The organism is Christiangramia crocea (genome assembly GCF_022410465.1).
GTDB lineage: Bacteria > Bacteroidota > Bacteroidia > Flavobacteriales > Flavobacteriaceae > Christiangramia > Christiangramia crocea.
In genome coordinates, this window is the sequence record NZ_JAJSON010000027.1 from 1 (window position 1) to 57671 (window position 57671).

The following is a 57671-nucleotide window of genomic DNA, read 5'->3' on the forward strand; positions in this document are numbered from 1 at the left end:
CCTCACAGGTTCAGAAACCTGTGAGGTCTTTTTATTTTTTATATTAAGAGTTTTCCATTTAGTCGCGTAATTTTACGACTTTCGGCTTAATCCTGCAAAATTTTAAACCATTTCGGCGTTTAAGACACCCACTTGTACCATACATTCCTTCATCATTTTGTAGGTTCTTTCAATATCATTATCCAAACCTATAGAGAAACGTATGAGTCCATCACTTAGTCCCATTTCTTTCTGTTCTTCTTCAGGGATCTCAGAAGAGGTGGAAGTTCCCGGTGCGCTGAAAAGTGTTTTATAAAAACCAAGACTTACGGCAAGATATCCCAGGTTGCGTTTCTGCATTAGTTCCATAAGCTCATTGGCTTTATCAAGAGAACCTACATCGATAGTGAGCATGCCGCCAAAACCATAAGTTTCATTCATCATTTTCTTAAAAACTCCATGGCCGGGATGGGATTTCAATCCGGGATAAACAGTTTTGAATTCGTCTTCCTGGAATTTTTTAGCAAGGAACATCGCATTATGGCTGTGCTGTTTCATGCGAATATGAAGTGTCCTGAGATTTTTCAGGATTGATGCTGCCCTAAGGCTATCCATCGTAGGTCCTAACAACATAGCTGCTCCATCATTCACATTCCTTAGGTCATTGATAAAATCTTTGGTTCCACAAACCACTCCGCCAACGGTGTCGCTGCTGCCATTTATGAATTTTGTAAGGCTATGGATCACTACATCAGCACCCAGTTTTGCCGGACTTATAGAAAGTGGTGAAAATGTATTATCCACAACCAGTTTGAGATTGTGGGCTACTGATATTTTTGAAAGAATCTCCAGATCGGCGATCTCCAGTAATGGGTTGCTAACACTTTCGCAATACAGCACTTTGGTACTCTTCTGAATTGCTGCCTCAACGGCTTCAGTTTTTGTAATGTCCACAAAAGTGGTTTTGATCCCGAATTTTGGGGCAAAATTCTTTAGAAAGGCATAGGTTCCTCCGTAAACAGTTCTGCTGCACACAATATGATCTCCGGCATTGCAGAGTTGCATCAGTACCGAAGTGATCGCACCCATTCCGGAAGCAGCCACATTAGCTGTTTCTGTGCCTTCCATTGCTGCAAGAGCTTCTCCCAGATATAAGTTAGAAGGGGAGGAGTGACGTGAATATAAATAACAACCTTCCGCATTTCCTTCAAATGTATCAAACATGGTCTTTGCGGAAAGGAAAGTATAGGTAGAGGAATCAGAAATAGATGGATTTACTCCACCAAATTCCCCAAAATATTGTAGATCCTGAATACGTTCTGCCGGTTTATATTTCATAATTGTAGTTTTATACAACTAAAATTCCTTAGAATCACTGGTAAAAACAATGATTGTCATCATGTTTAGAAAATAAATCTACTAAAGGTTTATATTTCAGTTTTAAAATCTATTTTTAATTGAGATTTAACCGGCTTACCGAATATTTATAAGAATATGAAAATTGATGAGATAGATAAAAGGATCCTGAGACATCTTCAACAGGACAGCAAAAAGACTAATAAAGAGATCGCAAACGATCTTATGCTTTCGGTAACTGCTGTTTATGAAAGAATCAGAAAACTTGAAAGGGAAGGGGTTGTTTCAAAATATGTTGCCTTGTTGGATCCGGAGAAGGTAGAAAAAGGTTTCATGGTGCTTTGCCAGATCAAACTCATTCAACATAAAAAAGATTTCCTGACTAAATTCGAAAAGGAAATCACCAGTCTGCCTGAAGTGATCGAATGCCTTCACGTAAGCGGCGATTACGATTATATCCTTAAAGTGCTGGTAAAGGACATGGATGCCTACCGTGAATTTATGGTCACTAAACTTACCAATCTGGATCATATTGGAAGTACCAAGAGCATCTTTACCATAAATAAAGTAAAGCAAAGTACTGTGATTAATTTGTAAGATTAGATTTCCACTTTCCGGCTTTTGAGCCTTGAATTCAGAAATTAAATCCCAGATTCCCAAAGCAGGAAGATTCACTAATGAATTAGGCTTAAGGCCAAGCTTAAATATCAAAATTCAAACTAAGCTTTTTGTGGGCTTTAAGCGGTTTTAAAATTCGTTCTACTCTTATACAACACACCAGGATATTCATTTGCCTTGAATTTTACAGATATTCAGTGTGAGACAATCATTAAACCTAACGGCATCACACTACTTTTCCCAGATAGATGCTATTTATCTTTAAAATCGATCCAATCTTAATTAAAAGCAAAAAAAACCGGGAAAACGATAAAAAGCTGTATATTAAGAAAGTTATGAAAAATCACCGAAAGGGCGCATAATATGATGTTATGCGACTATCTATCTTTTAATTCCATAAAAAATATTTAAAATTTTAACAATTTGATTTTAATATGATCGAACAAAAAAGTCAGTCACAAGAACTTCTGGAGAGAAGAAAAAATATAGTGGCAAACGGGGTTGGCGTTTTTAATACAGCCACAGTGAAACAAGCAAAAGGAGCAATTATCACTGATGTAGATGGCCGTGAGCTTATAGATTTCGCAGGAGGTATAGGTGTAGTAAATGCAGGCCATTGTCCTGAGCCGGTGGTGGAAGCTATTCGTGAACAGGCTGGAAAATATCTGCACACCAGTTTTAATGTAGTGACTTATGAACCCTATATAAAACTCTGTGAGGAGCTGGCCGAGATACTTCCGCATGGTGAGAAAACCAAAGCCATGCTTATTAGTACCGGGGCAGAAGCCGTTGAGAATGCTATTAAGATAGCGCGCCAGGCTACAAAGAGACCCGCAATATTGTGTTATACAGAAGCCTATCATGGTCGTACCCTGATGGCGATGAGTCTTACCAGTAAAGTGAATTATAAATTTTCTTCAGGACCTTTTGCGCCTGAAGTTTACCGTATCCCTTTTCCTAATTTCTATAAATACAGCGGAACACAGGATATGGATGATTTTGTAGAAACTGAGCTAAATCGACTCCGGGAAAGTGCCCACAGCATGGTAGACATTAACAGTGTGGCTGCAATTATCATTGAACCTATCCAGGGAGAGGGTGGTTTTAACCCTGTGCCTCAGAAATACCTGGAAGGATTACGGTCATTTTGTGATGAACATGGCGTGTTGCTAATAATGGATGAGATCCAGAGTGGCTTTTGCCGAACCGGGCATTGGGCCAGCTGGCAACATTATAATGTACAGCCGGATATTAGTACCTATGCCAAGTCCCTTGGATCTGGTTTACCAATAGCAGCAGTTCTTGGTAGGGCAGAAATTATGGATGCGGCAGGTCCGGGCACTATAGGTGGAACCTATATTGGTAGCCCTGTTTGTTGTGCTGCAGCCCTTGCCACCATACAGTATATGAAGGATCTTAATTTAAATGAAAAGGCAATTCATATTGGTGAAATAGTCACTGATAGAATGAGGAAACTTCAGAAGGAGTTCTCTGATATAGGTGATGTTAGAGGCGTTGGTGCAATGATAGGAATTGAATTCGTGAAAGATAATGACCCCGGAAAACCAAACGGTGAACTTTGCGATAAAATTGTGAAAGGATGTGCTGAAGATGGTTTAGTTCTATTAAGCGCGGGAACCTTTAAAAATGTGATAAGGATACTTTCTCCCCTTGTAATTTCAGACGAGCATCTAAATAAAGGTCTCGATATTCTGGAAGATCAGATCAGAAAAAATATAGGATAGATAAACTGAATTGAGTCAGTTCTGGAAAGAGTGACGAAAAAACCATGGGCAGTAAGCTAATTCAGTTTAAACCTATTAACCATTAAATATAATAATTAAAAGTAATGAATCCATTCGCAATTGCAGGAATACAAATGAAAGTCTCAGCGGTCGCTCCCAATGTGGAGATGATGAAGCTGAAACTTGATATTACCATGAGCCTTTATCCATGGGTAGATATGGTGGTATTTAGTGAGTTATGCGGATATGGCCCATTAACCCATACCGCGCAGGAAATACCTGGAGAATTTGAACAGGAGATGTGCAAAATGGCCAGAAAGCATAATGTCTGGTTGCTACCGGGTTCTATTTTTGAAAAATCTGAAGGTAATATCTATAATACGGCCACGGTAATTAACCCGGAAGGGGAAGTGGTAACGCGCTACAGAAAAATGTTTCCTTTTTATCCCTATGAAGTAGGGGTAACTCCGGGATCAGAATTTTGTGTATTTGACGTGCCCGGGGTTGCAAAATTTGGTTTGTCTATCTGCTACGATATGTGGTTTCCTGAAACCGTGCGTACCCTAACAGTTATGGGAGCAGAGGTAATTCTGCATCCAACCATGACGGGAACCATAGACAGAGAAATTGAATTATCTATAGTCAGGGCCATGGCAGCGGTTAATCAATGTTACTTTTTTGACGTAAACGGATTGGAATCAGGTGGAAGCGGTAGATCTATAGTATGCGGCCCAGATGGACGTGTTATCTATCAGGCAGAAGGGAATGAAGAAATCTTTCCGCTGGAATTAAATATAGACAGAGTAAGAAGAAGCAGGGAGCTTGGAATACTTAGACTGGGCCAGCCCTTAAAGAGTTTCAGGGATCATATAGGCCAGTTTGGAATCTATCAGCATGGTGCACAATTACCTTACCTCAATTCACTTGGGCCACTTATAAAACCAACCAAACTCGATACCCTGTCGAAATTAAAAATGCAGGAAAATGAATATGAGCCTCCTGCGAACCCTACAGGTTATAAGGGCTTTAACGAACTATAATATAGAAAACCATGGGCGGAACAACATCAAAGAGAAAAAAGAAAGAAACCAATAAAGGCATTATAAGCTGGTTTGAGATCCCGGCGATCAATTTTCAGCAATCGGTTGATTTCTACAATGAGATCTTCGGAATTGAGATGGAAAAGAACTTTGATGATAATTATGCCATGGCTTTTTTTCCAATTAATAATGGAATAGGAGGGGCCATAGTAAAAGGCCCTGGCTCTACACCAAGTGACACAGGGCCTCTGTTATATCTTAATGCAGGCAAAGATTTAAATACTATTCTGGAAAAGGTAGAACCTGCAGGGGGAAGGATCGTAATGACCAAAACCCTTATCAATAAAGAATCAGGCTATTTTGCAATTTTCATTGATTCTGAAGGAAACAAACTTGCCCTACATTCTAACAAATAAAATTTATGCAAGAAAATAAATCGAATAGTTCATATCATTATAATGTTGCTCAACTCCGGCTGGAGTCCTGGAACAATTTAAAGAGTGAGTCTACAAAACTGGAAAAATGTAACCGGGGGTCTTCAGAAGAAAAAAACCTTCAGAAAAGCCTTCGTGGGTTATTAAAAGACATTGAGGTTATAGAGAGCTATTTCGCGTTTCCGGGGATCTTACGTTTAAGAACTCTCAACGAAATGCTGGACAGGCAGGAGCATACTGCCCTCACGAATAAAATAGCTGAGATCACCAAACATCTGGTAAGTGACAGGTATAGAAGTAATCCTGATTTAATGGAGGATGATGATCAGGGTGTAGAAACTTCAGAAAGAGGTGAGCATCCTGAAGGTATTAAGAAGAACTATTTTGAAGTTTTATTTGTAGAGGATATTTCGTTTCACGAGGAATGCAAACTTCGTAACGATCTTAAAGATCTTAGGGGTTCTAACGAACAATTCAATTACGGGATTGTGGTGCAACGCTCTTTTGAAGATGCATTGATCGCTTTACACTTTAATTATAATATTCAGGCCGTGGTAGTGCGCTATGCGCCGCCTTATCATTCCAAGAAGTTAACTCCAACCTTAAAGCCTTTTATTCAAAAAGTTTTAAACCTGGATCTTGCCTCAAAGCCTTCATCTGAACTGGGACCCGTTCTGGGAGATCTTGTGAAGAAATTCAGACCAGAACTTGATACTTATTATGTAACAGATACTGCGCTTGGAAAACTTAAGGATACGACCTTAAAAACTTTCAGGAGGATCTTTTACAGGACTGAAGATCTTCAGGAATTGCACCTGACTATCTTAAGAGGAATTTGCGAGCGCTATGAAACTCCGTTCTTTTCAGCTTTAAAAGAATATAGTAAAAAACCTACCGGTATATTTCATGCGATGCCTATCTCAAGAGGTAATTCGGTTTTTAAGTCAAGATGGATCAATGATTTCGGTAATTTCTACGGAAGAAATATGTTCCTTGCTGAGACTTCTTCCACCACGGGCGGTTTGGATTCCTTACTGCAGCCAACCGGATCTCTAAAGAAGGCACAAAAGATGGCCAGCGATGCTTATGGTTCGTTGAATACCTTTTTTGTGACCAATGGAACTTCAACTGCAAACAAGATCGTAGTTCAGGCCCTGGTAAAACCTGGTGATGTTATCCTGATCGACAGGGACTGCCATAAATCACATCACTACGGATTGGTCCTTTCCGGAGCATATCCTGTTTATCTCGATTCGTATCCTATAGAAGAATATTCAATGTATGGAGCGGTACCACTGGAGCAGATAAAGGAAAAGCTTCTTCGCTTGAAAAAGGAAGGAAGACTGGACCTGGTAAAAATGTTATTGCTAACCAACTGTACCTTTGATGGCCTTGTTTACAATGTAGAAAAAGTGATGCAGGAAATTCTGGCGATTAAGCCAGATATGGTCTTTTTATGGGATGAGGCATGGTTCGCTTTTGCAGGGTTTACCTACAATTATAAGCAAAGAACAGGAATGTTCGTTGCCAAAAAGCTACATGAAAAATACAATAGCAGTGCTTATAGAGAAGAGTATGAAGAACATGTAACGAACCTGAAGAAAGATGAGATCCCAAGGCTGCCAGATCCTGATAAAGTAAGGATTAGGGTTTATTCCACTCAGAGTACACACAAAACTTTGAGTAGCTTCCGTCAGGGTTCCATGATACATATCTGGGACGAAGATTTCAGAAGAAAGAGTGAAAATACCTTTATGGAAGCTTATATGACGCATACTTCCACCTCCCCTAATTATCAAATGCTGGCTTCATTAGATGTTGGCAGAAGACAGGTTCAGTTTGAAGGCTATGAGCTTGTGGAAAAAAGTATTGAAATGGCCATGGTGCTTCGTGCAAAAATAAATGACCACCCAAGGCTTAATAAATATTTTGATGTGTTGACCGTGAGTGATTTTATTCCTGCGGAACTCCGTAAATCAGGACTATCTGAATACTATACCTCGAAGGAGGGCTGGAACAGAATGGAAACTGCCTGGGAGAAGGATGAATTTGTACTGGATCCTACGAAGATCACGCTTCATATTGGACGTACCGGAGTTGACGGTGATACCTTCAAGAACAAATATTTGATGGATAAGTTCAATATCCAGATCAATAAAACCTCAAGGAATACGGTGCTGTTTATGACCAATATCGGTACCACCCGTGGAAGTGTTACTTACCTTACTAATGCGCTGCTAAAGATCGCAGATGAACTGGATAAGGAGTTGCTTTCCCTGAGTTCGAAAGAAAGTAAAATTCGTGAGGAAAGGATCTATTCTTTAACCAAAGATTTCCCCCCATTACCTGATTTTAGTTATTTCCATAATTCCTTTCAGGCAGTGCCGGGAGTACCTGGAGGAAATATCAGGGAGGCTTTTTTCCTGGCCTACAATGAGGAAAATTATGAGTATATGCCATTAGAAGAATGTTTGCCTGCTATGGAAAACGACAGGACTTTAGTAGCCTCGTCCTTTATTATTCCTTATCCACCCGGATTTCCTGTGCTTGTTCCTGGCCAGGTAGTGAGTAAAGAGATCATTAGATTCCTAACGGCATTAGATGTTTCAGAAATTCACGGTTATCGTGCTGATCTGGGATTGAGAATTTTTAAGGAAAATGTGCTGAACAGGCAAAAAACCGTAACCTCAATGGGGGCGATGGGAAATGTTAAAAAGAAGAAATTAATTAAATAATAAAGCATTATGGATAATAAGAAACCAAAAACAACTAAAGATAAAAAGACCAAATCTGCAATTAAAACAGGTTCAGACAGGACCAAAATTCCTATCCGGGGAAAGTCTGATAATTCTAAAAAGCAAACGCCGAAAGCTAAACCACAACCTGCTGCAAAAAAATCGAGAGCGAAGGCTAAACCTGCAGCTTCCAAGGCAAAAGGCACTAAACCAGCTGTGAAAAAAGCTGTTTCGAAAAAGTCTGAATTAAATGGAGTTTCAGATATCAGAAGGTCTTTTCATAAAAATGAGGAACCTCTTTATTTTATTAGTGCTACCAATTTCAATCTATTAGGAGCTGATGAATGGATCAAAGGTTTCAAATTCATTACTTATATCGAATGTTTTGACGGATTGCATCCAAATGTATTTTCTCCAAAACAGGAAATTCCGCATGATGATTTTGAAGGAATAGAAGATATCAACAACTATTTGCTTCAGCATCCTGAAGTGCAGGATTATCTCAAGACAAGATCTGTAGATGGCAGGCCAGGAAAAGCAATGTTTCTTATGTTCAATGAAGAAACAGAACGACTTGCAGATAAACTTGGGCTTGAGATAATGTTCCCTAGTGCCGAGATGAGAACCTTCCTTGATAATAAGGTGAATACCAATAGAATTGCTGAGAGAGCAGGAGTTTCTTGCGTTCCTTATGTGCTTTCAAAAGTGAATGATTATGAACACCTAAAAGAAGTTTCTAAAGAACTTGGTGAACAACTGGTAATACAAACTCCGTTTGGGGATTCAGGGCATACTACTTTCTTTATATCCAATGAGGAAGAATATCAAAAATACGCCGAAGAGATCGAGGCTGAAGATGAAGTAAAGATCATGAAGCGTATTCGTTGCAGAGGTTCTGCGATTGAAGCTTGTGTAACGCGTCATGGGACTATTGTAGCCCCTTTGATGACAGAGTTGGTTGGCTTTAAAGAACTAACGCCTTATGAAGGTGGTTGGTGTGGTAACGAGATCTATCCCAATGCATTTACGCCTGAACTAAGACAGAAAGCAATCGAGAATACACAGTTGTTTGGAGATCAGTTACGTGAAGAAGGCTACAAAGGTTATTTTGAGCTTGATTTTCTAATAGATCAGGATAACGGTGAGATATATCTGGGGGAACTTAATCCTCGAGTAACCGGAGCGAGTTCCATTACAAACCATGCGGTTTTTGCACTTGCTGATGCTCCGCTATTCGTTTTTCATATCCTGGAATGGATGGATATTGAATATGAGCTGGACATCGATGCAATCAACAAGCGTTGGTCTAATCAGGAAAACCTTGATGGCTGGAGCCAGTTAATTGTAAAACATACTGAAGATACTGTAGAGTATGTAACTGGAGCACCAAGATCAGGAATATGGAGAATGTATGATACCGGTCATATCCAGTATGATAGAATGGATACACACCGTAGAGCTGTGGAAAATGAAAATGAAGCATTCTTTTTAAGGATTTCCAAAAAAGGAGATTACCTGTATGAGGGAGCCGATATGGGAATTCTGGTAACCAGAGGACGTATGATGACAGATGATTTTAAACTTAACAACAGGGCGAAGCACTGGATCAAAGCGATTCGTTCACAGTATACATCTGAAATGGTAGAGGATAAGAAGAAGCCAAACCTGTCTGGAACATTAACGAAATAAAATTTTTATTTTAACAGGCTGTCCTGAAAAATCGAGCTACTTTGTCCAAATGTTTTTCTAATTAGCTGGTGGAAAAATCAGCTAGTAAAAGATCAGCAAAAGAAATTTATGCAATTACATTTTAATGCAATTTCTGAACCCGGTTTGCCGGGAAAGAAATGGCGAAAATTATATAATATCCACTGGGCAGCCTACAGGCTCTGGCTCGATTCTAAAAAAAAGGATTATGAGCCAGACTTAAAAACATCTCAGGCGGCGCTCAAAAAATATATGCCGGAAATGTGGCCCACCTATAAACGCCTATGTAAAATTGCAAAGGCAGATGAGGTGGGAGCCAGGTTTTTGACCGGTTTCCAGCCACCGGCCTATTTAAGCGCCTGTTCTAATGCTGTAATCTCAGGAGATGAAATCCAGTTGGTGAGGAATTATGATTATCATCCTGATCTTATGGAAGGCACACAGTTACTAAGTGCCTGGAATGGAAAAAAAGTCATCGGGACCAGTGATTGCCTTATTGGATTATTAGATGGAATGAATGAAGACGGACTGGCCGTATCCCTCACTTTTGGGGGACGAAAAGAAGTTGGTGAAGGTTTTGGGATTCCATTTATTTTAAGGTATGTGCTTGAATTTTGCAGTAATGTTGAAGAAGCTGTAGCAGCCTTAATTCGTATTCCTTCCCATATGTCATATAATGTAACTGCTGTGGATAAAACGGGAGCCTTTAAGACCGTTCGTCTTGCACCAGATAGAGAACCTGTTGTTACTAACGCCGCGTTTACCACTAATCATCAGGGTTTTGTTGACTGGCCGGAGAATGCTGCTTTTAATAAAACACTTGAGCGTTCTTCTTTTTTGGAGAAGATGTTAGCTACAAAAGGGATGGATGCAGCTAAAATCGTAGACGCATTTCAAAAAAAACCTTTGTATAATAAGCGTTTTAAAGAAGGATTTGGCACACTGTTCACAGCCGTATATCGCCCTGGAGAAGGTATCGTGGAGATGCGCTGGCCTGGTATAAAGGTCAGTCAGACTTTTTATAGTTTCCAGGAGCAATTCAAATTGATCGAGTTTGAACAGACTTCTGAAAGGCCTGTAAAAATATTCGAGGATGAGCTTTCAAATCCATATGAATGGAAGAAAACAGTTTCGGGCTACCTCTCAAATTCACTGGCAGAGGGATACCCTTCCGTAGATAAAAAACAAGTTGAACAATGGCGTGGAGAATTAATTAACAAAGGAGAGATATCCTGGGAGGTCCTTGCCGATTTCTGGTCAAAAAAAGTAACAAAATACTGGGTGGCCAGGGATAATTAGATTTTAATTGATTTGCTTTTTAAGCATTATTATTAATAACAGTCTAATAAGGTTTCAGGTTTTTTAATGATCTAATATCGTATTACTAGTAAGATAGGTTACTGAAATAAATTCAGCAATACTAATCCTAAAAGATGGCTAAAAGCAAATACCCTAAAACCTTTGCATAGCGAAGCTTTATATATCAAATAAACAAATGGAATTTAATAGCGTTAACCCATATAATGGAGAGCAGGTAGGTAAATATATTGGTCATACCAGTGATGAACTGGATGAAGCATTGAACAGATCATCTGGAGCTTTTAAAACCTGGCATAATAAACCAATATCTTATCGTACAGGTTTGATCAAAAAAGCCGGACAGGTACTTCGGGATAATCTTGAAGAATATGCTCAGATGATCACATCTGAAATGGGAAAACCAATTTCAGAATCTCGAGCCGAAGTGAATAAATGTGCCTGGGTTTGTGATTACTATGCAGAAAATGCCGAAACCTTTCTTTCTCCCGAAGTAATAAAAACTGATGCTAGCCAGAGTTTTGTAAGACATGATCCCATAGGGGCTGTCTTTGCTATTATGCCATGGAATTTTCCTTTCTGGCAGGTCTTTAGGTTTGCAGCGCCAACTTTAACCGCCGGGAATACTGGTTTATTGAAACATGCACCGAACGTTTTTGGTTGTGCGGTGAAAATTGAAGAAGTTTTTACCAGGGCCGGATTTCCGGAAGGCGTATTTCAGAATCTGATAGTTCACCACGATCAAACGGAAAAGATCATAGCACATGATGCTGTAAAAGCAATCACCCTAACGGGAAGTGAGATGGCAGGATCTGCTGTTGCTCAAATTGCCGGGAAATATATTAAAAAAAGTTTGCTGGAACTAGGAGGCAACAACTCCTTTATTGTGTTGGAAGATGCTGATATAGATCTTGCGGTAAAGACCGCGGTTTCTGCCAGAATGCTTAATTGTGGACAGAGTTGTATCGCGGCAAAACGCTTTATTTTAGTAGAATCTATACACGATGAGTTCGTATCTAAATTTACCGATGCCGTAAAAAACCTGAAAACAGGAGATACAAAAGATGGGGCTACCCAGGTAGGACCTCTTGCAAGAAAAGATCTGGCAGATCAACTTAACCGTCAGGTAAACGAGTCTGTTTCGCAAGGAGCAAAGTTACTTGTGGGAGGAAAACAGGATAATTGTTTTCATGAACCTACTATCCTGGGAAATGTGAAACCAGGAATGATCGCTTTTGATGAAGAAACCTTCGGACCTTTAGCTGCGATAATTAAAGTTAAAGATGTAGACGAAGCTTTCGCATTATCTGAACAGTCAAAATTTGGACTTGGGGTTAGTGTTTTTACAAAAGACACCGCAAAAGCTGTGGAATATGCTTCCCGGGTTTCTGACGGAGCCTTTTTTATAAATGAATTGGTGAAGTCGGATCCCAGATTGCCCTTTGGAGGTACGAAACGATCTGGTTACGGACGTGAATTAGCAAAAGATGGAATGATGGAATTTGTGAATAAAAAGGTGGTTTATGTCAAAGCTTAAAACCAGGAAGGTTAGTGTTAACTAAATTATTATATTAAAAATAATACCTCTTAGGGAACTCAGAACTTAATATTGGTCATTGTAGAGAATAGTCGTATTTTTACCGTCAATTTGTAAAAAAAATCAGTAAAACAGACAATTATGAGTACATATGATGTTGCAGTTATAGGATCAGGACCCGGTGGATATGTAGCCGCCATTCGTTGCGCCCAACTGGGTATGAAAACTGCAATCATAGAAAAATATTCCACGCTTGGTGGAACCTGTCTTAATGTGGGATGTATCCCAAGTAAGGCACTTTTAGATTCTTCTCACCACTATCATGATGCTATCGCGCATTTTGAGGAGCACGGAATTGAAATTCCTGGTGAAGTGAAACTAAACCTTGAAAAAATGATGGAACGTAAATCTTCTGTGGTAAGTCAGACATGTGACGGGGTGAAGTTCCTAATGGATAAGAACAAGATTGATGTTATTCAAGGCGTTGGTTCCTTCAAGGATAAGACTCACATTAACATTGAAAAAGATGGTGAGACAAAAACGATTGAAGCGAAAAAGATAATTATCGCAACCGGTTCCAAGCCTGCAAATCTTCCGTTCATTGATCTTGATAAGGAGCGAGTAATTACTTCTACTGAGGCTTTAACGCTGAAGGAAGTTCCAAAACACATGATCGTAATTGGTGGAGGAGTTATTGGTCTTGAGCTTGGTCAGGTATATCGTCGTCTTGGTGCTGAGGTTACGGTAGTGGAATTCCTTGACAGGATCATCCCAACTATGGATAGCGCTCTTTCTAGAGAACTTCAGAAAGTATTGAAGAAGCAGGGAATCAAATTCCATGTAAGTACCAAGGTGAAGTCTGTTGAAAGAAACGGAGATGAGATCATTATTAAAGCTGATGATAAGAAGGATAAAGAGATCGAACTTAAAGGTGATTATTGCCTTGTTTCAGTAGGTCGTCGTCCTTATACTGATGGATTAAATGCTGAAGCCGCCGGAGTAGAACTTGATGATAAAGGAAGAGTAAAAGTGAACGATCATCTTCAAACGAACGTAGATAACATCTATGCCATCGGGGATGTGGTACGCGGAGCTATGCTAGCTCATAAAGCTGAAGAAGAGGGAACCATGGTTGCTGAATTAATTGCTGGCCAGAAACCCCATATTGATTATAACCTTATTCCAGGTGTTGTTTATACCTGGCCTGAAGTTGCCGCGGTTGGAAAAACCGAAGAGCAATTGAAGGAAGAAGGAGTAAAATATAAGGAAGGTAAATTCCCAATGCGTGCGCTTGGACGTTCAAGAGCCAGTGGTGATATTGATGGATTGATCAAAATTCTTGCCGATGAAAAGACCGATGAGGTTCTTGGAGTTCATATGATAGGAGCCAGAACAGCAGATCTTATTGCTGAAGCGGTGAGTGCGATGGAATTCAGAGCGTCTGCCGAGGATATTTCAAGAATGAGTCATGCTCATCCAACATATGCAGAAGCGGTTAAAGAAGCTGCTCTTGCTGCAACAGAGAACAGACCTTTACATATCTAATTATATAATATAAGTTAGAAGATAAATTGAAGCCTCGCCAAAAGCGGGGCTTTTTTATTGAAATTTCACCAGGTGATTTATAACATTCTCTTTATAGGTACGGCTTATGGGAAGAGATTTATTTTGGATGATCACCTCTTCATTTGAATAAGATTCAATTTTATCAATGGCGATAATAAAAGAACGATGGATCCTCATGAATTTTGACCCGGGTAATTTTGATTCAATACTGGAAATTGTTTCCCTGGTTACTTTTGTGCCTTCAGTAGTTTCAATTTTAAGATAATCGCTTAGACTCTCGATCCACAGGATCTTATCAAAATCCAGTTTGTGCATTTTACGGTCGATCTTTATAAAAATGAAGCTAGCTGCCTTATTTTCATGGCTCTCTCCATTTTTAGAAGGTGAATGCACCTGTTGAAAATTATTCACTGCATCCAGAATTCTTTCAAAGGAAATAGGTTTTAAAAGGTAGTCTACTGCGTGAAGATCAAAACCTTCTATGGCGTATTCCCTGTATGCGGTAGTGAAAATAATTTTGATCTTCTTGTTTATAGATTTAGCGAATGAGATCCCCGAAATTCCGGGCATATTGATATCCAGAAAAATCAGATCAATGGTTTCAGAATTGATCATATTAAAAGCCTCTGTGGCATTTCTGCAACGGCCAATAACTTCAATATGATCGATCTTAGAAAGGTGATTTTCCAGGATATCCAAAGCCACCGGCTCGTCATCTACTATGATACATTTTATCTTATGTGACATTCACAGGCTCTTTTAAAATACTTAGCTTAAGGTAAACTTTAAAACTGTATTCAGAATTTCTGATCTTAAGTTCATGATTTTCGGGATATAAAATATCAAGTCGTCTTTTAATATTCTGCAGGCCAATACCATCGGATCCTTCTTCAATTTCGGAAAATTTTGAATTCGATATCTCAAATTCCAGGTTGCCATAATGAATTTTAAGTTTTATGTGAATTTGAAGTTCACCCCGGCTATCTCTGCCATGTTTAAAACTGTTTTCAACAAATGGAAGTAAAAGCATTGGTGCGATCTCCATGTCCGGAGGAATAGGGTCACATTCAAAATCTATTTTTAAAGTATCCCGAAAGCGTTTCTTCTCAAGATCAATATAATTCTTAATATGATTGATCTCATCCTCAAGCTTAACCAGTGGTTTTTTGGTCTGATATAGTATATAATCCAGTAGTTCTGAAAGCTGTAGTATCATTTCAGAAGTTTGAATATGATTGGAAAGGCTAAGTCCATAAATAGTGTTAAGCGTATTAAAGAGAAAGTGCGGATGTATCTGCATTTTCAAATACTGAAGTTCCTGATCTTTCAGTTTGAGCTGAGCTTCCAGGATCCGGTTTTTCAGTTCTTCATTTTTTGCTGAAGCGGAATAATTGTATTTCAAAAGGCTAAAAGCAGAAGCGATCGCGACTACCAGGTAGACACTGATCAAGATATAAATAAGACTTTTGGTTAGCGGAAAGTTTTCCTGATAACCATAACCTATGGTCAGAAATATTCCGTAGAACGCCGAAATGGTGATATAGGAGGCTGAAATTAAGAAAGCAGCCAGTGTGTATAGTGTAAATGGCAGGTATTTTTTCGGAATAAGATAATCGGGTATCAATTTATAAATAAACACATAGGTGGTCCCAATCGTTACCGGAAGAAAGAATGCAGAGAATGTAATAATGGTCTTAAAACTCGCTCCTTCAAAGCCGAAGAAAAAAGTAAAAAACAGAAGAACCACAAGCCAGAACAGGCTATGTAGTAGTATTCTCTTTCCTAGTTCTAAAAATGCTCCTGCGATTTTCATTAATAGATAAAAATGTGACTAAAATATTTAAGAAGAAAATATTTGCGACAAATTACCATTTTAAAAGGCTGGATAACGTTGAAAAGTAATTTGAATAGCTTTACACCAATTATTAGGTTATAAAGCAAATAAAACCAGCAGTTCATCTCATTAATTTATAATCAGAGGACTTCTTATATAATTTTGAAACTGCAAACCAATAAAACTAAGCAATGATCACATTCACATTAAGTATAATATTACTCCAGGAGAAAGGTTTTTTTGATCAGTTATTTGCGAGAATCCATGAAGGTGGACCTCTTGCGATGAGTTTGATTCTAATTTCATTTCTGCTAATCCTTTTTTTGGTCGTACGTTCAGCGATGAAACTTAAATCACCTGCCCATGTATTTCAAAAATCAATTAGCCTGATTAATCAGCTGTCATTACTTGCTTTAGTGATAGGTTTATTTGCACAGTTCATCGGACTAATTCAAATCTTTGATGCTTTTGAAGCTCTTGGGGATATAAGTCCTGCATTATTTGCCGGAGGCTTAAAAGTAACGCTACTGGCTCCTTTATTTGGAGGTTTTACCTTTTTAATTGGCAGAATGGCCACTTTTATTTTAAACTGGATAAGAAATTCAGAATTAGATAAAGTTTCATCAATCTAAAATTGATCAGTTGAGAAGAGGCTTTTCTAAAGCCTCCTTCTTTATTTAATTCTCGATGAATTTATCTCTATATCAGCGCCTTTCCAGCTTTTAGCTATTTGCTGGTCCATTCTGTTTACATTTTGCTGATCATTAAGATTTTCATAGGCTAATCTCAAACCATGCTGAGCCCAGCCATTCTTTGGGAGCCTTCTCAGGTCTTCTTCATAAGTAGCAATCGCATCCCGATATTTTCCGGCTTCAATTTGTACCGCACCTAAATGATGCCTGACAGAAAAGAACCAGTCTGGCGGCTCATCATAATTGAGAGAATCTTCAATTTCCACGGCTTCCTTCAGTAAAGCTATGCTCTCATCATATTTTTTCTCATTAGCCAGTATTTCAGCTTTAAGAACTCTCCTGGCTATATGCATTAATGTAGATACTGAATTAATTTCCCAGATGCTTACTTCCTCAAGGCTTTTATTTTCTGACAGTTTTTCGAGCTTTTCCAGCATTTCATTAGCGTTATCCAGGTCATTATTTGCCATATAAGCCATTCCCTGGGCATAACTCTTGACCGCTTCCAGGTAGGGCAGGTCATAGGTCTTAAATTCTGAATTGATCAATTCATTCCAGCGCCCCAGTTTAACCTGTACATATAATGGAATCGAATAATAATGCTGCAGGGTCCCCCAGCCAGGTTCTTTCATAAGACCCGGGTGTACATGTTCAGACAGCTTATTGGCGCCGATCATCGCCCATTCACTATTGCCTTCCAGGGTGGCTGTAGCCGCCAGAAAATGATAATTATGCGGGTAATATGCCAACGGATAGGCTCCCTGTGCATGGCAGGCGCTTACATAAATACTGTCTACCTCCACAGCCCGGATATTCGCAATGGTTCCCTTATGATATTCTCCGGTCCTGATATAAACATGAGAAGGCATATGAACCAAATGTCCGGAACCCGGTACGAGTCCGTCGTCAAATGCCTTAGCGGAAGCGTTTGCTCTTTCTGGTGTATTAGAGGCTTCCACGGCATGTATGTAAAAGTGATTGGCTCCGGGGTGACTTGGATTCTTCTTTAAAATGTCTTCTAATAACCCCACAATTTCAGGAGTCCACTCCTTGGGATGGCCCTGCTTGTCAAAAAGTTGCCATGGATGTAAATTCATTAAAGATTCAGCATAGATGGCAGCGATATTCTCATCACCCGGATATTGTTGATGGACTTTTTTCATAGCCTGGCTGTAAGCAATATCGAGATCACCGCGGTCTTCCACAGGATCCTTTACATAGCGTTGGGCCATGGCATTGATTAGAGCGGCTTCTCTTTCAGATTCTGAACCCAGTTCTTTTGCTTTTTGTATCGCCTCATAGGCACGTTGATAGTTATCATCTTCCATACCCGCATTGTAATTCGGACCTAAGACATAGGCATAACCCCAATAGCACATCGCACATTCAGGGTCGAGTTTCGTCGCGTAATAAAATGATCGCGCTGCTTCGGCATGATTGAATCCGTAGGCCAGCACCAGCCCCTGATTGAAATATTGCTGAGCTTCCGCACTCTTTGTCTGGATAGGGTATTTAACAGCATCCAGCCCATCAAATAATGGAGCTTTGTTATCAGAATTATACCAATCTGCATCGGAGACTTGTGGAGCGCAACCGTATTTACTTTCCGGAGGTTCCTTTATACTGATCTTTTCCTGTTTATTTTCAGAGTTTTTACAGGCAAAGACCAAAAAAAGAAGAACCATGAATACTTTGATCTTCATGATTGAATGTTTTGGTTAGAAAAAATCCGGGGAGAGTCTTATAAAATTACAAAAACAGTACGAAAATTTATGATTTTCGTATAAGAACATTCACTACATTTAGTAGGTTAATTCTAAATTTTAGAAATCATGGGAAAAGAAAAATCACCGTCAAAGAATTCGGCTAAAAAAGAGCCGGTATTAAGCCTGAAAGAGAAGAGAGCTGCAAAAGCTGCGAAGAGAAAAAATAGAAGTTAGGGATTGGATAATTTTATTCTTTCGTCAAGCTGAACTTTTTTCAGCCTCTCATGAGATCCTGAATAAATTCAGGAAGACGACCATCGAGTAATTCGGAAGATCAAAAACAAAAAGGAGCGCTTTGGCGCTCCTTTATTATTATTTTCTTTTACGGTTGGCGTTCTTATCTCCCCGGGTCTTGGGTTTCTTATATTTCTTAGCGATCTCCCTTCGGTAGGATCCACCAAGATTTACCTTTTTGTTCTTATCCGTTTTCTCATGAAAAGCAGGTCCCGCTTCCTCACCCCCTTTATTAGGATTGTTGATCTCGATCGCCCTTGGTTTTTCTTCAGGAATTAATTCTGTTGCAATCTTTACTTCTTCTGGAAGTTCTACTCTGGGAATTTCCATTTTCATTAATTCCTCGATTGCATCTAAATATTCCAGTTCATTTTCAGTAGTAAATAATAAAGAATGGCCTTTTTTCTCAGCACGTCCCGTTCTACCAATCCTGTGCAGGTAATTTTCAGGATATCGGGGAGTGTCAAAATTTATTACATGCGAAATATTTTTAATATCAAGACCACGAGCCATTACATCGGTAGCGATCAGGATTCGGGATAAACCTCCATCAAAATCACTAACACTTTTCAATCTGTAATTCTGACTTTTACCTGTATGTACCAGGCTGGTTTCGCCCGGAAATTCTTCTGCTAAATTTTCATATAACCGGTCTGCGATACGTTTGTCTCCAATAAAAATGAGCACCTTTTGATAGGTTTCTTCATCCGCCAGTAATTGCTTTAAAAGATTAGCTTTTGTATAGAAATTCGGGATCAGATATCCCTGCTGATCAATGTTTTCTAGTGGTGTGCCACTTACGGCAACAGAGATCTTTTCCGGTGCTTTGAAATCGGCGTTAATCATTTCCTCTACAGTTTCAGTCATCGTAGCCGAAAACATGATGCTCTGCCTGTTAGACGGAAGTAATTCAATGATATTATTAACCTGGAATTTAAATCCCAGATCCAGCATTACATCAACTTCATCAATCACGAACTTCTGGATTGATTTCAGCTGGACCGCCCTTCTCAGAACCAGGTCGTATAGCCTCCTTGGAGTCGCCACAATTATATCCAGACCCCGCATTAGGTCCTGATGCTGAGTGTTTATGTTTACACCTCCGTAAACTCCTGCAACTCTCAGGTTGATATACTTTGCCAGCTTTTCAATTTCTTCTACCACCTGAACAACCAGTTCCCGGGTAGGAACCATAATAAGAATGCGCGGATTCTTCTGCTCCGAATATTTCAGCATTCTTAAAAGAGGTAAAAGGTAAGCAAAGGTCTTGCCTGTTCCCGTTTGTGCGATCCCAACCACATCCCTTCCAGCCATGATAGAGGAGAAAGCCTGTTCCTGGATGGGAGTGGGAGTCTGAAAATTCAGATCTTCCAGGGCATTGCGTAACGGAGTATTTAAATTTAAATCCTGAAAACTCAAAGTGCGTGGTTTAATTTCGTGCAAAGGTACGTCATGATACCCAATATTTTACCTGCTTTTCTGAAGTAAAACTCAGGCGATGCTTATTGTGTAGTCTGCATTGAATTCATTTGCAGCAGCCAGTTTTATAATTCCTTCCTTATTTTTCAGATTTTGATCTGTTCCTTCAACATCTGCAATCCCCAGCCATGGCTCAATACAAACATAAGGGGCACCGGGTTTTGCCCAGATCCCCAGGTTCTTAAAATCCTTATATTCTATAGAAAGTATCTTTCCATTTTTCCGGCTTACCAGATTAGCTTTTTTTGAGGCGATATCCTTGAAAATTAATGCATCATTTTCAAATATTTTTTTAGTTAGCCTGATTTTTCTCTCGTTATCCAGCACTGGTTCGGTTTTGTGACTTACAAGTCCCTCCTCATTCAGGATGAATCTGCTCAAATCCATATTCTGATCAAATTCTATGGAATAATCACTGATCTCTTCCTCTTCAAAAAGACAAATATTGAAAGCCGGATGACCTCCAAGGGAAAAATACATCGGTTCAGAATCCAGATTTATAATTTGATGTTTTAGCGTCAAAGATCTTCCGGTCAATTGGAAAGTAATTCTGAAATCAAATTTAAAAGGATACATTTTTAAGCTTTCTTCAGAATAAATGAGTTCAAAAACGAGCTGGTCTTTTGCTTTCTCTTTTAGCCTTACATTTTTATTATAACGTATAAACCCGTGTTTGGGTATTCTATATTCTGTGCCTTCATGGTAGAACTTGCTCTCTTTCAGAACTCCAATTATTGGAAAAAGATTGGGAGCATGGCTGGGCCATATCTCAGGGTTTGCCTGCCAGATATGCTCTTTCCCGGTTTCTTTATTAATAAGACTGCATAATTCGGCTCCGGTTTCCTGTACGGAGACCTTGATGAATTCATTTTCTACGGAATGCTTTTTCAAAACAAATTAATTTTTCCGAAAGTTACGATTCTATTAGCGGGCTTAAAACGCAAATAAACCGAACTTCTATTTTTTAGGTATTTTAGTCAAAAATTCTGTGAAAATGAAAAATATCCTTGCTTTTGCCGGTTCCAATAGTAGCGTATCTATCAACCAGCAACTTCTTGAAAATATTACAGGCCGTATTCAGGGGCATAATATTGAAATGATTAAGCTTACCGATTACCCTCTTCCTATTTACAGTAGGGATATTGAAGTGAATGAAGGTATTCCCGAAAATGTAAAGAAGATAAAGGAACTGATCGATTCCCATGATGCACTGGTAATTGCCGTGAATGAGCATAATGGGGCTTCTTCAGCATTCTTTAAAAACAATATAGACTGGCTTTCAAGGCTGAAACGGAATTTTCTTGAAGGCAAACAGATCTTGCTTTTTAGTACTTCCCCGGGTAAAAGAGGGGCTAAATCTTCACTGGAGTATTCCCGAGGGATATTTGTTCGTTTTGGAGGTAGGGTTGTAGAGAGTTTCAGCTTTCCTTCATTCAGGGACAATTTTCAGGAGGGAAAGGTAATTAACGAGGTGCTGGATATGGGAATTGATGATGTGCTTACTACCTTTGCCCATCAAATTGAGATTTAAGTGCGCACATCCAGAACATTTGCACAAGATGCTTTAAAATTCAAAGAAAAGTTACTCGCCTGGGGTAGTCGGTTTAATGAAATAGCCTGGCTGGACAGCAATGAATACGAACTGGAAACAGGCGAATTTGAGGCTATTCTGGCGGTAGAGGCTTTTACCGCTATTAAAACCGATCATATTAACGCCTTTGATAAACTCAAAGAATATCAGGAAACTACGGCCGACTGGATATTTGGTTATTTAAGCTATGACCTTAAAAATGACGTGGAAGATCTTACTTCTTCAAATTTTGACGGGCTTCATTTCCCCGATCTTTATTTTTTCCAGCCTCAAAAGCTGATTTTTATTAAGAATGATAAGATTGAATTTCATTACCTGCGAATGGTAGATGATGAGATTGAACAGGATTTTAAGGAAATATGTGATATGGAAGATGAGCTTGCTACTGAAAGAAAGGTAGTAAGCGTAACTCCACGCATCTCAAAAGAAGAATATAAAAACAAGGTGGAGTCTATGCTAAGGCATATTCATCGTGGAGATATATACGAAGCTAATTTCTGCCAGGAGTTTTATGCTGAGGATGCAGAAATTGATGCCCTTGATATTTATAAGGCGCTTAATAAAATATCAGCGCCTCCTTTTGCTGTTTATCTGAAGCTTGAAAATTTCAATCTTATTTCGGCCTCACCTGAACGTTATTTGAAGAAAAAAGCTAAAAATCTATTATCGCAGCCTATTAAAGGAACTGCCAGGCGTGCACCAGATGTGGAAGAAGATCTGAGAATTGCGGCTGAACTGGCGAGCGATCCCAAAGAACAATCTGAGAACGTTATGATCGTGGACCTGGTAAGGAACGATCTTTCGAGAATTGCCGAAAAAGGCAGTGTACAGGTAGATGAATTATGTAAGGTCTATACCTTCAGGCAGGTACATCAACTAATTTCCAGCGTTACAGCCAGACTGGCCGAAGGAATCCCTCCCGTTGAAGCCCTACGGAATAGTTTTCCTATGGGAAGCATGACCGGGGCCCCAAAGATCTCGGCTATGAAGATCATTGAGAAGCTAGAAGAATCCAAACGTGGACTTTATAGCGGGGCAGTGGGCTATTTCACTCCCGGGGGTGATTTTGATTTTAATGTAGTTATTAGAAGTATCCTTTATAATTCTGACAACAGATATTTATCGTTTTCGGTAGGGGGGGCGATCACCGCTAAATCTGATCCTGAAAAGGAATATGAAGAATGCCTTCTTAAAGCAAAAGCGATGCGTGAAGTGCTGAGCAATCTTTAACTCGAAAAAGTTGCGACCGCTGTAAAGGAATACACAAGCGCTTTGTATATTTGGTAAGCGATGGAAAAAGCCTTTAAGCATCTTGTAAAGACCGAATTCCCCTTTCTCTGTGGAAGTAAACTATTACTGGCGGTTAGTGGAGGAGTGGATAGCGTGGTACTCGCCCATCTATGTCATGAGTCAAAACTTGATTTTTCCATTGCCCACTGTAACTTCAATTTACGGGGAGATGAGAGTGATGCTGATGAGAGTTTTGTAGTTGATCTTGCAGATTCTCTTGATGTTGAGGTGTATATCCAAAGTTTCGATACTCAGAAATATGCAGAATCCAATGGCGTATCCATCCAAATGGCGGCCCGTGATCTGCGTTATGAATGGTTCGAAGAACTTAGCGGTTCTGTTCATTTTGATTACACCCTTACGGCACATCACGCCAACGATAACCTGGAGACCTTTCTTATTAACCTAATCCGCGGAACAGGTCCCGAGGGTCTTATCGGGATCAAGAGGGAAAATAATGAGGTGATAAGGCCATTGCTGAATTTCAGCCGGGAAGAAATTGAGGCTTATGCAAGGAAAAAACATTTTAAATGGCGGGAAGACAGCAGCAATGCTTCAGATAAATATATGCGGAATAAGATAAGGCATCAAATAGTTCCCGTGATGCAGGAGATCAATCCGCAGTTGCTGGATGGGTTTGCCAAAACCCAGGATCATCTTCGGGAAAGCCTGGACCTTGTTGAAGACTATATAAGTCTGCTTTATCCAAAAATCGTAGAAAAGGATACCTACGGATATTCTCTTGATGTGGAATTCCTTAAAAAAGTTCCCAATCCAAAACAGATCCTGTACCAGCTATTAAAATCCTTTGGTTTTACAGAATGGAACGACGTCTATGCTTTATTAACTGCCCAAACCGGAAAAGTGGTCTATTCAGATTCTCACCGGCTGATAAAGGATCGCAGAAAACTTCTTTTAACCGAAAGAAAAGAAAAACCTCTAAATAAGGATTATAGCCTGGCGGAAGATGAGAACTTCGTAATGATCCCAAACCTGGGTACTTTTCATATTAGTGAAGTAGAGAAAATGGGACGGGTTTCAAAAAGTTGTATATATGTCCCAAAAAGGAAACTGGAGTATCCTCTGGTGATACGGAAATGGAAGAAAGGTGATTTCTTTTATCCTTTCGGAATGAATGGTAAGAAAAAATTAAGTGATTTCTTCAAGGATGAAAAGTTCTCTCTTCCTGAAAAGGAGAATACCTGGCTCCTGTTCTCAGGAAAAGATCTGGTCTGGATCATAAATCATCGGGCAGATAACCGCTTCGCGGTGGAAAAATCAGATTCAGAAATCCTCAAAATATGTATTACCTGATTGAGAATCTTTCTTCCTGAACGAGATAAGAAGCTTAAAACCCCATTTTTCTTTAGGTTTAAAAGGCTAATTTCTATCTTTAGGAACTTTTAATAAAATAGCCCTTAATGAAAGTATTCAAGATCCCCCTGATTACCATATTTGTCTTTTTAGTTTTTGCACCGGCAATTGCTCAGAAAAATACAGAATATGATGTAAGGGAACATTACAATAAAATGGGAGTGGATATCACTATGAAAGACAGTATACAGCTTCATACTACCATATACTCACCAAAAGATACTTTCAAAAAGGGACATAAACTGCAGATCCGGATCCAAAGCACATGGTTTCCTTTGATAGATCTAAATCCCCAGACCTTTGTAGATAATATTTTTGAGGCTGAAGAGGAAGATTTTCAGAAGCAGACCCATACGGTCTATGGGGATTCCACAATAAAATTTTCAATATTAGAAGGATAGAATTATGAGAATTAGCTATAAACTCTTAATTACATTTCTGGCACTAACCATATTTTCGTGTGGTCAGGAAAAAGGTAAAACCACCTATACTCAGGCTGAACGTGAAAAAGCTTCAGCCGATCTCAATGAATTCTTTGAAACCGAGTTTCAGAAAGAGATAGAAGAATCGCCAATGACACAGACCCGGAGGGGAATGAAAACCGATTATGGTAAATGGGATGATTTTTCCAACCTCAAATATGCCGAAGACCTTGACCAGGCTAAAAAGCGTATTGAATTTCTGGAAAAAGTGGATACTGCGGCTCTCAATGAGGAAACCAAATTGAGCTACAGGCTTTATCGCAGGCAGATTCAGAATGAGATTGACGATTATAAGTACCGCTTCTATAATTATCCCATAAACCAGATGCATGGCTATCATGCGGAGTTACCTGCCTTTTTGATCAACATGCATAGGATAGACTCCGTTCCGGATGCAGAAGCTTATATCTCCAGGCTGGTGGGAATGGAAATGGCCATGAATGATATTATTGAACAGCTTAAACTGCGAGAACAAAATGGCATAGTGCCTCCAAAGTTTGTATATGACCGTACCCTGGATGCTTCCAGGAACATTATAAAAGGTAAGCCATTTACAAAATCTACTGATCCCAGTACATTAATGGGAGATTTTAAATCCAAGATCGAAAAACTGGAGATCTCAGAAGAGGAGGAAACCCGACTGATAAGTGAGGCTGAAAATGCGCTGGTAGATCATGTGCAGCCTGCCTATGAAAGCCTTATTGAGTTCCTAGAAAATCAACAACAAAGGGCCACCGAAGAGGCGGGGGTATGGAAATTTCCTAAAGGCGGAGAATTTTATGACAATGCCTTAAAACGTGTTACAACTACCGGTCTAACAGCCGATGAAATTCATGAGATAGGATTAAGTGAAGTGGCCAGAATCCATGGTGAAATGGAAAAGATCATGGAAGAAGTTGGCTTTGAAGGATCATTGCAGGATTTCTTTGAATTCATGAAGACCGATGAACAGTTCTACTACGAAAATTCAGATGAAGGCAAAGAGGCCTATTTAAAGAAGGCGAAGGATATAATCAATACTATGAAGGGCAGACTTCCTGAATTATTCAATACAATGCCAGAAGCGGATATCATAGTAAAAGCTGTCGAACCTTTCAGGGAGAAGAGTGCCGGAAAGGCTTTTTATCAGCAGCCGGCCATAGACGGCTCGCGTCCCGGAACTTATTATGCCAATTTATACGATATGGAAGCCATGCCTAAATATGAAATGGAGGCACTGGCTTATCACGAAGGTATCCCAGGACATCATATGCAGATCGCTATTGCCCAGGAACTGGATAGTATTCCTGAATTCAGGAAATTCAGCTTTTTTACGGCGTATGTTGAAGGATGGGGGCTTTACAGTGAGTATATTCCGAAGGAGATAGGTTTTTATAAGGATCCTTATTCCGATTTTGGCAGACTTGCAATGGAATTATGGCGTTCCTGCAGACTAGTAGTAGATACCGGTATTCATGCTAAAAAATGGACCAGGCAGGAAGGCATAGATTATTATAAGGAAAACACTCCTGCAGCAGAGAGTGCCTGTGTAAAGATGGTTGAGCGACATATTGTGATGCCTGGCCAGGCAACAGCGTATAAAATAGGAATGAATAGAATTCTGGAATTAAGAGAACATGCCAGGGAACAGTTGGGTGATAAGTTTGATATAAAGGAATTTCACGATGTGGTACTCACTAATGGAGCTCTTCCTCTTAATATTTTAGAATCCCAGGTGGAATCCTGGATCACATCAAAATCTGAATAAAATTGAACGATATCCAAGCATCCGATCTTAAGCTCACAGAGCTTGTAAATGGACAAAAGAGCCGTTTGCAGATACTTAATTACGGCGCAAGCATCTTCAGTTTCAAAATGTTTAATAATAAGGAGGAGCTCATAGATATAGTGGTTGGCCCGCAGAATCCTGAAGCTTATATTAGCGGCGACTACCGGGATGAAAATAAATGTTTTGGAGCTACTATAGGCAGGTACGCTGGCCGTATCTCTAATGGGAAATTCCAGATAGGTGAGGAAAATTACCAGCTTTTTGAAAAAGACGGAGTACATCTTCATGGAGGAAAGTATGGTTTTCAGTATAAGGTGTGGGATATAGAGAAAGTTGAGCAAGGGGAAAACCCGTCAGTTACACTTTCTTATATAAGTGAACACCTGGAAGAGGGATATCCTGGACGCCTGAAAGTCACAGCCAAATTCACACTTAGTGAGGAAAATGAGATCAGGATCTCTTATTCTGCAAAAACTGATAAGGAAACCATTGTAAATATCACCAATCATTCATATTTCAATCTTAATGGGGGTGGGAGTGTGAGTGATCATTTTATGCAGATAAATGCATCCAAGATACTAGAGCTGGACGAAAAGAATCTGCCTACTGGCAACCTGATAAAGTTGAAGAAAAATCTTAAAGATTACCGGGAGAATAGATTAGTGGGAAACAGGGAACTGGACGATGTATATGTGCTGGATGTAATGGAAAATGAAGTTCAGGCACAGTTATTTGCCCCTTTGAGTGGTATTAAATTAAGAGTGAGTAGTAATCAGCCCGTGCTCGTTGTCTATTCACCTGAGAAGCTCCCGGATAAATGGACCTATCTGAGTGATATGGACAGAAAGTATCCGGCAGTAGCCCTGGAAGCTCAAAATTATCCGGATGCACCTAACTTTAGGAATTTCCCCTCTAGTTTACTGAAACCTGGAGAGTTATATGAGAATACTGTTGTGTTTGATTTCTCTGTTAATAAAAGTGAATAAATTCTAAAGGTAACTTTTACCTTTTAGGATTATAATTCTATATTTAACCCGAATTTTAAGAAAATCTTATGATTGGATATTGCCTCAGGTTTACTGAAACAAATTTACCAGATAAGGTAATTAATAAGAAGTTGAGAAAATAAATTAGAGTTTTACTAAATAAATATTTAACAATTTTAAACTAATCAATAATATGGAATTTGAATTACTGGATCTGATAGTTTTTATAGCCTACGCCCTGGTTATTATTAGTGTTGGGCTCTGGGTGTCCCGCGGAAAGGGAAATACTTCAGAAGATTATTTCCTTGCTAGTAAATCACTGCCCTGGTGGGCTATTGGAGCTTCGCTTATAGCTGCAAACATTTCAGCGGAACAGTTCATAGGAATGTCCGGTTCCGGATTTGCATTGGGTCTGGCGATTGCTTCTTACGAATGGATGGCTGCTTTAACGCTTATTATAGTCGGTAAATATTTCCTACCCATCTTTATCGAGAAGAAGCTCTATACGATTCCAGAATTTATTGAGGTGCGCTATAGTGAAAATCTGAAAACTATTCTTGCGGTTTTCTGGATCTGCCTTTTCATTTTCGTAAACCTTACTTCAGTACTTTATTTAGGAGCAACTGCCCTGGATACGATTATTGGTACTGGTGACGGATCCATATTTATGGAAAGTATAATAGGTCTTGCTCTTTTTGCCGCGGCTTACTCGCTGTATGGTGGTCTTTCTGCAGTTGCCTGGACAGATGTGGTACAGGTGGTGCTCCTCGTAGCCGGTGGTTTAATTACTACGGTGATTGCTCTGGGGCATGTTTCAGATGATGGGAATATCCTGCATGGAATGGTAAAGATCTATGAAGAAGTTCCTGAAAAATTCTCAATGATACTTGATAAAGGAGAGATCATTACTCCTAATGGGAAGGATGCCTGGTGGGATCTTCCCGGTCTAGCCGTATTAATAGGTGGTATGTGGGTTGCGAACCTGTATTACTGGGGTTTTAACCAGTATATTATCCAACGTACTCTTGCCGCTAAAAGTTTGAGAGAGTCCCAGAAAGGTATTGTGCTGGCAGGTTTTCTAAAACTTCTTATTCCATTGATCACCGTTGTTCCTGGTATTATCGCATTTGTGATGAATACGGATGCTGGTGGGAATATTGTTGCCGGAGTGACAGACGCATCTTTCTTTGGTGGTAACGGAACTATTATTAATGATAATGCTGCACCATGGCTTATTAAAGAATTTGTACCTGCCGGATTAAAAGGTCTGGTGCTTGCTGCGCTGGCTGCTGCTATTGTTTCTTCTCTGGCTTCTATGCTTAACTCCACGGCTACCATCTTTACCATGGATATTTATAAACCTTTCTTCTTTAAAAAAGGACAGTCGGAAAGAAGACTGGTAAATGTAGGTAGGATAACTGCCAGTATCGCATTGATAATTGGAATTATCCTTGCGCCGCAGTTGAAGAATCTGGGTCAGGTATTCCAGTATATCCAGGAATATACCGGGGTGGTTAGTCCGGGTATTTTAGCGGTATTCATGCTCGGATTGTTCTGGAGAAAAACAACAAATAAGGCTGCTATCTGGGGTGTACTTGTTTCTATCCCAATCGCGCTTTACTTTAAAATAGCGCCTAATGGCTGGAGCGATTCTGTTTTCTTCATCAACTGGCCGTTTATGCATCAGATGATGGCCACATGGATATTAACGATGTTGGTTATGGTAATTATCAGTTATCTTGAAACGGGAGGAAAGATCCAGGAAAAATCGATCAAGCTCACAAAAGGTCTGTTCAAAACAGGACCGGTATTCAATATTTGCAGTTTTGCAATCATATTGATTCTGGTTATGCTTTATGCTATGTTCTGGTAAAAATCAGTGATCATAAAAACTAAAAAAAGCCCGAAGTTATTCTTCGGGCTTTTTTTGTCTGTTTTTTTACTAAAAACTCAGAGTTCAATCTGTAAGCTGAGGTACTTTTCCTCTGGTCGATTTCCTGTGAATAATTGAAGTTTCCAGTTTGTATTCTACGTATTCTTCCGGGAGTTTTCCTTCTATCCGGTCTACCATGGTCTCCAGGGCCAATTTTCCCTGCTGTTCGGCATGCTGGTCTACAGTACTTAAGGAAGGCCTAAAGTGTTCGCTCATAATCCCGTTCGTAAAGCCTATTACCGATAGATCTTCCGGGATTTCAAATCCGGAATTTAAAGCGCTTTTCATCACCAGAATCGCACTTAGTTCATCGGAAGCCAGGATCCCGTCTATTTTCCTGGTTTCAATGAGCTTTTTAAGTTTTTCATCGGGAAAGTCCCGCGGGTCGAACTTAACGACCTTTCTGGATCCTCCCAGGTTTTTGACAGCCTCCAGATAACCTTTTTTTCTTTCATCATCTACACTGGTATCAGAAATCCCCGAAAAATAGGCTATTTTTTTACATCCGGAATTGAAGAGAGCCATGGTGGCCTGTTCAGCCTGCAAAGAATCATTGATATGAACTTTATCACATTCAATCTGGTTTAGAACGCGGTCAAAAAGCACCAACGGTACCTTATGACTGAAGATAGGCTGTAAATGGCCTATTTCTGTTTTAGCCTGCGTTTCCTGAGACAGTGACATGATGAGCCCGTCCACCTGGCCTTTGATAAGGGTTTGAACACTTTCTGCTTCTTTTTGGATGGACTCGTTGGAAATGCAGATAATAATACGGTATCCAAGTTCGCTGGCCTTGGTTTCAATTCCATGCAGGGCTTCAGCAAAAAAGTGCGGAAGGATCGCAGGAATAATAACGCCAATTGTCCTGGTGTGCTTTGTTTTCAGGTTCTGTGCCAGCATATTCGGGACGTAGTGGTTTAGGGCAGCCAGCTCTTTCACCCTTTTCCGGGTTTGCGGACTGATCTCCGGACTGTCATTCAATGCTTTTGAAACAGTGCTGATAGAAACATTCAGCAGTCTGGCCAGTTCTTTTAGCGTTACTCTTTGATCCATAATTCTTCATTATTGTTTCAGATAATGCGTATCTGAAAGTTCATTCAATCTTTTGGCGGCCTGTTCGGCGGTAATATCTCTTTGAGGTCCCGCAAACATCTCATAACCCACCATAAATTTTTTAACCGTGGCCGATCTTAATAAAGGCGGGTAAAAACTCATATGAAAATGCCATTCCGGGTAAAGCTTCCCATCTGTAGGGATCTGATGTATTCCTGATGAATATGGAAAACTAGTCTCAAATAAATTATCATATTTAATGGTCAGTTTTTTCAGAATTTGAGCATATGCCTTTTCTTCTTCGGTATTTAACTGCCCAATATGTTGCAAATGTCTCCTGGGTATGATCATGGCTTCAAATGGCCATACCGCCCAGTAGGGGACAAGCGCTACAAAATACTCATTTTCTTCCAGGATCCTTTCATCGGCTTTGAGTTCCTGCTCAAGGTAGTCCCCTAAAAGACTACTCCGGTTTTCTTCCCAGTATTCCTTAAATTTAATAGATTTTTTTAATATCTCGGTTGGGATTGAAGATTGTGACCAGATCTGCCCGTGTGGATGCGGATTGCTGCATCCCATGATTGCTCCCTTATTCTCAAAGATCTGTACATAATTGATCCCTTCTTTAGCTCCCAATTCTTCATATTCCTTCTTCCACATTTGGATTACCTTGGTGATATCTTCCTCTTCCATTAATGGTAAGGTGAGGGAGTGATCAGGTGAAAAGCATACCACTTTGCAGATTCCTTTTTCACTTTCAGCCTTAAGCAAGCCTTCTTCAAAATCGATCTCCGGAGAATCTGGCAGCAGGGATGAAAAATCATTTACAAAGCTAAAGGGTTCCTTATAATCGGGATTGGTATCTCCGCTTGCCCGGGTATTGCCAGGACAGAGATAACAGGAGGGATCATAGGTTTCCTTTTTTTCTTTTTTACTTTCTTCAGTTTTTCCCTGCCATGGTCGCTTGGTACGGTGAGGAGATACAAGTATCCATTCTCCGGTTAGGATATTATAACGTCTGTGGGGAGTATTATTTAGTTCGGTATTCATTATTTTATTGTTTTTGCAATTTGAGTACCTGCGTGAGGGGAAACACTTATCGCGTCTAATTTAATATCGAACTTTTCAAAGTAGGCCGCAGACACCTCCTCGACATAAGAATCTATTTTATCCTGTTCAATGAGGTTTAAAGTGCAACCTCCAAAGCCACCACCCATCATTCGAGAGCCATAGATGAAATCCTTATCCCGGGAAAAGTCCACCAGGAAATCAAGCTCGGGGCAACTCACCTCATATTTATGCTGCAGGCCTTCATGCGAGGCATACATCAATTTTCCAAATTCTTTTAGTTTGCCTGCTTTTAAGGTTCTGGCAGCATTAAGAACCCGGTCATTTTCCTCCAGTACATAGATACACCTTTGATAAATGGTAGGTGTAAGTTTATCTTCGTATTGCTGCAGGGTTTTAAGATCAATGTCTCTTAGGGAACTTACACCGGGATGATCCTGCTGGATTATTTTTACCCCAGTCTCGCATTCCTTACGACGGGTGTTGTATTCACTGTCGGCTAGGTTATGAGAAACATTCGTATTCAGTAATAACAATTTGCAATCATCAAAATCGGCAGGGATATATTCAGCATCCAGGCTTTGGCAATCCAGCAGGATGAGATGATCTTTTTTGCTCATCACCGAGGAATACTGATCCATGATCCCGCAATTGGAGCCTACAAATTCATTTTCGGCCTTCTGAGATAATTTTACGATTTCGATAGCACTTAACCCCAGATCAAAAAGCTCGTTCAGGCCACTAGCTATACCACACTCAAGTGCCGCAGAAGAACTGATACCTGCTCCAACCGGAAGTCTACTATCAATTATACATTCAAAACCCTCAATTTTTTTACCCATTTTCTGGATCTGATCTATGACTCCAAGTACATAGTTTTCCCAGCCTTCGGTTTTGGAAAACTCCATATCCAGCTGGAATTCAAATCCGGTCTTAAATGTTTCACTATAAAGACGGCAGAAATTTTCGGTGTCATTTTTACGAAATTCCATATTGATGTACTTATCAATAGCACTTGGAAGTACAAAACCGTTATTATAATCGGTATGCTCACCAATAAGATTTATTCTTCCAGGGGATTGAATGGAGACGTCAGATTCGAAATTTTCGTAAAGATCGGGTCGGTTTTTAAAGCTTCTAATATTCGTCAATTTTATCTTTTTAGTTTTCAAATATAATAAATGTAAAAATTACGTTCATTTTTAATTTCATAAAATTATATAAAAGAGGAAGGATTGTTAGAAAATCACTCCGTTTAATGTTGTATGTCTTTTGGCTTCCATTTCTTTACATCTCCATGTATGTACGGCAGTTTTGAATCCTTAATTTATGTTTAATACAGAGTTAAGATTTTATTAGACTATAGATTAGTAGTTAAGTAGAATTCCTTAGTAGTATTAGTTTAAATGTGAGACAGGAGAAAATTTTTAAACAATAATGCTACTTATTTGTGTATATATACAGACTTTCAGTAGATATCAGGACATATTTTTAGGCAAATAAGTTCAATTAAATTAAATATGTCCATGAGATCAATTTTGAAACTGTTTGTTTTTATATTTCTTTTTGCTTCCTGTAAAGAGAAAAAAGAAAGTGATGCAAATCGGGAACTGCCAGATACCTCAAAGACCCAATACGGAACAGTAGATGTTGAGGATCCTGAAACTCAGATTCCAGAAGATGTAAAACCCCTTTTTGATCACTGGTTAAGAGATACCTACATAAACCTTGGAAATGATGGTTATTATTATATGACCGGAACTACCGGTTTGGAGGGGAGGGAAACTGCCCGTGATCTTAGTCCGGGTATTCGTTTATGGAGATCCAAGAACCTTAAAGATTGGGAAGATATGGGTTATGTATGGGCCTTCGAGGAAGATGGTACCTGGCAAAAGGATTTTGAAATAATCAAAGATGGTCCAAAGGAAGACCTCAACCATAATAAGATAGGGGAAAAGAGACGGACATTATGGGCTCCGGAAATTCATTATATAGAAAGTAAGGATAATTACTTTATTGTAGGTTGTACGCCTGAAAACCCACACGGAAGAGGATCTTATATATTGAGAAGTACATCTGGAAAGGCAACCGGGCCTTATGAGAATATAGAAGGAAATAGTGATGGCCCTATCTTCCCGCAAATAGACGGTAGTTTGTTTGAAGATGAAGATGGGACAGTTTATTTTATAGGACATAGCCATCAGATTGCAAGAATGAAGGATGACATGAGTGGTTTTGCAGAACCTCTGAGGGAGTTTAAAGAACAGTCTTATGATAATGAACCATATATAGAAGGAGCTTATGTGGTGAAGGAAGGTGGGAAGTATCACCTTATGCAGGCTATATGGAGTATAAGACAACCAGACGGATCTTATTCTTATTCAGGAAAGAATCCCTATGATTCTAATGAAGAGCGTGAGGCTAATCTCTATTCTTACGACGTGGTGATCGCTACAGCTGATAATATCTATGGACCTTATTCAGATAGATATACAGCCGTTACCGGTGGTGGTCATAATAATTTCTTTAAAGATAAAAAAGGGCAGTGGTGGAGTACAATGTTCGGAAATCCAAGAGGTGACCTGCTGGAAAGATCATTTCTTGCCAGACCTGCCATAGTGCCAATCAAGTATGAGAATGGAAAATTTAAAGTAGATCAGGAAAGAGACCTTGAATTCTTGTATGAAGATGTAGCCGAATAATCTTTTAGGTTAGTTTTAGTTGGAATATGCTCCGGTCCCAGGATCGGGGCTTATTTTTTTGTGCAGCGTAAAGATCTTACAGTAGCAATTCTTTAAAGCAAAAAGCATATCTGAATAATGCTTCTTCATTAAAATGGAGGACATAAAAAAAGCAGCGTTTTAGAACGCTGCTTTTTACTGTTTAACCTGTTTCCAGGCTTACTCAGTCTTGGTTATGATTTCCTGTGTTCTTTCTTCATATTGGTTTACAAGATCGGGATTTTCCTCGGCCAGATTGTTCTGTTCTGCTTTGTCTTCTTCCAGATTATATAGTTGAGGCTTATCAGAAAGACCAGATTCGATATCTTTGTTTGCCATCCAGTCCGGAATACTTCCGTTAAAAGGTTGAATATATTTCCATTTTCCGTCTCTCAGTGCAAGGGTGAAACCTTCCTCCAGCATCTCTTCCCTTCCGTTTTTAGTTTCTCCAAGCCAGGCATCCATATGATCCTCACTGTCTATTACATCTTCCGGTAAGGGTTGGTTTACCAGCGATGCAAAAGAAGCATACAGGTCCAGCTGGTTCATTAGGGCGTCAGATTCAGTAGGCTTTACCTTTCCTGGCCAGTAAACTATAGTAGGCACTCTGGTTCCGGCTTCATAAATACTATATTTTCCACCTCTGAACGGTCCGGAAGGATTATGCTCGCCAACCATTTCTTCAGCTTTATCGTCATAGCCATCATCCAGAACAGGACCATTATCACTTGTGAATACAATGATAGTGTTATCTGCAATATTCAGTTCCTCAAGCTCTTTCATTATTTCCCCGACTACGAAATCCACCTGGGCAATAGCATCTCCTCTGGCTCCCATACTGCTTTTCCCCTGGAATCTGGCATTAGGGACCCTTGGAACATGAATGTCATGAAATGAGTAGTATAAAAAGAATGGATTCTCCTTATTTCTCTTCATAAATTCTTTTGCCTTTTTGTTGAAATCGAACGGGAAGTTCTCATCCACCCATTCTGCTTCTTTACCTCCTGCCATGTATCCGATGCGACTAACACCATTTACAATCGTATTGCTATGCTGCAGATCTGCTTTGAATTTCAATTGATCCGGGTTTTCAGTACCGGTTGGTCTGTCGCCTACTTTTTCATCATAGCTTACTGTAATTGGATCGTTTTCGTCAAGATTAACTACTTTACCGTCTTCCACAAAGACTGTCGGTACGCGGTCTCCTGTTGCTGGTAGAAGAAAGCTATAGTCGAATCCTACTTCATTGGCTCCAGGGGAGATCTCTTCATTCCAGTTTACTTTTCCAATTCCAAGGCCTAAATGCCATTTTCCAACAACGCCGGTAGTATAGCCGGCCTTTTTGAGCATTTTAGGTAAAGTTACCTGGCTGGTATCGATTAAAAGAGGTGCATCACCAGGCAGAATTGCAGCTTTATTTCTAAAGGCATAATTACCTGTTAAAAGAGAATACCTTGAAGGTGTGCAGGTTGCCGCTGAACTATGGGCATCCGTAAATTTCACTCCGTTTGCGGCCATCCTGTCAATATTTGGAGTTTCAACACCTTTGGCTCCATAAGAGCCCACATCGGCGTAACCCAAATCATCAACATACAGGATTACAATGTTCGGTTTTTCGGAGTTTTGGTCCTTAATTTCTGTATTGTCTTTTTGAGCCTGTTGATGGTCCTTGCAGGAGAATAACAGGCAAATAACGAAGGGGATAATTAATTTTCTCATACTCAAATATAAAATGGCCAGGACTTCAAAAGATGGAAAATTGTTTAATATAGGTGTAAAAATGTTGAATTTATTCTCACTTATCTTAAGATGCTAGTATTTAAACAATCTGCCTGTTGGAGGGGGATGGATAATTATATTTTTAGGCTAAACACTATAAATAAATGAAATTATTAAATCTATTTATTACGGGAATTATGATACTATGCATCCTGTCCTGCAAGGATAATAAAGAGGACCAGAAGACTGAAGACCATTCAGAAGATACGGTGGTTAGCTATATTCAGATCGATAAAGAAAAATTCAAATCTGAAATTGATGGCAAGAAGACCAGTTTCTATACTATTTCCAACGAAGATGGTATTGAGGCTAGTTTTACTAATTATGGACAGAGGCTTATTTCGCTTTGGGTGCCTGATAGAAACGGAAAATTTGAAGATATAGTCCTTGGGTTTTCGAGTTTGGAAGAATATACAAATGCTAAGGAAAAATACTTCGGCGCTACCATTGGCCGATATGGGAACCGTATTTCTAAAGGAAAATTTGATATAGACGGAAAGGAATATGAGCTTGTTACCAACAATGGAGAGAATCATTTGCATGGAGGGGTTAAAGGCTTTCATAATGTGGTTTGGGATGCTGAACAGCCAGCCAGGAATAAACTTGTATTCACCAGAACCTCCCCACATATGGAGGAAGGTTATCCCGGAGCCCTGGAAGTGAAGGTAGAATATACCCTGACTGATGAAAATGAACTTAAAATCGAGTATTTCGCCACCACCGATAAAAAAACCGTAGTTAACCTTACCCATCATTCTTTTTTCAACCTTGATGGGGCCGGGAGCGGAAGCATAAATGATCATTTACTAATGATAAATGCTGACAGGTTCACTCCTGTTGAGCGGGGGCTTATTCCTTCCGGGGAATTGAGAAGCGTTGATAAAACACCTTTTGACTTTACTTCAATGAAGCCAATTGGCCGTGATATCGAGACGGAAAATGAACAATTGGAATTTGGCCAGGGTTACGACCATAATTTTGTTTTAAATGAGAAACCAACAAATGATGAAGGTCTTACTCTTGCTGCAAAAGTTATTGAGCCGGATAGTGGGCGTAAAATGGAAGTGTACACCAACGAACCGGGGCTGCAGTTCTATGGAGGGAACTTTTTGGACGGTAAAACTAAGGGCAAAGGAGGAGAAGCATATGATTACAGGGGTGCATTTTGTTTAGAGACCCAGCATTTTCCCGATTCCCCAAACCAATCCAAATTTCCAGAGACCTTGCTTGTACCTGGAGAACAGTATCACTCGGTTTGTGTATACAAATTTGGAATTGAAGAGCAGGGCTAAAGCATTTTTCTATTTATAATTACTGGGGGAAACCTTATACTCTTTTTTAAATACCCTACTGAAATAATTTGGATCGCTATACCCTACATTATAAGCGACTTCAGAGATGGTTTTCCCCTGTTTTATAAGCTCTTCAGCCTTTTTTAACCTTATTTTTTTAAGATAATCTGAAGCACTGGTTCCAGTTGCTTTTTTCATTTTTATATGTAACAGGGACCTGCTTATACCCATTAAGGAAGCCAGGTTCTCGATTGTGAATTTTGGGTCATTATAATTCTCTATCACGATATCATTTATCTTTTTAAGGAATTCGCGATTCTGGTTCGTTTCAGGAATTTTCTCAATGGTTTCCATATCCCCGCCCGAGAAACGCTTAGCCCTATTCTGGTTGGTTTCCAATAGATTTTTAACCAATAGATCAAGTTCATTAATACTGAAAGGTTTATTTATAAAGGCATTCGCACCAACTCTGAGTCCCTCCATTTTATAGGATTTATCTGTCTTACCGGTTAACAATAAGAAGGGGATATGATTGGTTTCAGGATTGCTTTTCACCTTTTTACATAAACTAATCCCATCCATTTCAGGCATGATAAGATCTGATATTATAATATCAGGAATGTAATTATTTAGTTTTTCCAGAGCGTGAACTCCATTCTTAGCGGTAATTACCTTAAATCTTGTAGAGAAGTGTTCTTTTAGGAATTTTATGATCTGCCTGTTGTCTTCTACTATCAATAATGTCATGCCCTTAGGCAGATCCTCAATGATTACTTCTTCAAGTTTTGATTGCTCATCCATGAAGATATGGGGATCAATATTGAGGGTTTTATTCCCTTCAATAAAGTTGATCTCTTTCTCCTCTTCTTCAATTTTTAACCTTAGGGGCAGATCTATCCTGATTTTTGTTCCTTCATCCTTTTTAGAATCTACACGAATATGTCCGTCCAGTAGGTCTGTTAGATTCTTCACAAGAGCAAGACCGATGCCTGAACCCGGCCGCCATTGATTAGAATTATTCTCACCGGCTTTGAAAAAAGGATTGAATACCTTGGAAACCTCTTCAGAATTCATACCCACTCCGGAGTCTTCTACCTCCAGGCTTAGTTTACTACGATGTTGCTCATCCAGCTTATTACTTATGGCTAAGTTAAGTTTGATCTCTCCCTGTTCCGGAGTGTTCTTTATAGCATTTGAGAGAAGGTTTGTTGCGATCATTTCCAGTTTATCGGGATCGAAGTAACAAACATATTCAGATATATTACTCTTTAATTTATAAGTGAGCTCTTTTTCTTCCATCAGTAATGCAAAGGCATTGAAGGTGTCTTTAAGAAACAAGATCACATCACCTTTCTTTAAATCCAGCTCAACGTGGGAGGTTTCAATTTTCCTGAATTCCATCAGTTGCTGGATAAGATGCTGGAGTTTACCAGCGCTCTTTTTAATAGAGGCCAATTCTTCAGACTGGTTTAAGTTAACCGCATGTCCCTTTATATACTTATCTATAGAAGCAATAATTAAAGTAAGAGGGGTTTTAAATTCATGAGATATGAAGGTGAAGAAATTTAGTTTATGCTGATTAACTTCTTTGATCTTTTCCTTTTCTACCTTTTCTACCTTCACAGCAAGCTTTTGATTGTGAATAAATCTTACAAACCTCCAGTATGCATAAATCCCCGCCAGAAGTAAAATAAAATATAGCGCATAAGCCCAGTTGGTTTGCCAGAAAGGAGGTAGTATGGTTAGATGTATCTTTTTTTCCTGAGAATTATTGAGAGGCAGCGTTTGTACTCTGAAAGTGTATTCACCCGGTGACAGGTTTGTATATGTAGCCGTACGTTTATCCCCAACCATGTTCCAGTTATCCTCAAAACCTTCCAGAAAGTATGCATATTTATTTCCGGGTTGGTAATTGAGAGCAGCGAATTCAAACGTAATTACATTTTGATGGTGTTTGAGGCTTATGGAATCAGTGTATGTGATATTTTTCTTTAAAATGCTGTTCTGGCCTACGGGTACTTCTTCATTAAAAAGTTGAAAGCCGGTGATCTGCATTTCAGAAGGAGGAAGTTTTGTTTTAAGGGTGTCAGGATGAAAATAGGTCAGTCCGTTTATGGTACCAAAATATAGCCAGCCGTCATCATCTTTATATCCCGATTTGAAGTTGAACTGATTGGAAGTTAAACCATCGTTTGTAGTGTAGGTGATTACTGTATCTGATTCGGTTTTATACCTTACCAGTCCCTTGTTGGTAGTTAACCACAGGTCTTTATTAGGTCCTTCAACAATTTCATAAACATTATTATTGGGCAGAATATCGTATTGAGTATAGTTTTTAAAGGAACCACTGGATTCTTCCCATTTAAGTAGGCCTCCGTTAAGAGTCCCAAACCATATCTCTCCCGTGCTCGTCTCGGTAGCACTTATTATCTGATCACTGCTAAGGTCTTCGCCGGAAAAATGCTGAATTTCATCTTCAGAAGGTCTATACCTGAAAATTCCATTAAATCTGGTGCAAATCCACAGGTTGCCTTTTTCATCCTGAAGCATGTCATAAATAAATTTATTTCCAAATGTTTCAGGTTTGAAGAGGATAAAGTTACCTGAAGCAGGGTCATAGATATTCAGTCCATATTGGGTTCCTACCCAGAGCCGGTCTTCACGATCCTCCATAATTGAATATACATAGTTGTTGGAGATGGAGGTAGGGTCGTTGTTACGATGCTTAAAATGCTTTATGTTTCCAGTCGCTTTATCATACCGGTCCAATCCACCTAAAAAAGTTCCTATCCAGATGTGCCCTTTGTCATCTTCATATAGAGAATGTATATTATTGCTGCTAAGACCATTTGCGGTATTCAAATAGGAGAAGTTGTTTTTTTTTCTGTTAAGGATGCTTATTCCACCATCCTCCGTTGCAATCCATATTTTATCATCATTGTCTGCTATGATCTGGCTAACGGCTTTTCCATGAAGCGAGGAATTATTATTTCCGGGAAGGAGTTTTTGGAAACCTTTATTTTGAGGGGCAGTGAAATTGACTCCCCCAAAATAGGTTCCTATCCAGGTAATGCCTTCATCACTTAGATAAAGGGAATAGATGGATTTATCAGAGAGGGATCCCGGTTCTTTATCAAATGACTGCTTATAATGCTCTGAGGTGCCGGTTTTAAGATCATGTACAAATATCCCGGATTCGGTCCCTATCCATAAACGGCCGTCGTTCCCCTCAGAAATTGTTCTAATAACATTTGCCTCTATTTCATGGTTCTGGTCTATTTCATAAAATTCGAAGCTATCTTCATTTTCGTTGAAGAGATATAAGCCTTTGGAAGTACCTAACCAAGTATTTCCCTTTGTGTCTTTAAATAATAAATTAATGTTGAAACTGGTGCCACTATCGGTTATTTCAGGAGTTATAGTGTATTTTTTTATCACCTCGCCAGAATCATTGATCATCCAGACCTGAGTGTTTAAACCCATCCAGTGAACATTTGTCTTATAATTACACAGGGCCCTAACAGTTACATTATTTACCAGCTTTTCAATTTGATCATTATCTTTTAGGGTATATAAACCGTTCGCAGTTCCTATGAAAATCTTGTTATTAACTGTTTCAAAAAGTACTCTAACAGATTCACTGATTCGGCTACCTGAAAACTCACTTGTAAATTTGTCTAATTTGGGCTGATATCTGTTTAATCCTTTACGGGTCCCAATTAAAATTCCTTTGGAAGAATTCAGTAAATAATTAATCTGGTTGTCTAAAAGTCCGGTACCTGAAGTGTCATTCTTCTTGCTATAATAGGTATATACCTTATAACCGTCATACCGGTTAAGTCCTTCTCTTGTTCCAAACCACATAAAACCATTACTATCCTCGGTAATTGAATATACCGTGCTGTGCGATAACCCCTGGACAGAATTTATATTCCTGAATTCCTGTTTCTGGGCAACCAGATAGTTAGAAATTGAAGAGAAAATAAGAAAACAGGATAGAACCCATTTATTTATCAAGAATGATTTGTTACAAACAAAAAAAATCATTTAAAATCAGTTAGGTAGGAGATCTGTCAGCACATTCAGCTTTTAAATCTCTATAATTTTTAAAATTTGCGCAATATAAACAAAAGTGCTACCAAATTAAACAAAAATATAGGTATGGGCCTTAGTATTGTTTTAACATTACAATGAATTATTTGATGATAATGCATTTTTAGCCTAAGTAAAATAGGATTTATATAAAAATTAAGATTAAAAATTGCACAAACATTTCATAAGAAAAAAGTAAGATCAAAATAGCCGTTCAAATCATATAAAATGACAATAAATACTGATAAGACATATTTCCCTGTATTTAAAGGTGGTTTTTTAGCCCTTTTAGGTCTTCTGATATTATTATTGGGTGGCTGTAAGGAAAGAGGAACTTCAGGAAAGAATAATTCAGAAGATGAGCGTCCTAATATCGTGATAATTATGGCAGACGATATGGGGTTCTCAGACCTTGGTTGTTATGGAGGAGAGATTAATACTCCAAATATTGATAGGCTGGCCGGAAATGGCTTAAGATTCAACTCTTTCTATAATACTGCGAGATGTTGTCCTTCAAGAGCATCTTTATTAACTGGTTTATATCCTCATCAGGCAGGAATAGGCCGTATGACAAGAGATGCGGGTTTGCCTGGTTATCAGGGTACTCTGGATTCAGCTACGGTAACTATTGCTGAGGTTCTAAAAGGTGCGGGCTACCAAACAGGAATGACTGGTAAATGGCATGTGTCACCAACCAATCCGCTGGAAAAGGAAAAACAGCTGAAATGGTTATCCCATCAGGAAGATTACGGACATTTTTCGGATACTACAACTTATCCTACTTCCAGGGGATTCGATAGATATTATGGGAATATTTGGGGGGTGGTTGATTATTTCGATCCATTCAGTCTTGTTAATAATATGGAAATAGTGCCTGATGTTCCAGACGAATTTTACTACACCGATGCTATCGGGGATACCGCTGTTGCGTACGTAGAAGATTTTTCTAAAAAGAAAGAACCTTTCTTTCTTTATGTTGCTCACTGTGCGCCTCACTGGCCGCTCCAGGCTCCAGAGGAGGAAATAGCAAAATATGAAGCTACCTACAATAGTGGCTGGAGATCTATTCGTGAAAAGAGATATAAAGAATTAATCGATAAAGGGGTCCTACAAGGAGATGTTGCAAGTCTTTCAGAATTCATGTTTCCAAATAAACACTGGGAGAATAATCCACATAAGGAATGGGATGCGCGGGCCATGGCCGTTCATGCAGCAATGATAGACCGTATGGATCAAACCATTGGAAACCTGATCGATAAACTCGAAGAAACCGGAGAACTTGATAATACGATAATATTCTTTTTATCTGATAATGGAGCCAGTTCTGAACGACCTTCCCGCTATGGTCCTGGCTTTGACAGGGCAGGATCTACGAGAGATGGACGTGAAGTGGTATTTCCCGTGGAAAAAGATTCTCTGCCCGGTTCTCAAACCGTGGTCTCGGGAATTGGTCCGGTATGGGCAAATGTTTCAAATACACCTTTTAGATACTGGAAATCCAGGGTTTATGAGGGAGGAATAACTACTCCTTTTATAGTGCATTGGCCAGAAAGGGTCAAGGATAGAGGAATTGTAAAGAGTGAAGCAGCTCATATAATAGACTTAATGGCTACCTGTATTGATGTGGCTGGTGCAAGTTATCCGGAAAACTTTAATGGAAATAAGATTACTCCAATTCAGGGGAACTCTATGCTGCCACTTCTTACAGGTGAGTCTAATGAAAACACACATGATGCTTATTTCTGGGAGCATTTTGGGTCTGCAGCATTAAGAGAGGGTGACTGGAAGCTTGTTCAATTAAAACCAGAGGCGGAGTGGGAACTATATAATCTGGCTGAAGATCGTACGGAGACCAATAATCTTGCGAAAGATTACCCTGAAAAATTAGAAGAATTAAAAAGTAAATGGAATGAAATGGCGCATGAACTGGATGTTTTTCCATCGCCAACTCCAATAAAAAAATAAGAATGAAGATGAGAATAAATTTACTTACGCTAGTATTTGTTTTTTGCTCCTTTAGCCTTTCTTCACAGGAAAATGCTGAGGATGTTTTGAGGTTTTCAATGGATACCAAATGGACAGATCAGGTAGATGAGGAAAGTCCCTGGAATAATTATCCCCGCCCTCAAATGAAACGTGAAGACTGGACCAATTTGAATGGTTTGTGGGAATATGCTATAAGACCGGTAAGACAAGAACAACCTGCAGAATTTGATGGAGAAATTCTGGTGCCTTTTCCGGTTGAATCAGCACTGAGTAAGGTTAAAAAGCTGGTAAATGAAGATAACTACCTGTGGTATCGCACCACTTTTGAGACTGAAGATTTAAACCAAGAAGAAAAATTACATCTAAATTTTGGTGCCGTTGACTGGGAAGCTGTGGTATATCTTAATGGAAAGGTTGTTGGCGGTCATAAAGGAGGGTACACTCCTTTTAGTCTTGATCTTACCCCTTTTCTAAAAAAAGGTAAACAGGAATTAATAGTTAGGGTATGGGATCCTACAGATCTAGGAACACAGGCCAGGGGTAAGCAGGTAAAGGATCCAAAAGGTATCTGGTATACTCCTGTAACTGGAATATGGCAAACCGTCTGGCTGGAAAAGACATCAAAAGATTATATAAGCCTGGTTAAGAATACACCTGATATTGATAATAATAACCTTGATGTTGAAGTAAGTACTTCCTCCTTATCTGAGGATATGAAATTGAAGGTGGAAGTATTAAAGGATGGTGAGAAAATAGCCCTGAACGAACAAAACCTCTCTCCTGCATCAAAGTCTGCCGGGTTCGAAATTGCCATACCTGATCCTGTACTCTGGACACCAGAGAATCCTTTCTTATATGATCTGGTGATCTCACTTGAAACATTAGAGGGCAAAACAGTAGATAAGGTTGAAAGCTATTTCGGGATGCGAAAGATTTCCCTTGGGATAGGCCCTACTGGATATACCAGGATAATGCTGAACAATAAACCTCTGTTTCAGTTTGGGCTTCTTGACCAGGGTTGGTGGCCAGATGGGCTTTATACCGCTCCTACCGAGGAAGCCATGATGTATGATGTGGAAATGACCAAAAAAATGGGCTTCAATATGCTTAGAAAGCATGTAAAAGTTGAGCCGGCCAGATTCTATTATAACTGTGATAAGATGGGAATGCTGGTTTGGCAGGATATGCCTAATGGAAATTATTTCCGTGACCTGCGTATCCAGGCCTGGGAAGAGAAAGATGCCGTACGTCCTTTTGATTCCTCCATTCAGTTCGAAACTGAATTGAAAGAAATGATGGATCAGTTTCATTCATTCCCATCTATAGTAGTGTGGGTTCCGTTTAATGAAGGCTGGGGCCAGTATGATACAGAAAGAGTAACCAAATGGGTATCAGCCTACGATACGAGCAGACTTATTGATTCTCCAAGTGGCTGGACAGACCGTGGGGTAGGAGACCTTATAGATACTCACTTATACCCGGGGCCTGGAATGGAGATGCCTGAGGAAGACAGGGCCTCTGTATTAGGAGAATTTGGCGGACTGGGCCTTACGGTGGATGGTCATATGTGGTGGGATAAAAAGAACTGGGGCTATCTTACTTATAGTGATAAAGAGGAGTATCTGGACAGGTTTGAATCTCTGATTAAGGACCTGATTGGATTAAAGAGTTTCGGATTATCGGGAGCCATCTACACTCAGACAACAGATGTAGAAGGCGAGGTTAATGGTCTGATCACTTATGATAGAGAGGTCGTAAAGATAAAACCAGAAAAAACCAGGGAATTATTTGCTCCTCTTTACAAAGAACCGGAAAAGTACAAGACAGTTGTAGCAGATTCTGAACAAGATTCTAACAACTGGATGATTGCATACAATGTTAATGAGGATTGGTATAAAGGTGATGGTAATACAAATTCTTGGAAGACAGCCAGGGCACCTTTCAGTACCTATGATAATTATTTCCTGCCAGAAGGGACTTCCTGGGATAAAAATGAAGACCTCTATTTAATAAAAGAATTTACGATTGATGAAATTCCGGAAAGTATGATATTAAGATACTATCTGGATAAATCCAGTATGGAGGTTTATCTGAATGGAAAACTATTAACTAAAGAGAAGCATGAAGGAGGAAGAAAGCGTCACTATAGAAATCAGTTAATAGAGAATGCTTCCGATTACCTGAAAAAAGGAAAGAACACTATCGCTATTTCAGTAAAGGGCGAACCAGAAGAACGATCATTCGATCTGGGTATTTATACCGGCGGTGTTAAAGAGAATATGGAATTTCTTAATACTTCCATTTCAAAAAATAATGAAAAGTAATAATGATATGAAATTGATGAAGAGAAATTTAACTATAAACATTTTAGCCGCATTCATTTTTTTGCTGCTAGGGACGTCCTGCTCTTCAGATGGTGGGGTAGATCCAACGGATGATGTTACTCAAACAGATGACGGGCCAATAGATAATCCTGATGATGGCTCTTCTGATATTCTGGATGATTCCAAGAACCTTGGGGTAAACTTCAATGAACAGCTTAATTATATAGATAATGACAGGCTGTTGGCACTGGAAACCACATGGGTACGGGGATTTGTTGATTACTTCAGGTACTATGAGGATCCTTCGTTACTAAATACGGATGAGAAGATAACCAAGTATCTGACTCTGCATACCTATGGTTTCAAGACGGTCCTTAATATCAAATTCCTTTACAGAAATAAAGATTATCCAGACCAGAATTCTGCAGAGATGCAGGATCAGATGGATTTCCTGGAAGATCTTCTAGACAGGGTTTGGGATAAGACGGATATTATAGTAGTTGGGAATGAGCCTATTATTGAAACAGATCCTGAAGACAGAAATGATTCAATGTTCAATTATTATGTTGAGGCCTCCAACACAGTAAAGGACTATGCTGATGAACATGGTGATAAACCAATCTTTTTTGGAGCCTTTGATAATATGTATCAGTCTAACAGGCAGGATTTACAGGTTGTTAACGATCTGCTTACTTTTTCAAGCACCACTCCGTGGATAGCAGGTGTTGATATGCATATTCATCATTCCTCCACAAACCAGATGGAAGAGGCACTTGATTATGTGAGCTCTAGAATAAGAAGCGATCAGAAGATTATGGTAACTGAATTCTCTTTAAAAAAACATTTTAAGAATCAGCTAACGGGAATTATTCCTGAATCATTTGCAGCAGAATATGGATTCTCGGCAGACCTTCAGAATTATCAGTATATAGATTATGCTTTAAAGAACCAGGTGGAGAGAGAACAGTGGGTGGATTTCTTAAGCCAGAGTCCGTGGTTTGAAAACCGAAAGAATTACCTGAGCAATAGCTTTTATGACGTGTTCTCGGCCTACGATAAATTCTTTATGGCTGCCTATGCCTTTAGGCAAAGCTATCCCTTTAATGCTGATTTTACGGCAAACACAGATCCATGGATCCTCAATGGTATGTATGCCAACCGAACAGTGGAACCAGATCCTGACACAGGCCAGTTTCAGTTTAATTATGCCTGGCCAGAGGATTTTATTTCCATACAGAACAATGCTAATTAAAACCAGAACTTAATAAATCTAAAAACATTTAATTATGACAAAAGATAAATACAGGCAACGTGCTTTAAGGCACCTATTTCTGCTCTCCTTCCTGGTGGTAGGTATCACTGCAATGGGACAGAACATAAGTGTATCGGGGACTGTCACAACTTTTGAAGACGGCCAGCCTCTTCCCGGGGTTAATGTAATTGTAAAGGGAACTAACAACGGTGCACAAACCGATTTCGATGGTAATTATACTCTAAACAGTGTTTCCGGAGATGCAACCCTGGTATTCAGTTATGTTGGATTTATAACTCAGGAAGTACCTATAGATAATCGAACAACCATAAATCTTGCCTTAAAGACAGATCAGGAAGCTCTTGATGAGGTTGTTGTAATTGGATATGGAACCGTTAAGAAAAGTGACCTTACAGGTGCAGTTTCTTCCATCAAGGCAGAGGATATGAACCCGGGGGCGAATGCCTCTGTGGAGCAGGCTTTGCAGGGTCGTATTGCAGGTGTTCAAATCAGCCAGAAAAGTAATGAGCCCGGTGGTGGACTCAGCGTAAATATTCGTGGTGCCGGTTCCATCAATGCAGGAACCGAGCCTTTATATGTAATTGATGGTGTTATTGTGAACAATGGTTCAATAGCCGCAACAGGAGGTCAGGGTTTTACCGGAAATTCCAATCCCAGAAACCCTCTTAATACTCTTAACCCGGATGACATCCAGTCTATAGAGGTACTGAAAGATGCCTCCAGTACAGCAATCTATGGTTCCAGGGGGTCTAACGGTGTTGTTTTGATAACAACCAAGAAAGGAAAGACTGGAAAGTTACGAATTAATTATGATGCCTATTACGGGATTCAGGAAGCTGCAGAGACTTTGGATCTATTATCTCCAACCGAATATCGTGATGTGCTGAATGCTATTATTGAAGACGGCGGGGGAGATCCGGGACAAACAATAAATGAGATTGCAGGTGACGGGACAGACTGGATGGACCTGATACTTCAAACTGCTCCAACACAAAACCATAATATTTCATTTTCGGGTGCTACAGATAACCTGAACTACTATTCTTCATTAAACTATTATAACCAGGAAGGTTTGGTAAAAGGTTCCGGAATGGAGAGATACAATGTGAGGCTGAACCTTGGTTCTAATTCTGAAGAGAATTATAACTATGGTATTAACATGAATGCTTCCTATATTAAAGATGATTTTGCCTCTACCGGTACCGGGATCAATGAAAATGGAGGAGCTATCTATTCTGCGATAAATTATGATCCTACTATCCAGCCATATAATGAAGATGGTAGTTATAGGTTATCCCAGTTCATTACAATAGATAATCCACTTTCTATTCTTAACGGGGAGAAAGCCAAAGGTGAAACCTTCAGATTTTATGGTAACACTTTCTTTGAATATTTCGTAATGCCTTCATTATCTGCTAAGGTGCAGATAGGTGGAGATATTCAGGAAGTAAGAAGGGATATTTTTGTTCAGCCATATACACTGGCCGGAGCAGGAACCGGAGGAATCGCAACGATCCAGACAGGTAGAAAAGATTATGTTTCGGTGGAAGGAACCCTGAATTACAATAAAAGTTTTGGAGATGATAATCTTACAGCCCTGCTTGGTTCTACTTACGAATACTTTCAGACTAAATCGTTTTCAGGAAATGCAAGAGGATTTGCATTACCAGATCTGGGAACAAATGCTATAGGTTCTGGAGATCCTGAATTGAACAATATTGGAAGTGGACGTAATCAGGCGAGATTTATATCGTATCTGGCGAGAGTGAATTACTCTCTTAACAATAAGTATCTTTTTACCGGATCTATCAGGGCCGATGGTTCTTCAAGATTCGGTGACAATAATAAATTTGGATATTTTCCTTCAGGAGCTGTGGCCTGGAAGATGCATGAAGAAGATTTTCTTCAGGATAATTCGTGGATCAATCAGTTAAAACTTAGAGCAAGTATTGGTAGCACGGGAAATGCGAATATCGGCAACTCCCTTACTTTTCAAACATTCTCTGCAGGCCAGGATCTTTTATTCGGAGATAGCTTTTATAATACGATCTATCCAACCAGAATTGCGAATCCAGACCTTACATGGGAAAAAGCAGTACAATACGACTTTGGGGTAGACTTTGGATTCTTCAAAAACAGAATAAGCGGTTCTTTGGATTACTTCAACAAAGAGACAACAGATCTTTTACTGGTTGTACCTCAGGCTTTGAATACCGGTTTCGGAGGTCAAACCCAGAATCTGGGAGGTGTTCGTAATCAGGGTGTTGAATTAGCCTTAAACCTTGATGTAATAAGAGGAGATGATTTTACCTGGGATGTTTCTGCCAATCTTGCCACCCTTGATAATGAGGTGTTGGATATTGGAGAAAGAGGTGATATCATTCGAGGAGGACAATCTCAGATTCCGGACTTCTCAATCGTTACTCCAGGGCAGACTCTTGATTCATACTATGGATTCATAGTTGATGGTGTATGGCAGGAAGAGGATAACTTCAGCATTACTGAACCTCAGGTTCAACCGGGAGATCTTAAGTATCGTGATGTTAATGGTGATGGAGCTATCAATGCAGATGACCGCGTAATCCTTGGAAACACAATTCCCGACTTAACCTGGGGACTTACCAATAACCTAAGATTTAAAGATCTAACCCTGGATATTCTTCTGCAGGGAGTTGAGGGTGTAGAGAGGTTGAATGGTAACCTGATAAATACTTACTCGCCAAATAACTTCAGAAGAAACAGGATTGCAGAGCCATTATTGAATAGATGGACTCCGGAAAACCCTACTAATGAATATCCTTCATTTGTTAACCCAACATCACAGGGAGGAGCCAATGCGCTTATAAATAGTAAGACAGTAGAGGACGCATCATACGTAAGACTTCAATCAGTTAGACTTGGATACGACCTGCCAGTAGATAATATTGACCTTTTTAATAAGTTTTCGGTTTATGTAACAGGTCAGAATCTATACACCTTTACAGATTATAGTGGTGTGGATCCTGCGGCCAATGCAAGTGGAAGAAATACTACCGGACTAGACTTCAATGCGTATCCGTTGCCAAGAACCTTTTTGGTAGGACTTAATGTAGAATTTTAAAAAAAGTAATTAATATGAAAACTATAAATATTAAACACATTTCTAGACTGCTGGTGCTTTGCTTCATTTTTACGTCTTGTGAAGCGGAACTTGACCTGCCTCCGGTTGATGAGTTCTCACCGCAGAATGTTTTGCAATCGCGTGAAGGACTGGAAGCATTACTCTTTTCTGCTTATCAATATGATAATATTGAGCAGAGTGTGAAAGATGAGATTCTGATTAATGAAGTTACTACAGATGTAGGTTTTGTTAGGATTGGAGCGGTTGAACGTGAGATGAAACCTTATCTTAACTTTAACTGGGATCCTTCCGATCCTAAATTTCAAGGTGTATTTTGGGCTCCCCGATACAGGGCTATTAGGGATGCCAATACTGTGTTGGAAAATATAGGATCCTCTTCCGTAGATGAGGAAACCAAGGCATTGATCACAGCAGAAGCAAGATATCTACGTGCCGCGCAGTATGTTTATATGTACAGGTACTTCGGGGTGGTTCCGTTAAGAACTACCACCAATCTGGATGAACAGCCTCAGGAATTACCTTTACCTTCTGAGGAAGAATTTTCCACATTTGTTGAAACAGAATTAAGGGAAGCAGCGACCAATTTACTTCACCCTTCAGAGCAAACTCAGAGAGGACGTGCTACTAAAGGTCATGCGCTTGCCGTTTTGACAAAATTCTTAATGCAAACAAAGCAATGGGCAAAAGTAGTTGAGGTGACTCAGCAAATAATGGATCTAAACTATTATGAACTTTTCCCTGATTACAGAGCTACGTTCTTTGTGGAAAATGAAGGGAATAAGGAGATTATAGTTACATGGTCTTTAACTAACGAACAGGGATTCGGAAATAACTATCAAAACGGTGCCTTTCCTCCTGGTTTTATGCATTCCGAAAGTGTTCCTGAATTCACCTGGACGACAGAAATGGCTAACTGGGCAACCCAGTTTAGCATGAGAGATGGTTTTTATGATTCATTTGAAGAGGAAGACGATCGTAAACAGACCATTATCGAGACATATACCAACCTGGGAGGTAATACGGTTAACCTTAGAGGAACTGCTGATAATACCCGAAGCCTTAAGTTCTTTGATAATAACCAGATAGGAAACTTCTCTGGAGCTGATCATCCTTACATAAGATACGCTGATATCCTATTAAGCCGTGCAGAAGCCTTGAATGAGATCAATGGCCCTACCCAGGAATCTGTTGATCTGGTTAACCAGGTAAGAACAAGATCTATAGATGATCCATATACCCTTGCCGAAGTTGGCGGAAAGGATAGCTTTAATGATATCATACTCCAGGAGAGAGGATGGGAATTCTTCTCAGAAGGAAAGAGGAGGGAAGATCTCATTCGTCATGACAAGTTCATCGAATATGCCCAGGACAGAGGTCTCAATGCTCAGCCTTATCAGATATATTTTCCATATCCACAGGCTGAGATCAATGCGAATCCGGCCCTTGAACAGAGAAGTGGATATTAAAAAAAAATCTGCAGGCTTTACAAGGTGTAAAGCCTGCATTAACCCTTTATGAATTTTGAGAAAATCAATTCTACGTATAGTTCTGGGAACATTTCTCTTTTCCAATGTTCTGGTAGGACAGGAACTGGGGTCTAACTTCAATCATAATCCTGAAATCATGGATTTTGATTACCTCGAGAAGGCCCAGGTGGACTGGGTAAGAACTACCCCAAGGATTATGGAGTATACAGACGGAACATTGAGTATTGAAAATGATCCCGGGCTTTCCAAAATAGTGGAGGCGGGAAAGCGAGGTTATAAAATCGCATTTGGATTCCGGTGGGATTTTGCTAAAAACGACCGGCGAATTCCTGAAGCAGACTCCGAGGAAGAAAAGGAGCTTTTTAATACCGCCACACAGATTCTTGAAAAAGTGGGACCCTGGGTAGAAATTTTCAAACTGGGGAATGAGCCTAATCTTGAAACCCTTCCTATTGATATGGTGAAGGATGATAACGGAGGAATTCCTTTATTGGAATTTACTGATAGATTGCTCTATAAAGTGGTTTTGCCATTTTTCAGAAACCAGGATCCGGAGAATATTCCTGATATCTATATAGGATCTTTTCCAGCCCTGTTTGAAAAACGATTTCAGGAGAACCCCGGGGTAAATGCTCTCTTGGAGTATACGAACGATAATGCAGATATTACCGGGCTTTCTCTTCATTTGCATATTGAAGATACCCTTGAGATAGACCAGTCTTTTAAGTATGCCCGTAGTATAGTAAAGGAGAAGCCTATTATTGTTCCTGAATTTTCCTTACACAGGTTATATAGAGGAAAAATAACCGAACCTCTCAATATAAATGAAGCAGGAGAGGCCTTTGCCAGGAAGTATGGTCGTAATCCGGAATGGAAATTATACCAGTGGTATGGATATGTAAACACCAATAGGGTAAGTCCTGAAGAATGGGATGCTATGTTCGCCACCAGGGAATGGTTTCCGCAGCATTATCTGCAGATATACTTTGACAGGTTTGAAAAATACGGAGTAGTCCTGGCTACATATCCACTTTTTCAGCAAAGCTGTCCGGAAAATATGACTCCAAATTCTCCTGCGTGGTTTATCAATCCGATATTTTGTCAAAAATCACTGGAATTGCAACCTGACGGATCTTTTTCGCCAAATCCGTTGTGTTTTAGAGACTTTGTAAGTCTGGTGAATGAAAACAGAAATACAGAAAACTAAATATTTTATTTTATGAAAACAATTTATACTAAATTGGGTGTCGTCATGTTACTTTTTATAGCTGTTCTGGCATGTACTGAAGATGACGCCATTCCCAGAAATCCAATAATAAAGATAACCGGAACATCGCTGAGTTTCGGTGACATTGATGTTACTGAAACCTCACAGGTTAGGTCTTATACCATAGCCGCTGAAGATCTTACTTCAGAAGTTACGGCAAGTGTGGAAGCGCCTTTTTATTTATCCCTGACTGCAAACGGGGAATTCACTAATTCAGTAAGCCTTTCACCTGATGATTTTGGTAATGATGCAATTCCTGTATTTGTTCAGTTTCAGCCAGGAGCTTCCGATGAAGGTATGTATGAAGATAAGATTGTTCATACCAGTGCCGACCGCGAAGATATAGCCACGATAAAAGTTTCCGGGATTGCTACCGTTCCTGGTGAACCAACACTGGTATCCAGCGAAAGCAGTCTTGATTTTGGAAATGTGGTAGTAGATCAAACCTCTGAAGTAAAAAGTTATACCCTCTCTGGTTCAGATCTTGAGGCCGACATTAACCTTGAGGTTACCGGACCATTCGGTATTTCTTTGACCCAGGATGGTGAGTTTAGTGGTTCTTTGACCATAGACGCTAATGATGCTATGGACGACCAGACTGTGTATGCACGTTTTGCTCCTACTGCAGAAGGAGATGCTACAGGAACTATCGTTCATAGTTCTTCTGATCTTGAAACAGACATGGAGGTTTCCTTAACTGGTGCCGGAGATCCGATTCCTGATGTATCGGTAATTGTTGATCCTACAACACTTGATCTTGGTTCTGTACCATTAAGTGAAGTTTCTGGAGCTGCTTCTTATACTCTAACAGGAAGTGGACTTACCTCTGATGTTACCGTAACTGGTTCGGCCTTGTTCAAGGTTTCCAGATCTTCAGACGGTGAATTCACCGAAAGCCTTACTATCCCTGCAGCTGATTTTGAAATCGGCGATGTAGAGGTGTTCGTTCAGTTTAACTCCACCGGAGAGATTGGAGAGAAAACCGGTGAGATCACCCATAATTCAGGTGAAGTTCAAATAGAAAGTGTGATAGTTACAGCGAGTTCAATCTCGACTACAACCAAGTTGTTCCTTGATAATTTCGAATATACCGCTGGGGAAGCCATTCCTTCAACAGATAGAACCGGAAGTGGTGCAGATAATGAAGTGATGGACGGATGGCTTAAAGTAAGAACCGGAAATGCCGATATTCTTGTTGCGGATCAGAACCTGTCTTATAACGGATATCCTGAATCTACCGGAAATGCTGCCCTGTTAGACCTGGAAGGATCAAGTAATGTGTATGCTCATAATCTTTCTGAGCAACAGGATGTGAATTTTGTAGGTGCATACTACAGCTCATTCCTTTTAAAGATCGAAGAACTTCCAACAGGAGGATTTAGCCGTCCGGTGATGTTTGTTGACTGGAATCCAAATGGGACTGTTAAGTTCTTAACTTCTATAAGTATAGAGTCCAATGGAGGAGATCCAAAATTCGGAATTCGTATGGAAGGAAATGTTGAGAATTCGAATATCACTCCTGAAACAGGAAAGACTTATCTAATTGTGATCAAGCATACTGTACCTGATGCCGATCAGGGAAATAACAACAATTCAGGTCAGTTATTTGTTTTTGATGCTGAAGATATTCCGGCAACAGAACCAGTGACTCCGGATGCGAGCATCACAACCGGTACAAGTCCTGGTGATGGACGTCTGGTAAAAGCAATCACTTTGGTAAATGATAATAATCCTGATGCCAGATATATAGTTGATGGATTAAAGGTTACTACTCAATGGAGTGATTTGTTTGAGTAAAAGACTTTGTTAATGACTAAAATGGCCTCACGTTCAAGCGTGGGGCTTTTTCTTTTTCATATGTTCATAATTTTCCTGGGGGTGGAAGTTTTAACGCCTACATTAATAGTATTAATTACATTTATTACTATTTTTAAGGAAATTATATCACAAATTGTTTAAGATGAATAGACGAAATTTACTGAAGAATCTTGGGCTTGGTGCCGGAATTGTTAGCCTCGCCGGGGTTCCAAAAATATTTGCTTCAGAAATTAGGGAAAATGAATACAGCACTAATTCATCCCATAAATCGAAAATAAATCATTCGGTTTGCAGATGGTGCTACCAGGATATTCCATTGGATAAATTTGCCAAAGCCTGCACAGAAATAGGCATAAAGGCAATAGACCTACTAAAGCCGGAAGAATGGGAAGTGGTGGAGAAGGAAGGTTTAGTTTGTTCAATGGCTACCGATACATTTGCTAATATAACTGAAGGCTTCAATGATCCTGCTAATCATGAAAAATTACAGGAAGCTTACAAAGGTTTGATAAAGAAAGCTTCAGAACATAAAATCAAAAATGTGATCTGTTTTTCCGGAAACCGGAATGGAATGGATGATGAAACAGGGATTAAGAATTGTGTGACCGGCCTAAGTCCGTTACTCGATTATGCAAACGACCTAAATGTAAATCTGGTAATGGAACTTCTTAATAGTAAGGTGGATCATGCCGATTATATGTGCGACCATACCGAATGGGGAGTGGCCCTGGCAAAAGCCTTGAATAGACCTAACTTTAAACTTCTTTATGATATATACCATATGCAGATCATGGAAGGAGATGTGATAAGGACGATTCGTGATAGCCATCCATATATTAATCACTATCATACTGGGGGGGTGCCCGGAAGAAATGAGATAAATGATTCCCAGGAACTTAATTATCCCGCTGTCATGGAGGCAATTTATGAAACCGGATTCGATGGTTTTGTAGCCCAGGAATTTATTCCAACCTATGATGATAAGCTTTCTGCCCTGCGCGAGGGGATAGAGATCTGTGACATATAATTCTGGAAAGAATATAAAAAATTTGTTTTAATAGAATCAAAAAAGGTCCCGCTACTGGCGGGACCTTTTTTGCAGTTATAACAGAAATTAACCACATTTAGAAGAACCGCAGTCCTTACAGGTTAAGCATCCTTCCTGGTATATCAGATTTGAGGAGTTACAATTATTACATTTTTCCTTTTTCGCCACCGTACCATCAGCGATAAATCGCTTAAGGGCTCTTACAACACCATTCTTCCAGGTGTTGATAGATTCGTTGTCTAGCTGAAGACTATTGATAAGATCAACCACTTTATCGATAGACATTCCATGTCGAAGCGTACTGGAAATCAGTTTTGCATAATTCCAGTATTCCGGGTTGAACTTATGAGAAAGACCTTCTATGGTAGTCTTGTATCCACGCTTGTTTTCATACTGAAAATCGTAGCGCGAAGTCCCGTCTTCATTTCTATTTTTGATAATCAGTCCTTCATTCACCCAGCGTGGAAGTAAGATACCTTCTTCATCATCGGCAAAACCGGTAAAGATCTCATAAGGTCTTCCATCTACAAGGCCTATAAAGGCGATCCACTTATCCTTGTTGTTTTGGAAGCGAACCACATCTGCAGTAAGCGTTTGAGGACGTTTTAGAGGAAAGGCACCCTGTGTTTCTCCAGCATCTTCCTCTTTTTTCTCTTCATTAGAAATAAGTACTCCAGACCTGGATCCGTCACGGTAAACAGTCACACCTTTACATCCGGCTTCCCAGGCTTCCAGGTAAAGCTTACCCACAAGATCTTCATCCACATCATTTGGAAGGTTGATGGTCACACTAATGGAGTGGTCGATCCACTTTTGAACGGCTCCTTGCATTTTTACCTTGCTCAGCCAGTCCACATCGTTTGAGGTTGCCTGGTAATACGGTGACATTTTTACCAGTTTATCAAGCTCTTCCTGAGAATAGTTCTTTTCAGTATCATGCCCATTAGCTCTCATCCATTCCTTGAATCTATGGTGGAAGACTACGTATTCTTCCCAGGAATCTCCAACTTCATCTACAAAGTCTACTCTTGCATTTTTGTCATTAGGATTTACCTTTCTTCTTCTTTTATATACTGGCAGAAATACAGGTTCAATACCAGAAGTTGTCTGCGTCATTAAACTTGTGGTTCCCGTAGGTGCTATGGTGAGTAGCGCGATATTACGTCTGCCATACTCAAGCATATCGTAATAAAGCTTTTCATCAGCATCTTTTAGTCTTAAAATGAATGGATTCTCTTTTTCTCTTTCTGAATCAAAGATTGAAAAAGCTCCTCTTTCTTTAGCAGTGTCCACAGAAGCTCTATAAGCTGCAAGAGCTATATTTTTGTGAATATCCACTGAAAAATCGATACCTTCCTTACTTCCATATCTGATGCCAAGTCCTGCAAGCATATCGCCTTCAGCGGTGATACCAATTCCAGTTCTGCGACCTTCGTATGCTTTTTTACGTATGTTCAGCCATAGATTCTTTTCTACAGACTTGATCTCTTCATTTTCGGGGTCGGCATCAATCTTGCCAATTATATTATCGATCTTTTCTAATTCCAGGTCGATAATATCATCCATGATCCTTTGTGCTGCGCCAATATGCTTTTTGAAAAGATCGTAGTTAAACTTCGCGTTTTCGGTGAAAGGCTCTTCAACATAGGAATAAAGATTGATTGCGAGTAAACGACACGAATCGTAAGGACATAGCGGGATCTCACCACACGGATTGGTGGAAACCGTCTTATAGCCAAGATCGGCATAACAATCTGGTACAGATTCATTAATTACCGTATCCCAGAATAAGATTCCCGGTTCTGCAGATTTCCATGCGTTATGTACAATTTTTTTCCAAAGCTTTTCAGCCTGGATATCTTTTGAAAATTTAGGATTCT

Annotated in this window: 38 protein-coding genes and 1 pseudogene (1 of these 39 running past the window's edge); 27 read left to right on the forward strand and 12 right to left on the reverse strand. The window is 39.6% G+C overall.

Annotated features, from left to right (window positions below):
* Positions 1 to 102: 102 nt before the first annotated feature.
* Positions 103 to 1317, reverse strand: a complete 1215-nt coding sequence (locus LU635_RS15565; protein ID WP_240100432.1) for an aminotransferase class I/II-fold pyridoxal phosphate-dependent enzyme — start codon at positions 1315 to 1317, stop codon at positions 103 to 105.
* Between the two features lie 156 nt (positions 1318 to 1473).
* Here LU635_RS15565 and LU635_RS15570 point away from each other — a divergent pair, with 156 nt between their 5' ends.
* The 9 genes from LU635_RS15570 (at position 1474) to lpdA (ending at position 14013) form a co-directional block, all read left to right on the forward strand.
* Positions 1474 to 1932, forward strand: coding sequence for an Lrp/AsnC family transcriptional regulator (locus LU635_RS15570; RefSeq protein WP_240100433.1), 459 nt, complete (start codon positions 1474 to 1476; stop codon positions 1930 to 1932).
* 455 nt (positions 1933 to 2387) lie between these two features.
* Positions 2388 to 3698 carry an aspartate aminotransferase family protein gene (locus LU635_RS15575; protein ID WP_240100434.1) on the forward strand — a complete coding sequence of 437 codons (1311 nt, stop codon included), beginning with the start codon at positions 2388 to 2390 and terminating at the stop codon, positions 3696 to 3698.
* Between the two features lie 104 nt (positions 3699 to 3802).
* A complete protein-coding gene (locus LU635_RS15580; protein WP_240100435.1) occupies positions 3803 to 4738 on the forward strand; it encodes a carbon-nitrogen hydrolase family protein in 936 nt (311 codons plus the stop codon).
* Positions 4739 to 4749: 11 nt separating this feature from the next.
* A complete protein-coding gene (locus tag LU635_RS15585; RefSeq protein WP_240100436.1) occupies positions 4750 to 5154 on the forward strand; it encodes a VOC family protein in 405 nt (134 codons plus the stop codon).
* A 5-nt stretch (positions 5155 to 5159) separates the two neighbouring features.
* Positions 5160 to 7907 carry an aminotransferase class I/II-fold pyridoxal phosphate-dependent enzyme gene (locus tag LU635_RS15590; RefSeq protein WP_240100437.1) on the forward strand — a complete coding sequence of 916 codons (2748 nt, stop codon included), beginning with the start codon at positions 5160 to 5162 and terminating at the stop codon, positions 7905 to 7907.
* Positions 7908 to 7916: 9 nt separating this feature from the next.
* Positions 7917 to 9596 carry a biotin carboxylase gene (locus tag LU635_RS15595; protein WP_240100438.1) on the forward strand — a complete coding sequence of 560 codons (1680 nt, stop codon included), beginning with the start codon at positions 7917 to 7919 and terminating at the stop codon, positions 9594 to 9596.
* Between the two features lie 108 nt (positions 9597 to 9704).
* A complete protein-coding gene (locus tag LU635_RS15600) occupies positions 9705 to 10913 on the forward strand; it encodes a C45 family autoproteolytic acyltransferase/hydrolase (protein WP_240100439.1) in 1209 nt (402 codons plus the stop codon).
* Positions 10914 to 11109: 196 nt separating this feature from the next.
* Positions 11110 to 12468, forward strand: coding sequence for an NAD-dependent succinate-semialdehyde dehydrogenase (locus tag LU635_RS15605; RefSeq protein ID WP_240100440.1), 1359 nt, complete (start codon positions 11110 to 11112; stop codon positions 12466 to 12468).
* A gap of 141 nt (positions 12469 to 12609) precedes the next feature.
* Positions 12610 to 14013 (forward strand): dihydrolipoyl dehydrogenase, encoded by a 1404-nt coding sequence (gene lpdA, locus LU635_RS15610; protein WP_240100441.1) that lies wholly within the window; start codon positions 12610 to 12612, stop codon positions 14011 to 14013.
* A gap of 54 nt (positions 14014 to 14067) precedes the next feature.
* On the opposite strand, the gene LU635_RS15615 is transcribed toward lpdA, so the two are convergent.
* A complete protein-coding gene (locus LU635_RS15615; protein ID WP_240100442.1) occupies positions 14068 to 14781 on the reverse strand; it encodes a LytR/AlgR family response regulator transcription factor in 714 nt (237 codons plus the stop codon).
* Entirely contained in the window at positions 14771 to 15847 is a 1077-nt protein-coding gene (locus tag LU635_RS15620) for a sensor histidine kinase (RefSeq protein WP_240100443.1), read from the reverse strand. Before LU635_RS15620 ends, LU635_RS15615 begins: the two co-directional genes overlap by 11 nt.
* 212 nt (positions 15848 to 16059) lie before the next feature.
* Between LU635_RS15620 and LU635_RS15625 the strand changes: the two genes are divergently transcribed.
* Positions 16060 to 16500, forward strand: a complete 441-nt coding sequence (locus tag LU635_RS15625) for a hypothetical protein (protein WP_240100444.1) — start codon at positions 16060 to 16062, stop codon at positions 16498 to 16500.
* Between the two features lie 41 nt (positions 16501 to 16541).
* Here the strand turns inward: LU635_RS15625 and LU635_RS15630 are convergent, their stop codons facing one another.
* The 3 genes from LU635_RS15630 to LU635_RS15640 form a co-directional block, all read right to left on the reverse strand.
* Entirely contained in the window at positions 16542 to 18263 is a 1722-nt protein-coding gene (locus LU635_RS15630) for a tetratricopeptide repeat protein (RefSeq protein WP_240100445.1), read from the reverse strand.
* A 375-nt stretch (positions 18264 to 18638) separates the two neighbouring features.
* Positions 18639 to 19979: a DEAD/DEAH box helicase gene (locus LU635_RS15635; protein WP_240100446.1), complete on the reverse strand. Its 1341-nt coding sequence runs from the start codon at positions 19977 to 19979 to the stop codon at positions 18639 to 18641.
* Positions 19980 to 20051: 72 nt separating this feature from the next.
* A complete protein-coding gene (locus LU635_RS15640) occupies positions 20052 to 20930 on the reverse strand; it encodes an aldose 1-epimerase family protein (protein WP_240100447.1) in 879 nt (292 codons plus the stop codon).
* Positions 20931 to 21033: 103 nt separating this feature from the next.
* Here LU635_RS15640 and LU635_RS15645 point away from each other — a divergent pair, with 103 nt between their 5' ends.
* From LU635_RS15645 to LU635_RS15675, 7 genes and pseudogenes are all read left to right on the forward strand, one after another.
* Positions 21034 to 21570, forward strand: coding sequence for an NADPH-dependent FMN reductase (locus LU635_RS15645; protein ID WP_240100448.1), 537 nt, complete (start codon positions 21034 to 21036; stop codon positions 21568 to 21570).
* On the forward strand, positions 21571 to 22860 hold the full coding sequence (gene pabB, locus LU635_RS15650) for an aminodeoxychorismate synthase component I (protein ID WP_240100449.1): 1290 nt from the start codon (positions 21571 to 21573) through the stop codon (positions 22858 to 22860).
* A 60-nt stretch (positions 22861 to 22920) separates the two neighbouring features.
* Positions 22921 to 24234 carry a tRNA lysidine(34) synthetase TilS gene (gene tilS, locus LU635_RS15655; RefSeq protein WP_240100450.1) on the forward strand — a complete coding sequence of 438 codons (1314 nt, stop codon included), beginning with the start codon at positions 22921 to 22923 and terminating at the stop codon, positions 24232 to 24234.
* 281 nt (positions 24235 to 24515) lie between these two features.
* Positions 24516 to 24695 (forward strand): annotated as a pseudogene (locus LU635_RS15660) (hypothetical protein); the annotation flags it as partial.
* A 4-nt stretch (positions 24696 to 24699) separates the two neighbouring features.
* On the forward strand, positions 24700 to 26523 hold the full coding sequence (locus LU635_RS15665; protein ID WP_240100451.1) for a DUF885 domain-containing protein: 1824 nt from the start codon (positions 24700 to 24702) through the stop codon (positions 26521 to 26523).
* Between the two features lie 2 nt (positions 26524 to 26525).
* Complete coding sequence (locus LU635_RS15670) at positions 26526 to 27530, forward strand: aldose epimerase family protein (RefSeq protein WP_240100452.1); 1005 nt, start codon at positions 26526 to 26528, stop codon at positions 27528 to 27530.
* Between the two features lie 193 nt (positions 27531 to 27723).
* Positions 27724 to 29403, forward strand: coding sequence for a sodium/sugar symporter (locus tag LU635_RS15675; RefSeq protein ID WP_240100453.1), 1680 nt, complete (start codon positions 27724 to 27726; stop codon positions 29401 to 29403).
* A gap of 84 nt (positions 29404 to 29487) precedes the next feature.
* Here LU635_RS15675 and LU635_RS15680 read toward each other — a convergent pair whose 3' ends face one another.
* The 3 genes from LU635_RS15680 to galK are packed head-to-tail and all read right to left on the reverse strand — an operon-like array spanning position 29488 to position 32735.
* A complete protein-coding gene (locus tag LU635_RS15680) occupies positions 29488 to 30516 on the reverse strand; it encodes a LacI family DNA-binding transcriptional regulator (RefSeq protein WP_240100454.1) in 1029 nt (342 codons plus the stop codon).
* A gap of 9 nt (positions 30517 to 30525) precedes the next feature.
* Positions 30526 to 31566 (reverse strand): UDP-glucose--hexose-1-phosphate uridylyltransferase, encoded by a 1041-nt coding sequence (locus tag LU635_RS15685; RefSeq protein WP_240100455.1) that lies wholly within the window; start codon positions 31564 to 31566, stop codon positions 30526 to 30528.
* Positions 31566 to 32735 carry a galactokinase gene (gene galK, locus LU635_RS15690; RefSeq protein WP_240100456.1) on the reverse strand — a complete coding sequence of 390 codons (1170 nt, stop codon included), beginning with the start codon at positions 32733 to 32735 and terminating at the stop codon, positions 31566 to 31568. Before galK ends, LU635_RS15685 begins: the two co-directional genes overlap by 1 nt.
* A gap of 375 nt (positions 32736 to 33110) precedes the next feature.
* Here galK and LU635_RS15695 point away from each other — a divergent pair, with 375 nt between their 5' ends.
* Positions 33111 to 34286 (forward strand): family 43 glycosylhydrolase, encoded by a 1176-nt coding sequence (locus LU635_RS15695; protein ID WP_240100457.1) that lies wholly within the window; start codon positions 33111 to 33113, stop codon positions 34284 to 34286.
* A 198-nt stretch (positions 34287 to 34484) separates the two neighbouring features.
* On the opposite strand, the gene LU635_RS15700 is transcribed toward LU635_RS15695, so the two are convergent.
* A complete protein-coding gene (locus tag LU635_RS15700; RefSeq protein WP_240100458.1) occupies positions 34485 to 36023 on the reverse strand; it encodes a sulfatase family protein in 1539 nt (512 codons plus the stop codon).
* Positions 36024 to 36187: 164 nt separating this feature from the next.
* Here LU635_RS15700 and LU635_RS15705 point away from each other — a divergent pair, with 164 nt between their 5' ends.
* On the forward strand, positions 36188 to 37375 hold the full coding sequence (locus LU635_RS15705) for an aldose epimerase family protein (protein WP_240100459.1): 1188 nt from the start codon (positions 36188 to 36190) through the stop codon (positions 37373 to 37375).
* Between the two features lie 9 nt (positions 37376 to 37384).
* On the opposite strand, the gene LU635_RS15710 is transcribed toward LU635_RS15705, so the two are convergent.
* Entirely contained in the window at positions 37385 to 41422 is a 4038-nt protein-coding gene (locus LU635_RS15710; RefSeq protein WP_240100460.1) for a hybrid sensor histidine kinase/response regulator transcription factor, read from the reverse strand.
* A 273-nt stretch (positions 41423 to 41695) separates the two neighbouring features.
* Here LU635_RS15710 and LU635_RS15715 point away from each other — a divergent pair, with 273 nt between their 5' ends.
* The 8 genes from LU635_RS15715 (at position 41696) to LU635_RS15750 (ending at position 55770) form a co-directional block, all read left to right on the forward strand.
* Positions 41696 to 43432 carry an arylsulfatase gene (locus LU635_RS15715; RefSeq protein ID WP_240100461.1) on the forward strand — a complete coding sequence of 579 codons (1737 nt, stop codon included), beginning with the start codon at positions 41696 to 41698 and terminating at the stop codon, positions 43430 to 43432.
* Between the two features lie 2 nt (positions 43433 to 43434).
* Complete coding sequence (locus LU635_RS15720; protein ID WP_240100462.1) at positions 43435 to 45777, forward strand: glycoside hydrolase family 2 protein; 2343 nt, start codon at positions 43435 to 43437, stop codon at positions 45775 to 45777.
* Positions 45767 to 47029 (forward strand): hypothetical protein, encoded by a 1263-nt coding sequence (locus LU635_RS15725; protein ID WP_240100463.1) that lies wholly within the window; start codon positions 45767 to 45769, stop codon positions 47027 to 47029. The genes LU635_RS15720 and LU635_RS15725 overlap by 11 nt, the downstream gene beginning before the upstream one ends.
* Before the next feature lie 34 nt (positions 47030 to 47063).
* Complete coding sequence (locus tag LU635_RS15730) at positions 47064 to 50150, forward strand: SusC/RagA family TonB-linked outer membrane protein (protein WP_240100464.1); 3087 nt, start codon at positions 47064 to 47066, stop codon at positions 50148 to 50150.
* Positions 50151 to 50164: 14 nt separating this feature from the next.
* Positions 50165 to 51637, forward strand: a complete 1473-nt coding sequence (locus LU635_RS15735; protein ID WP_240100465.1) for a RagB/SusD family nutrient uptake outer membrane protein — start codon at positions 50165 to 50167, stop codon at positions 51635 to 51637.
* Positions 51638 to 51692: 55 nt separating this feature from the next.
* Positions 51693 to 52865, forward strand: coding sequence for a hypothetical protein (locus LU635_RS15740; protein ID WP_240100466.1), 1173 nt, complete (start codon positions 51693 to 51695; stop codon positions 52863 to 52865).
* A 12-nt stretch (positions 52866 to 52877) separates the two neighbouring features.
* The gene (locus LU635_RS15745) at positions 52878 to 54722 is read left to right on the forward strand and encodes a hypothetical protein (protein WP_240100467.1); all 1845 of its coding nucleotides are present in this window, start codon (positions 52878 to 52880) and stop codon (positions 54720 to 54722) included.
* A gap of 163 nt (positions 54723 to 54885) precedes the next feature.
* Positions 54886 to 55770, forward strand: coding sequence for a hydroxypyruvate isomerase family protein (locus LU635_RS15750; RefSeq protein ID WP_240100468.1), 885 nt, complete (start codon positions 54886 to 54888; stop codon positions 55768 to 55770).
* Between the two features lie 87 nt (positions 55771 to 55857).
* Here the strand turns inward: LU635_RS15750 and LU635_RS15755 are convergent, their stop codons facing one another.
* A protein-coding gene (locus LU635_RS15755; RefSeq protein WP_240100469.1) for an adenosylcobalamin-dependent ribonucleoside-diphosphate reductase crosses the window boundary here: on the reverse strand, positions 55858 to 57671 show its 3' portion. The gene runs 742 nt beyond the window's last position; the window shows 1814 of its 2556 coding nt (coding positions 743–2556); its start codon lies off the right edge, out of view; the stop codon is at positions 55858 to 55860.

Coding starts and splice junctions, on each gene's coding strand:
- LU635_RS15715 (WP_240100461.1), top strand. CDS start 41,696: ATGACAATAAATACTGATAAGACATATTTCCCTGTATTTAAAGGTGGT.
- LU635_RS15630 (WP_240100445.1), bottom strand. CDS start 18,263: ATGAAGATCAAAGTATTCATGGTTCTTCTTTTTTTGGTCTTTGCCTGT.
- LU635_RS15625 (WP_240100444.1), top strand. CDS start 16,060: ATGATCACATTCACATTAAGTATAATATTACTCCAGGAGAAAGGTTTT.
- lpdA (WP_240100441.1), top strand. CDS start 12,610: ATGAGTACATATGATGTTGCAGTTATAGGATCAGGACCCGGTGGATAT.
- LU635_RS15665 (WP_240100451.1), top strand. CDS start 24,700: ATGAGAATTAGCTATAAACTCTTAATTACATTTCTGGCACTAACCATA.
- LU635_RS15565 (WP_240100432.1), bottom strand. CDS start 1,317: ATGAAATATAAACCGGCAGAACGTATTCAGGATCTACAATATTTTGGG.
- LU635_RS15570 (WP_240100433.1), top strand. CDS start 1,474: ATGAAAATTGATGAGATAGATAAAAGGATCCTGAGACATCTTCAACAG.
- LU635_RS15750 (WP_240100468.1), top strand. CDS start 54,886: ATGAATAGACGAAATTTACTGAAGAATCTTGGGCTTGGTGCCGGAATT.
- LU635_RS15710 (WP_240100460.1), bottom strand. CDS start 41,422: ATGATTTTTTTTGTTTGTAACAAATCATTCTTGATAAATAAATGGGTT.
- LU635_RS15675 (WP_240100453.1), top strand. CDS start 27,724: ATGGAATTTGAATTACTGGATCTGATAGTTTTTATAGCCTACGCCCTG.
- LU635_RS15725 (WP_240100463.1), top strand. CDS start 45,767: ATGAAAAGTAATAATGATATGAAATTGATGAAGAGAAATTTAACTATA.
- LU635_RS15680 (WP_240100454.1), bottom strand. CDS start 30,516: ATGGATCAAAGAGTAACGCTAAAAGAACTGGCCAGACTGCTGAATGTT.
- LU635_RS15745 (WP_240100467.1), top strand. CDS start 52,878: ATGAAAACAATTTATACTAAATTGGGTGTCGTCATGTTACTTTTTATA.
- tilS (WP_240100450.1), top strand. CDS start 22,921: ATGGAAAAAGCCTTTAAGCATCTTGTAAAGACCGAATTCCCCTTTCTC.
- LU635_RS15730 (WP_240100464.1), top strand. CDS start 47,064: ATGACAAAAGATAAATACAGGCAACGTGCTTTAAGGCACCTATTTCTG.
- LU635_RS15720 (WP_240100462.1), top strand. CDS start 43,435: ATGAAGATGAGAATAAATTTACTTACGCTAGTATTTGTTTTTTGCTCC.
- LU635_RS15600 (WP_240100439.1), top strand. CDS start 9,705: ATGCAATTACATTTTAATGCAATTTCTGAACCCGGTTTGCCGGGAAAG.
- LU635_RS15580 (WP_240100435.1), top strand. CDS start 3,803: ATGAATCCATTCGCAATTGCAGGAATACAAATGAAAGTCTCAGCGGTC.
- LU635_RS15645 (WP_240100448.1), top strand. CDS start 21,034: ATGAAAAATATCCTTGCTTTTGCCGGTTCCAATAGTAGCGTATCTATC.
- LU635_RS15700 (WP_240100458.1), bottom strand. CDS start 36,023: ATGAGAAAATTAATTATCCCCTTCGTTATTTGCCTGTTATTCTCCTGC.
- LU635_RS15620 (WP_240100443.1), bottom strand. CDS start 15,847: ATGAAAATCGCAGGAGCATTTTTAGAACTAGGAAAGAGAATACTACTA.
- LU635_RS15615 (WP_240100442.1), bottom strand. CDS start 14,781: ATGTCACATAAGATAAAATGTATCATAGTAGATGACGAGCCGGTGGCT.
- LU635_RS15695 (WP_240100457.1), top strand. CDS start 33,111: ATGAGATCAATTTTGAAACTGTTTGTTTTTATATTTCTTTTTGCTTCC.
- LU635_RS15705 (WP_240100459.1), top strand. CDS start 36,188: ATGAAATTATTAAATCTATTTATTACGGGAATTATGATACTATGCATC.
- LU635_RS15595 (WP_240100438.1), top strand. CDS start 7,917: ATGGATAATAAGAAACCAAAAACAACTAAAGATAAAAAGACCAAATCT.
- LU635_RS15735 (WP_240100465.1), top strand. CDS start 50,165: ATGAAAACTATAAATATTAAACACATTTCTAGACTGCTGGTGCTTTGC.
- LU635_RS15585 (WP_240100436.1), top strand. CDS start 4,750: ATGGGCGGAACAACATCAAAGAGAAAAAAGAAAGAAACCAATAAAGGC.
- LU635_RS15590 (WP_240100437.1), top strand. CDS start 5,160: ATGCAAGAAAATAAATCGAATAGTTCATATCATTATAATGTTGCTCAA.
- LU635_RS15605 (WP_240100440.1), top strand. CDS start 11,110: ATGGAATTTAATAGCGTTAACCCATATAATGGAGAGCAGGTAGGTAAA.
- LU635_RS15685 (WP_240100455.1), bottom strand. CDS start 31,566: ATGAATACCGAACTAAATAATACTCCCCACAGACGTTATAATATCCTA.
- LU635_RS15575 (WP_240100434.1), top strand. CDS start 2,388: ATGATCGAACAAAAAAGTCAGTCACAAGAACTTCTGGAGAGAAGAAAA.